Genomic DNA, 56,749 nt, shown 5'->3' on the forward strand with positions numbered 1-56,749 from the left:
TGTGCTCTCGTTGTTATCTCCTCCCCCCGCCCCCCCCACCTATCGGGGCCGCCCCTATTACGCGGGGGGGCCCCCGGCCCCCCCCCCCCCCCCCCACTACTGGATCTGTCTAGATGTTCGCAGTGCACGCCGACAGGATGACGCTTGCCGCACGCGGCGACGCCGAACCCGGATCAGGAAACGGTGCCGCACTGATGCCGAGCACATCCACCGCGGAGCGCTCGGCCGCGGCCAGGGAGTGATCCCACGCCCAGCCGAAGCGGTAGTCCGCGCCCTGCGCCACCGCACCGCAGGCATTGCGGAACCCGACGACGACCTGGCAGTCCCGCACACCGCACTCGTCGAGCGCGGCCTGGGTCGCCGCCGCCCAGCTTCCGTAGTTCACCGCCGAGGCCACCACAGCGTGGCCCGCCGACAACGCCAGCGCCCCATAGAGATCGCCCGCCGCGGCCTGGAATCCACCATCGCGCGACACAGCGGTGTACCCCGGCACCTCGGCGATCGCCACCCCACTGGCCCCCGCGGAAGCAGGCCCCGCGCTCACCACGGTGAACGCCGCCACCGCGGAGACTGCAGCCACACCAAGGGCATATTTGCCCACAACAGACATCAGAGATTCTCCCCGTCGAAATACCGACTCCGCGCCTCGAAGCCGACCCATCATGAACGCCCGATTCCTCCCGAACCGCCCGTCCGCCACAGACTAACAACACCCTCCGACAAGTAACGGCGCCCAGCAACCCACCTATCGGCGAACCAGTTCATCCCGTGCCCGCATCAACGCGAACCCCAGCAGGTTGAGTCCCCGCCACCGCACAGGATTCAACGCACCCGGATCGTCGGCGGCCAACCCGATCCCCCAGATCCGGTCCACCGGACTGGCTTCGACGATCACTCGTGAGCCGGTACCGACCAGATATCTCCGCAGTGCGTCGTCCTGCCCGAACTTGGCCACACTCCCCGCGACCACGATGTCGAACCGCGCACGCTCCCACACGTTCTCGTCGAAGTCGCGGATCTGCCGACCGAGCTTCTTCGCCTGGCTCGGATGGCCGGCACCGAGGACCTTCGCCGCGGTCGCCGGATCCTCGAACAGCATCGCCTTACGCCACATCATGTAGTGCTCGGCACTGGCGAATTCCACACCGTCGACAACGAATGTCGCGGGCCACCACTGACTCAGGCTGCTCGACCCGATGGTTCCGTCCCGACGTGGGCTATGCCCCCAGAACGCCAGATACTTCGGCGAAGCACCCTGCGCGATCGCCTGGCACAGCTGCTCCACAGATTCGACAGCCATCACCCCTCCTAGTTTTGGTCTATATAACCATAGGTTGGGTTGGTCAGGCCGAGCGGATGCTGTTCAGGTCGAGGTAGGGGTGGGGGGTGGCGCGGCGGGGGATTCCGGGGGCGGCGATGACGGTGGGTTGGGTGCCGCGGCCGGTGTGGAAGCTGCGGGCGATCATCGAGGAGCGCAGTTGCCACAGGCCCGAGGATTGGGCCGGGTCGAGGCCGGTGAGCTGGGCTACTCGGCGCAGGCGGTAGTCGACGGTGTTGGTGTGGATGTGCAGCAGGCGCGCGGTGCGCTGGCGGTTCATGTTGTTGGCGATGTGCACGCGCAGGGTTTCGTAGAGCTCGGGGTGGTTGTCGAGCGGGGCGAGCAGTTCGCCGAGCCGGGCGCGGCCGGGGCCGGGGCGGGTGAGCTGGTATTCCAAGGCCAGGTCGCCGAAGCGGTAGAGACCGGGGGCGCTGTCGAGACGTTCCACCATGTCCAGGAGTTCGTGGGCACGCTGGGCCGCGTCGGGGATCTCGTCGGTGGTCGCGGGCACCAGGGCTGCCGTGATGTCGACGTGCGCGGCCCGCGACAACGCCTCGACCAGTGCGTCGAGTTGCTCGTCGGCCAGCAGATCGGCCGGGATCAGCAGGGTGCCACCGTCGACCGACAGCAGTGCAAGCACCTGTTCACCGCACCTGTGCGCCAACGCCGTTTGCACCCGGCGCAGTTTGCGCCGGGCCACCACGGCCCCGTTCACGCGTGGATCGCGCTCGTCGGGATGCGCCCCGATCGACAGCGCGAGTACCGAATACGCGTCGGAGACGGTGATGCCGACCTCGCGTGCCATGGTGACGGTCGACTGACCGGCCAGTAGCGCCGAAGTGAGCGTGTGCACGGCCGTGTGATGTTCACCGACGGCCTCGCGGTGCTCGCGGATATAGGAACGCGTCACGGTGGTACACAACAGGTCCGAGATCTCGACGACCCGGCGGAAGCCGTGGATCAGGCTCGCGCGGTCGGCGTCGGCCACCTCGTCGTAGACCGCGTCGAAGGAGAGCCGGAAACCCTCATGGAAGGCGTGCAGGATCGTCTCGATCGGCACGCCTTCGCGCGCCCAGCCCGCCGCGGCCACCGCGAGCCGGTTCAGTTTCACCTCCTCGTCGCGGCCGTCCAGCATTCCGCCGACGATTTCCAGACACATCCTGGTGACCGAGGTGACGTCGCCGGCGATCGCATCGCCGGGGAGTGTCCGGCAGGTCGCGACATTGTCGACGAAATGGCCGACCAATCGGCTGGTCATCGTCCGCACATCACGCAAGGGCTGCCACAGGGCCGTCTCGTCCAGTGAGATCGTCATCGTCGACTCCTCCTTCTACACCCCGGCGCCGCCGGTAGTGGTTGTGCCTCCGTCGTGTTGGTCCAGGTGATGACCGACACTTCGGTTTCTCTGTGATCATGACTGTAGGGTGAGCGACAGCTCACCTTCTACTCTTCTTTCCGTCGAGGTCCGAAAATGCCCCCGCAAGCCGATAAGCAGCGCAAACGTCCCAAGCAAGACCGGGCGAAGGAAACCAGAACACGTATTCTCACGGTGTCCGCTCATCTTTTCGGCACCCGTGGGATCGGCAATACCTCGACGAATCGGATCGCGACCGAAGCGGGCATGAGCATCGGTACGCTCTACCGATATTTCAGCGACCGCGACGAGATCGTCAAAGAACTCAACGACAGCCTGTTTCTGCAGGTAGAGGAGCGCTACAGCCAGCTGCTGAGTGCGAGCGCGAACCAATCCCCCCGTGATGCCGTGATCGACCTGATCCGCTCGGCCGTGGACATCCTCGTCACGAACGGGCCGCTCGTGCGGGCCCTGGTCGCCGATCTGCAGTTCTACGGCAGCGGTATCCCCGAATTCGAACCCCGACTGCGGATGCTCATCAAGCTCTACCTCCTCCAGATCATCGGCCCGATCAAGCATGTCGACATCGACGTGATGGCCTTCGTCGTACTCAACGCCGGTTTCGCCACGGCGTTGCGTTCGGTCGAGTTGGACGACGTCGAACTCGAGGCCATCATCGCCGGCACCGCCGACATGATCAGCGCCTGGATCGACGCGGTCTCCGCGGCCGAAAACGCCTAGTACACAACGAAACGGGCCCGAATCCTTCGAGAGGATTCGGGCCCGTTCACCGTGCGATGATCAGCGGGCGTTCGCCGTGCGGCTCGCCGCTCGCGTCAGCCGCGCACGTTCGATGTGCAGAACACATCGACGACCTTCGTGCCGCTGAAGTCCGATGACCCGAAGTTCGCCAGTCGTGCGATCGGAACACCATCGGACAGCCTGTCGATAGCCTTTCGCACCGCTTCGCTGCGGGTAGGTCCTGACGCGGCGGCGACCCAGCCTTGGTCGTTCCACACCAACGCCCCGCAGCCATTGGCCCACGAGGTCAGGATCCGGCAGTCCTCCATGCCGCAGTCCTGCAGCACCTTGGAGGTCGCCTCCTCCTCGGTGGGCCAGTCCCTTGTGCTCCAGCTTTCCCACTGCTCCGAGCTGAACGCGATCGCGGCCCACTTGTTGTTCGCGGCGTCCGCCGCACCGGCACCCAGCACCGACCCGGCCGCAAGAACCGACGCCGCCGCGGCGAAGCCGACCTTACCCATGAAACTCATTCGAAAGATCTCCTCTTGAAACTGTTCCGGAAATCCGGAACCGTCAAGATCATCATCGAATGCCGTTGGCAGCCAACCGGAACGGTAAACATCACACCGCGGCTCCTCGACACATAACCGTCATAAAGATGGGCCCGGATCCTTGCAGGATCCGGGCCCGAAAATCGCCGTGCGGATCAGCCCGCGTTGTCGGTGCAGAGCGTGTCGATCACGCGACCGCCGGCCAGCTGCGACGAGCCGACGTTGACGAGCAGGTTCTGCGGGGTGCCCTCGGTCAGCGCGAGGTAGGCCTCCCGCTCCGCCTCGGCGCGGGTCGATCCCTTGCCCCAGGCGAAGAACTCATCGTTGTCCACCAAGGCCAGGCACCCGTTCGCCCAGGTGACCTCCACGTAGCAACCATCCGCGGCGCACTCTTCCAACGCAGCGGCTTCGGCCTCGGCACGCGTCGGATAGTTGATCGAACGACCAACATTGTCCCAGTTACCGTCTACGGCCATCGCGCCCCACTTGTCGCCGGCCGCATTCGCCGAACCGGCACCCAGCAGAGACCCGGCCGCCAGAACCGACGCCGCGACGGCGAAGCCGACCTTGCCCATGAAACTCATTCGAAAGTACTCCTCGTGAAAGCTGTTCCGGAAGTCCGGAACCTTTAAGATCATCATCGAACGTCCGGTGATAGCCAACCGCACCGCGCAAGGTCACATCGCGACCGGTCAATGCAATACCGCCAGAACATGAAAGGGCCCGGATCCATACAGGATCCGGGCCCGAAAAGCGCGGTGCTACACCGTGAAGCCGAGGGCGCGCAGCTGTTCGCGGCCGTCGTCGGTGATCTTGTCCGGGCCCCACGGGGGCATCCAGACCCAGTTGATCTTGAGGTCCTCGACCAGGCCGCTGCGCACCAGCGCGTTGCGGGACTGGTCTTCGATGACGTCGGTCAGCGGACAGGCCGCCGAGGTGAGCGTCATGTCGAGGGTGCAGATGTTCGCGTCGTCGACGGACAGGCCGTAGACCAGGCCGAGGTCGACGACATTGATGCCGAGTTCGGGGTCGACGACGTCGCGCATCGCCTCTTCGAGGTCTTCGATGTGCTGGATCTGCTCGGCCGTCAGCTCGACCTCGACGGCTTTTTCCGCCTCGACGGCCTCAGCGGCTTCCGGGATCTGTGCGGTATCGGTGCTCTCACTCATGTGGCAGACTCCCCATTTCCCATCGGTGCCTTGGTTTCCTCGGCCGAACTGATCTGCACGACAGCGTCTTTGAACGCCATCCACCCGAGCAGCGCGCACTTGACCCGCGCCGGGTACTTGCTCACACCGGCGAGGGCGATGCCGTCGCCGATCATGTCCTCGTCACCTTCGACGGTGCCGCGGCTGGAGATCATCTCGCTGAACGAGTCGACCACCTTCAGCGCCTGCTGCACCGGCAGCCCGATCACCTGATCGGTGAGGATCGAGGTGGCGGCCTGGCTGATCGAGCAGCCCTGACCATCGTAGGAGACGTCGGCGACCTCACCGGCGTCGTCGATCTGCACACGCATCGTCACTTCGTCACCGCAGGTCGGGTTCACGTGGTGCACCTGCGCACCGAACGGTTCCCGCAGCCCGCGGTGGTGCGGGTGCTTGTAGTGATCCAGGATCACTTCCTGGTACATCTGCTCCATACGCATGATCTAGGCAACTCCGAAGAAGGTCTTGGCCTTCCGCACGGCCGCGACCAGTGCGTCGACCTCGTCGAGGGTGTTGTAGACGGCGAACGAGGCACGCGCGGTGGCGGCGATACCGAACTTGCGGTGCAGCGGCCAGGCGCAGTGGTGCCCGACGCGGATGGCGACACCCTCGTCGTCGAGGATCTGGCCCACGTCGTGGGCGTGGATCCCGTCGACCACGAACGACACCGCGCCACCACGATCGACGTTCTCGGCGGGCCCGATGATCCGCACACCGTCGATGCCGGACAGACCGTCGAGCGCGGCACCGGTGAGCGCGTGCTCGTGCGCCGCGACCGCGTCCATGCCGAGGTCCTCGAGATAACGCACCGCGGCGGCCAGCCCGACCACCTGCGAGGTCATCGGCGTGCCCGCCTCGAAGCGCTGCGGCGGCGGCGCGTAGGTGGTCTTCTCCATGGTGACGGTCTCGATCATCGACCCACCGGTGATGAACGGCGGCGTCTGCTCCAGCAGCGCACGGCGGCCGTACAGTCCGCCCACGCCCATCGGGCCCAGCATCTTGTGGCCGGAGAACGCGGCGAAGTCCACCCCGAGCTCGTGGAAGTCCACCGCCATGTGCGGCACCGACTGGCAGGCGTCGAGCACGACGAGCGCGCCGACTGCCTTCGCGCGGCGGATCAATTCGTCCACCGGAGCCACCGCGCCGGTCACGTTCGACTGATGGCTGAACGCGAGAACCTTTGTCGCGGGCGACAGTTCGAGCGAATCCAGGTCGATGCGGCCGTCGTCGGTGATGCCGTACCACTTGAGCGTGGCACCGGTACGACGCGCGAGCTCCTGCCACGGAACGAGATTCGCGTGGTGTTCGAGCTCGGTGATGACGATCTCGTCGCCGGGGCCGACCTTGTAGGGGAACCGGTCGTCACCGAACGCGTTGGCCACCAGGTTCAGCGACTCGGTCGCGTTCTTGGTGAACACGATCTCGCCGGGATCCGCGCCGACGAAGCGGGCGATATCGGCGCGCGCCTGTTCGTAGGAGTCGGTCGCCTCCTCCGCCAGCTGATGCGCACCGCGGTGCACGGCGGAGTTCCGGGTGAGCAAGAACTCGCGCTCGGCGTCCAGCACCTGCAGCGGACGCTGCGAGGTGGCACCGGAATCCAGGTACACCAACGGTTTCCCGTCCCGCACCGTGCGGTGCAGGATCGGGAAGTCGGCCCGGATCCGGGCCACGTCGAGGGCTGGCACCGTAGCGGTCATGTCAGGCTCCAGCGGTCGCGGACGTGAAGCGCTCGTAGCCGTTCGCGTCGAGTTCCTCGGCCAGCTCGGAGCCACCCTCGGCGACGATCTTGCCGTTGACGAACACGTGCACGAAGTCGGGCTTGATGTAGCGCAGGATGCGGGTGTAGTGCGTGATCAGCAGCACGCCGCCCTCTTCGCGCTCCTTGTAGCGGTTCACGCCCTCGGAGACGATGCGCAGCGCGTCGACGTCGAGGCCGGAGTCGGTCTCGTCGAGGATCGCGATCTTCGGCTTGAGCAGACCCAGCTGCAGCACCTCGTGACGCTTCTTCTCGCCACCGGAGAAGCCCTCGTTCACCGAGCGGTCGGCGAAGGCCGAGTCGATGTCGAGTTCCTTCATCGACTCCTTCACCTCCTTGACCCAGGTGCGCAGCTTGGGGGCCTCGCCGCGCACGGCGGTGGCGGCGGTGCGAAGGAAGTTCGACATCGAGACGCCGGGGACCTCGACCGGGTACTGCATGGCCAGGAACAGGCCGGCGCGGGCGCGCTCGTCGACCGACATGTCGAGCACGTTCTCACCGTCGAGGGTGATGGTGCCCTGGGTGACGGTGTACTTCGGGTGGCCAGCGATCACATAGGAGAGCGTGGACTTGCCCGAGCCGTTGGGGCCCATGATGGCGTGCGTCTCGCCGGACTTCACGGTGAGGTTCACGCCGTTGAGGATCTGCTTCGATTCACCCTCGGGGGTGGTGATCTCGGCGTGCAGGTCCTTGATTTCCAAGGTGGTCATCGAATTCGAATCCTTCGTGGGAAGTAGGTGAGTCAGATACCGACAGTGGCGAGTTCGGCCTCGATGGCCGCCTCGAGCCGCTCCCGGACCTCGGGGACCGTGACCTTCTGGATGATCTCGAAGAAGAAGCCACGCACCACCAGGCGGCGGGCGACGTCTTCGGGAATGCCGCGAGCGCGCAGGTAGAACAGCTGCTCGTCATCGAAACGGCCGGTGGCACTCGCGTGTCCGGCGCCGGCGATCTCGCCGGTCTCGATCTCCAGGTTCGGCACCGAGTCGGCGCGCGCGCCGTCGGTGAGCACCAGGTTGCGGTTCGCCTCGTAGGTGTCGGTGCCCTCGGCGGCCGCGCGGATCAGCACGTCGCCGATCCAGACCGTGCGAGCGTCGCCCTTGTCCGAGGCGGGATCGCCCTGCAGCGCACCCTTGTACAGCACATTGGACTTGCAGTTGGGCTCGGCGTGATCGACCAGCAGACGCTGCTCGAAATGCTGTCCCGCGTCGGCGAAGTACAGGCCGAACAGCTCCGCTTCGCCACCGGGACCGGCGTAGCGCACGGTGCCGGACAGGCGGACCAGGTCACCGCCGAGCGTCGCCGACACGTGGCGCAGGTTCGCGTCACGGCCCAGCTTCAGGTGATGCGCGGTGACGTGCACGGCGTCTTCGTTCCATTCCTGGACCGCGACGACGGTGAGCTTGGCGCTGTCACCGAGCACGAATTCGACGTTCTCGGCGAAGGTTCCGCTGCCGCGCTGGTCGATGACCACGGTGGCGACGGCGAAGTTGTCCAGGCGCACCTGCAGGTGCCCGTAGGCGGTCTTGCCCTCACCGGGACCGGTGATGGTGACGGTGACCGGGTCCGAGACTTCGGTTTCCGGGCCGACGGTGATCACGGTCGCCGATTCGAAGCCCGAATAGGCCTGGGCGGCAACACGGTCCGCGGGGGTACCGGCCTGGCCGAGGCGAGAGTCGGTGCGGCCCACCGTTTCCACGGTGACCCCGGCGACCTCACTCACCTCGACGGTGGCTACACCGTCGGCAACGGCGGTGCCGTCGTGCAGGCCGCGCAGCCGGCGCAGCGGGGTGAACCGCCACGCCTCGTCGCGACCCGACGGAACCTCGAACTGGTCGACGTCGAACGAGGTGAAGACCTCGCCCTTGTTGACCGCGGCGCCCGCGCCAGGGTTCTGGGTCGGCGTCTCGAGCGTCGACATCAGCCCACGGCCCCTTCCATCTGCAGCTCGATGAGCCGGTTCAGTTCCAATGCGTATTCCATCGGCAATTCCTTGGCGATCGGCTCCACGAAGCCGCGCACCACCATCGCCATCGCCTCGTCCTCGGTGAGGCCGCGGCTCATCAGGTAGAACAGCTGCTCCTCGGAGACCTTCGAGACGGTCGCCTCGTGACCCATCGTCACGTCGTCCTCGCGGATGTCGACGTAGGGGTAGGTGTCGGAGCGGCTGATCGTGTCGACCAGCAGCGCGTCGCACTTCACGGTCGACTTGGAACCGTTGGCACCCTTGTTGATCTGGACCAGACCGCGGTAGGACGCGCGACCGCCACCACGCGCCACCGACTTCGACACGATGGTCGAGGAGGTGTGCGGGGCCAGGTGCAGCATCTTGGCGCCGGTGTCCTGGTGCTGGCCGGGGCCCGCGAACGCGACCGAGAGGACCTCGCCGTGCGCGTGCTCGCCGGTCATCCAGACCGCCGGGTACTTCATGGTGACCTTGGAGCCGATGTTGCCGTCGACCCACTCCATGGTGGCGCCCGCCTCTGCCTTGGCCCGCTTGGTGACCAGGTTGTAGACGTTGTTCGACCAGTTCTGGATGGTCGTGTAGCGGCAGCGGCCGCCCTTCTTCACGATGATCTCGACGACCGCGGAGTGCAGCGAGTCGGACTTGTAGATCGGGGCTGTACAACCCTCGACGTAGTGGACGTAGGCGTCCTCGTCGACGATGATCAGTGTCCGCTCGAACTGGCCCATGTTCTCGGTATTGATCCGGAAGTAGGCCTGCAGCGGGATGTCGACGTGCACGCCCGGCGGCACGTAGATGAACGAGCCACCCGACCAGACGGCGGTGTTGAGCGCGGAGAACTTGTTGTCACCGGCGGGGATGACCGAACCGAAGTACTTGTGGAAGATCTCCGGGTGCTCCTTCAACGCCGTATCGGTGTCAAGGAAGATGACGCCCTGGGACTCCAGGTCCTCGCGGATGGAGTGGTAGACGACCTCGGACTCGTACTGCGCCGCGACACCGGAGACCAGACGCTGCTTCTCCGCTTCCGGGATGCCCAGCTTGTCGTAGGTGTTCTTGATGTCCTCGGGCAGGTCTTCCCAGCTCTCGGCCTGCTTCTCGCTCGAGCGCACGAAGTACTTGATGTTGTCGAAGTCGATGCCGTCGAGGTTGGAACCCCAGTTCGGCATGGGCTTGCGATCGAAGATGCGCAGCGCCTTGAGGCGCACGTCGAGCATCCACTCCTCTTCGCTCTTCTTCGCCGAGATGTCGCGGACGACGGCCTCCGACAGGCCACGTTGCGCACTGGCGCCGGCCACATCGGAGTCGGACCAGCCGTAACCGTAGGTGCCCAGCGAGGCGATGGTTTCGTCCTGGGTGAGCGGTTGCACCTGGTCGGTAGGGGTCGTCATTCGGCACTCCTTCCGGAGTCGTTCGTTCGTCCCGCCGCGGGCTGTGCGGCGGATGGGATCTTCGGCACCGCGACCAGCGGTACGTGGGTGGTGCAGGCGCAATCGCCGTTGGCGATGGTCGCAAGTCGCTGCACGTGGGTGCCGAGCAGGTCGCGGAAAGCGTCCAATTCGGCGGCGCACAACTGCGGGAACTCCTCGGCGACGTGAGCCACCGGGCAGTGGTGCTGACAGATCTGCACACCGGTGCCGACCTGACGGGTGGTGGCGGCGAAACCGGCCTCGGCGAACGCTTCCGCGATCTCCTCGACCTTGGCTTCGATCACCGGTGCGGTGTGGTCGGCGACGGGCTCGATGCCGTCGACGATCACGCGAACCCGCTTGCGCGCGAATTCGGCGATCGCGGCGTCGCCACCGATCTCACCGAGCTGGCGAATCGCCGCCCCGGCCAGATCGTCGTAGGCGTGACCGAGATTGCCCCGGCCCGCCGCGGTGAGCTGGTATTGCTTGGCCGGCCTGCCACGACCCTTCTGCTGCCACGGCGCCGAGCGGCTCGCCCGAGCCTGGCCCGCGTCGATGAGCGCGTCGAGGTGTCTGCGCACCCCGGCGGGCGCGAGACCGAGTTCGGTGCCGATCGCCGTCGCGGTGATCGGCCCCTGCTCGAGCAGCAGCTGGACGATGGCCGCCCTGGTCTGCCCCTCGTGTGCGGCTGCCGCGGGAACAGCAGACGACCGAGCGCCGGTCGTCTTGCGACCGTCACTTCCCACGTCTGTCCGCAAACCCACGGTTTTCACAACACCAGTGTGGCGGAATTGCTTCCCTAAATCTAATAAGGGTCACCTGACAAAGGGTGCCCTGACCTGCGACGAAGATCATCGGGTCACTCCCCTGCCCGATAAAACCCCAGGTGCGGCCCCTGCGGACCGATCGCCGAGGCTCCGCGAGGTGACCCATCGCACAGGTCTTCGACCGCGACCACCCGGCGGCCCGAGCGGCCACGCCCGGCGCCGGGCAGTGCGTCAGCACGCTCTCGCAGCGTTGCTCGCGGGCGATATCCGCACCACAGCGTCGCGATCGACTGTCCGGGTCCGCCGTGGCGAACGAGGCGGTCGGGGGCCGTGGTCTGGCACGATGGCAGGGTGTCGAACCCGCTCACACCAACGTGTGTCCGTCATCCTGATCGGCCTACCGGACTCGCGTGCACGCGATGCGGGCGGCCCGCCTGTCCCGACTGCCTGCGCCCGGCGTCGGTCGGGCAGCACTGCGTCGACTGCGTGCGGCAGGGGCAGCAGGACGTGCGGCCGGTACGGACCGTCAGCGGGGCACGCCAGGGCGGGGCCGTTCCCTATGTGACCTACGGGTTGATCGCGGTCAATGTGCTGGTCTATGTGATCACCGCGGCGCAGGCCGGAAGTCCGATGGACAACTATCGCGGATCGTCGGTGTTCCGCGAGTTCGTCCTGGTCCCGCTGCTGGTGGCCGACGGCGAGTGGTGGCGGCTGCTCGGGTCGGGGTTCCTGCATTACGGCGCGATCCATCTGCTGGTCAACATGTTCGCGCTCTATGTCGTCGGTCGCGACCTCGAGCAGGTGCTCGGCCGGGTCAGGTACGGGTGCGTCTATCTGGTCTCGCTGCTGGGTGGGTCGGCGGCGGTGATGGCGCTGTCGGACTCGGTGACCGCGACTGCCGGTGCCTCCGGCGCGGTGTACGGCCTGTTCGGCGCTGTCACGGTGACACTGATCCGGTTGCGGCAGAGCCCGACGCCGATGCTGGTGGTCATCGGTGTGAACGTGCTGATCAGTTTCTCGATCCCGGGGATCTCGCTGTGGGGCCACCTCGGCGGTCTGGCCGCGGGCACGTTGAGCGCGCTCGGCATCCTGTTCGTGCCCGGCTGGCTGTCGGCCCGTGATCAGGGGTCCGCGCAGCGCATCGGCTGGGCGGCGCTCGGCGCGGTCGCGGTGATCTGCGTGGCCGTGATCATCGCCGCCGTGCTCTCGCTGCGCTCGGAGCCGGTGTTCGTCGGACCGCCTGCCGTGAGCGCGCCCACCCCTGTCGAAGCACCGAGGTAGTTCGCCGCGACCATGCGCGAGACAACTGAGGAACGCGGTGGCGCCTGTGCCCACTAGGCTCTGAGCTCGTGGCGGTACTGGAGGGCGCGGCGCGCAAGACACTGGCGTTCGGGCGGCGAGCTCTCGGGCTCGACGTGTCGACGCCCGATCACACCGTCGCGGTGCTGCATCGCGACGAGACCGAGGTCCCCGGGCTCGACACGCGCGAACGCGCGCAACTGGACCGGATCCGGCTCATGGGCGCGACCGGCACGGTGCTCATGGCGATCGCGGCGCTGGGGATCGGCGCCCAGCCGGTGCATCAGAACCCGGTCTCGGGCGTGCGGGTGCTGGGCATCTTCGCGCGAGCCCACACCGGGTCGCTCGCGATGTGCATGTTCGGCACCGCGCTGGTGATCGGTGCGTGGTTGCTGCTTGGGCGGTTCGCGATCGGTGGTCTCGCGGGATCACCCTTGCACCGTCTGACCCGCTCGCAACTGGATCGCACCCTGCTGCTGTGGATCATCCCGCTGTCGGTGGCGCCGCCGATGTTCAGCAACGACGTCTATTCCTATCTGGCACAGAGCGAGATCGCCGCCCGCGGGATCGACCCGTATTCCGAAGGGCCGGTCGCCGGACTCGGGATCGACAATGTGCTCACCAACAATGTGCCGACGATCTGGCGTGATACGCCCGCGCCGTACGGTCCGCTGTTCCTGTGGATCGGCCGCGGTATCGCGGAGCTGACCGGGGACAACATCATCGCCGGGGTGTGGGTGCACCGGTTGCTGGCGCTGGCCGGGGTCGCACTGATCGTGTGGGCGCTGCCGCGGTTGTCGGTGCGCTGCGGGGTGGCGCCGGTGAGTGCGCTGTGGCTCGGTGCGGCCAATCCGCTGGTGCTGTTCCACCTGGTCGGCGGCGTGCACAACGACGCGCTGATGCTCGGCCTGATGCTGGCCGGGATGGAGCTGATGCTGCGCGCGATCTACGGCGAAGGCGGCAAACCCGACCGGCTGACGGGCACGAATCTGCCACCTTTCGACGCTCGCGCCTACGGGTTGCTGATCAGTGGCGCGGTGGTGATCACCTTGTCGTCATCGATCAAGCTCACCTCCATCATCGCGCTCGGATTCGTGGGCATGGCACTGGCCAGACGCTGGGGCGGCACCTTCAAAGCGGTCGTCAAGGCCGCGGTCTTGCTGGGCGTGATCGCCGGGGCGGCAACACTTTTCATCGGCTTCGCCAGCGGGCTCGGCTTCGGCTGGATCCACACGCTCAGCGTCGCCAACGCCGTGCGGAGCTGGATGTCGCTGCCGACCATCATCGGGATCGTCACCGGATTCGGCGGCGTGCTGCTCGGCCTGGGTGACCACACGACCGCGCTGTTGTCGATCACCCGCCCGATCGCGGGTGCGGTGGCGGCCTTCATCACGGTTCGCATGCTCGTCGCCACCGGGATGGGCCGATTGCATCCTGTGGGCGCGCTCGGCGTCTCGCTGGCGGCGATCGTGCTGTTGTTCCCGGTGGTACAGCCCTGGTACCTGCTCTGGGCGATCGTGCCGCTGGCGGCATGGGCCACCCAGCCGGTGTTCCGCGTGCCCGCGGTCGCGTTCTCGGCGGTGGTGTCGATGTTGGTGATGCCGCGCGGTGCGGAGTTCCAGGTTTTCCAGATCATCGGCGCCGCGCTGGCGGCCGTCGTGTGCTTCGCGCTGTTCTTCGCGCTCACCCGGCACACCCTGCCCTGGCGGTCGCAGGCGGGGGTGTCGGCTCCGTCACAGGAGGGCACGCCTTACCGTGTGACATCGTGACAAGTCGCCCTGGACCCGCCGTTAGCGTCGACGGTGTGGTCAAGCGCTATGGCGAGACCACCGCAGTGGACGGTCTCCGGTTCGACGTAGAGCCCGCCCAGGTGTTCGCTCTGCTCGGCCCCAACGGCGCGGGCAAGACCACCACCGTCGAGATGTGCGAAGGCTTCGTGCGCCCGGACGCCGGCACCGTTCGCGTCCTCGGCCTCGACCCGATCGCCGACTCCGAGCAGTTGCGTCCGCGCATCGGCGTGATGCTCCAGGGCGGCGGCGCCTACCCCGGTGCCCGCGCCGGCGAGATGCTCGACCTGGTCGCCGCCTACTCCGCCGATCCCATCGACCCGGACTGGCTGCTGTCGACGCTGGGCTTGCAGGACAATCGCCGCACACCGTATCGACGCCTGTCCGGCGGCCAGCAGCAGCGGCTCGCGCTCGCCTGCGCGCTCGTCGGCAAGCCCGAGATCGTGTTCCTCGACGAACCGACCGCCGGGCTCGACGCCCAGGCGAGGCTGATCGTCTGGGAACTCATCGACGCGCTGCGCCGCGACGGCGTGAGCGTCGTGCTCACCACGCACATGATGGACGAGGCCGAACAGCTCGCCGATCATCTCGTCATCATCGATCACGGGCAGATCGTCGCCCAGGGCACTCCCGCCGAGGTCACCGCCCACGGCGCGGCCGGCCAGCTGAGGTTCTGCGCACCGCCGAAACTCGACCTGAACCTGCTGACATCGGCTCTCCCGGAAGGCTTTTCGCCGCGTGAGACCACGCCGGGCACCTACCTCGTCGAGGGCGAGATCAATCCGCAGGTGCTGGCCACCGTCACCGCCTGGTGCGCCAGGATGGACGTGCTGGCCACCGACATCCGCATCGACCAGCGCCGCCTCGAAGACGTTTTCCTCGAACTGACCGGACGGGACCTGCGCGGATGAGCGAGACCACCAGCCGTTTCCTGCCCGGCACCTTCACACCCGATCCGCGTCCCGCCACGCGGACCACGATGCTCACGGCGCAGACCGGGCTCGAGCTGAAACTGTTGTTGCGCAACGGCGAACAGTTGCTGCTCACCATGTTCATCCCGATCACCCTGCTCATCGGGCTCTCCCTGTTGCCGTTCGGCGACCTCGGCGAGCACCGGGTGGACCGGATCGTGCCGATGGTGATGATGACCGCGGTGATGTCGACCGCGTTCACCGGCCAGGCCATCGCCGTCGGCTTCGACCGCCGCTACGGCGCCCTCAAACGGCTCGGCGCGACGCCGCTGCCCCGCTGGGGTGTGATCGCGGGCAAGTGCGCTGCCGTGCTGATCGTGGTGGTGCTGCAGGCGATGCTGCTCGGGGCGATCGGCGTCGCGCTGGGGTGGCGGCCCGGCATCGGCGGACTCGCCCTCGGCGCGCTGGTGATCGCGCTCGGCACGGCCACCTTCGCGGCGATGGGGCTGCTGCTCGGCGGCACGCTCAAAGCCGAGATCGTGCTCGCGCTGGCCAATATCTTGTGGTTCATCATGCTCGGCATCGCCAGCCTGGTACTCGTCGGCGATACCCTGCCCACCGCGCTGAGCGTGCTCGCGCGGCTCATCCCGTCCGGTGCGCTGGCTTATGCGCTGGACACGGCCCTGTCGGGATCGATCGACTGGTTCGGGGTGGCGGTGCTCGCGGCGTGGGGCGTGGTGTGCGGGTGGCTCGCGACCCGGCTGTTCCGGTTCAGCTGACGTGACCAACGACGCACTGTAGTAGCCCTGGTATCAGCGCCGAATTCCCGGCCGGTACCATTCCTGACGTGCTGTATCGCGCCTTCGTTGGCCTCGTCGACCGGCTGCCGCTCCCCTCGCTGCGGGTGCAGCGGCTCATCGCCATCGCGGTGATCCTCAGCCAGGCGGGAATCTCGGTGACCGGCGCCATCGTGCGCGTCACCGCCTCCGGGCTCGGCTGCCCGACCTGGCCGCAGTGCTTCCCCGGCAGCTTCACCCCGATCGGGGTATCGGAAGTGCCGGTCCTGCACCAGACCGTGGAGTTCGGCAATCGGCTGCTCACCTTCGTGGTGACACTGTGCGCGGCGTTGATCGTGCTGGCCGTCGTCCGGGCGCGCAGGCGCAAGGAAGTTCTGGTCTACGCCTGGCTGATGCCCGGCGGCACCGTCGTGCAGGCGATCATCGGCGGGATCACCGTGCGCACCGGTCTGCTGTGGTGGACCGTGGCTGTGCACCTGCTCGCCTCGATGGTGATGGTGTGGCTCGCGGTGGTGCTGTACGCGAAGATCAGCGAACCCGACGACGGCATCGAGACCGTCCAGGTGCCCGCCCCCCTGCGCTGGCTCACCGCGCTGTCGGGCGTGGCGCTCGCGGGGGTACTCATCGCGGGCACCCTGGTCACCGCGGCCGGGCCCCATGCCGGCGACAAGAGCATCGAGCGACAGGTCGAGCGGCTGGAAGTCGAGATCGTCACGCTGGTGCACCTGCACTCGCAGTTGCTGATCGGCTACCTGGCGCTGCTGATCGGACTCGCCTTCGGGCTGTACGCCGTCGGCATGTCGGCGGCCATCCGCAAGCGGTTGTTCGTGCTGCTCGGGCTGGTGCTGGCGCAGGCGCTCGTCGGCATCGTCCAGTACTTCACCGATGTGCCCGCCGCGCTCGTTGCCATCCACGTGGGCGGGGCCGCGGCCTGTACCGCGGCGACCGCCGCGCTGTGGGCATCGCTGCGTACCCGCGAGAAGATCGACGCGCCCGCGTTGTCACAGACTTCCGTGCACTGAGGTTCCGGCAACCCTCGAACAACGAAAAAGCCCGCGTCGCAGTGCGATTCGCGGGCTTTCTCGTCTGTGGGCGTCAGGCGCCGGCGAACAACTTCGAGTTACGCGCCTTCGGGAACTTGGTCTGACGGGCGACCCAACCGGCCATCTTGGCCCAGTGCGACGCAGCAGGGGTAACGATCGAGCCGAGCTCACGGCTCCATTCGTCGGTCTCGGCGAGACCGTCGACGCGCTCGACGATCGCCTTCGCGGTCGCCATATCGCCGACCACCCGGTCGCCGAGGATGCCGTCGGCACCGACCAGGGTGATCCGCACGCCCTGCTTGCCGATGTACTGCAGCACGGCCGTTCCCGAACCACCGTGCTGGGCGAGGAACTTCACGATGGACTTCTCGACCTCGGCCGGCACCTTCACGGCCTCGGGGGCGGCGGTTGTACTCATGAACCGCAGTTTACCGGCCGGTAGTTTCCAGTCCAGCCCCGAGTGGTCTGGAACACGGGGTGTAGAAAGGGGACTCATGCGCGCGATTCAGGTTTCCGAGCACGGTGGTCCCGAGGTCCTGCGGTCCGTCGAGGTGGCAGACCCGCAGGCCGGACCCGGTCAGCTGCTGGTCGAGACCCAGGGTGTGGGTGTCAATTACATCGACATCTACTTCCGCACGGGCCAGTACCCACAGGCGACGCCCTATATCCCGGGCTCCGAGGGCACGGGCGTCGTGGTGGCGATCGGTTCGGACGTCACCGAGTTCTCGATCGGCGATCGAGTCGCCTGGGCGTCGGCACCCGGCAGCTACGCGACGATGGTCGCCGTCGACGAGGCCGTCGCGGTGAAGGTGCCCGACGACGTCGAACCCGCCGTCGCGGCCGCCGCCCTGCTCCAGGGCATGACCGCCCACTACCTGATCGAATCGGTGTTCTCCCCCGAACCCGGCGACCCGGTGCTCATCCACGCGGGCGCGGGCGGCGTCGGGCTGCTGCTCACCCAGATGGCGGTCGCGAAGGGAGCCAGGGTGATCACCACGGTCTCCACCGACGCCAAGGAAAAACTCTCCCGCGAAGCAGGCGCCACCGACGTCCTGCACTACGGCGACGACCTCGCCGCCCGAGTCCGCGACCTCACCGACGGCATCGGCGTCGCCGCGGTCTACGACGGCGTCGGCGCCAGCACGTTCGAAGCAAGCCTCGCCTCCCTGCGCGTGCGCGGCACCCTAGCCCTCTTCGGCGCAGCCAGCGGCGCAGTTCCGCCCTTCGACCCCCAGCGCCTCAACCCCGCCGGTTCGCTGTGGCTGACTCGCCCCTCCCTGGGCGCATACACCCGAGACCGCACCGAATTCCTCTGGCGTGCAACGGATGTCTTCGACTGGATCGCCGCCGGAACCTTGAACCTTCGCATCGGTGCCACCTATCCGCTGGCCGATGCCACCCAGGCCCACCGCGACTTGGCCGACCGCAAGACCACCGGCTCGATCGTCCTGCTGCCCTAGTCGGCGGGGCCGGGCACTCCGGTGTCCGGCTCCGCGCTCAGCTCAGCAGTCGCGGCCGGTGAGGCCGCGGTAGACGAAGCGGGTGATCGACTCGATCGCTTCCTCGTCGGCGAGGGGCACCGAACCGTCCTCGACCATGCGCAATATCCCGTCGACCGCGGCGAACATCATGGCCAGGCTGGCATCGACCGTTCCCGGCAGGCGTAGTCCACGTTCCGGGAAGTCCGCCACGTGGTCGGCGATGTCGGTGCGTTGTTCGGCGCCGAAGCCCGCGACGATCCGCGCGAAATCCGGGCTGACCTGGGCTGCCTGACCCATCGCACGCAGGACCGAGGCGTGTTCGCGGGCGAAGGTCCAGTAGCCGCGGACGTGGTATCGCACTGCCGCCGGATCGGTGAAGTCGCCGTTGTGCGCCGGATCGGCCGCTCGCTCGTCGCCCGCCACCGCCATATCGCGCAGAAGTGCTTGCAGCAGCTCCTCTTTGCTCGCGAAGTGGTTGTAGAACGTGCCGGCGGCGCGGCCGACCTCGCTCGGCGCGGCGTCGAGGTCCGGCTCGTCGACCGGGCCGATTCACCGTTCCAGGGGTCGCGCGGCGACGGCCTGCAACCGCGCACCCTGGAGGTGTTCGACGACCTCGGCGTCATCGACGCGGTACTGGCCGCCGGGCGCGAGCTCCCGGTGATGCGTGCCTACTTCGCGGGGATCTTCGCCGGCGAGCGCCGCATGGCCGAACCGGTCGAGCCGACACCGGATGTGCCGTATCCGAATGCCTGGGTGCTCGGCCAGTCCGACACCGAGGCCATCCTGCGGGCGCGGCTCGCCGAGCTCGGGGTGAGGGTCGAATTCGGCACGGCGCTGGTCGATGTGACCCAGGACGACACCGGCGTCACGGTGACACTGCACCGGGACGGCACACCGGAGACGGTGCGCGCGAGCTATCTGGTCGGTGCCGACGGTGGCGCGAGCGCGGTGCGCAAGCGCCTCGGGATCGCGTTCGACGGCAGCACCGACAACTCGATCAAGATGCTGCTCGGCGATGTCCGCGCCGATACCCTCGACCACGATTACGGCTATTGGTTCGCTGCTGCGGCCGACCAGCCGATGACCGGCTTCGCCCTGTCCCCACTACCGGGCGCGCGGCGCTTCCAGTTCGCCGCCCCGCTGGCCGACGACCGCTCCCCCGATCTGGCCACCCTGCAGGATCTCGCCGACCGCCACGGCCCCGAGGCAGGTCTGTTGCTGAGCGACCTGTCCTGGATCACGTTGTGGCGCCCCAATATTCGACTCGCGCGACGATTCCGCGACGGCCGGGTGTTCCTCGCAGGCGATGCCGCCCACGTCCACCCGCCGACCGGCGGACAGGGCTTGAACACCGGTGTCCAGGACGCCTACAACCTGGGCTGGAAACTGGCCGCTGCCCTGGGCGGCCACCCCGCACCGCTCGACACCTACGAACCCGAACGCCGCACGGTCGCGGCCGGAATCCTCGGCCTGAGCACCGAGCTCCTCGACAAGCTCGTCGACGGTGACGAGGACGCGATGCGCCGCGGCCCCGAAACCCGCCAACTCGGCATCACTTATCGCTCCCCCACCGACCACGGCCCGCTCGTGGCCGGTGACCGCGCACCCGACGCCCTGCTCCACGACGAAGCCGGCCGCCCACTCCGTCTGTTCGACCTCTTCCGCGGGCCCCACGCCACCCTGCTCCGTTTCGCCCCCGCGACCGGCGCACCCGACGCCGAGCTCTCAGCTCGCGCAGCCTCCGGGCGAGCGGGCTACGCGCATTCCGGCATCCGCACCGTCGACATTCGTCGCGTCGATACCCCCACCAACGGATCCGCCGACACCGACCGGCCCGCGTGCACGACACTCGTCGACACCGACGGCCACGCGTTCACCGCCTATGCCGCTGTGCCGGGCAATCACGTCCTGATCCGCCCGGACGGCCACCTCGCCCATCGCTGGTGAGTCTTCACCGACTGTCAGCCGCGGCGTAACGGATGTGGTCCGGAAACAACAGTGGCCGGGCATCGCTGCCCGGCCACTGTTCCGAGAATGTCTTACAGCCCGATGAGGCTGCCGATCGTGTCCCACCCGAGCACCGAGTCGACGGCCAGACCACAGAACACCACCGCCAGGTAGTTGTTCGACTGCAGGAACAGCTTCAGCGGCTTCACCGACTCGCCACGACGCACCCCGGCGTAGAGCTGGTGCGCCATCAGCAGGAACCAGGCACCGGCCACGAGCGCGACCGCCGCGTAGATGACACCCGTCGCGGGCACCAGCGCCATCGTGGCGAGCACCGTCAGCCAGGTGTAGATGACGATCTGCTTCGTCACCACCTGCTCGGTAGCGACCACCGGCAGCATCGGCACACCGGCCGCGCGGTAGTCCTCCTTGTAGCGCATGGCCAGCGCCCAGGTGTGCGGCGGCGTCCAGAAGAAGATCACCGCGAACAGCACCAGTGCGGGCCAGCCGATATCGCCGGTCACCGCGGACCAGCCGACCAGTGCGGGCATACACCCGGCCGCGCCGCCCCACACCACGTTCTGCGAGGTCCGGCGCTTGAGGCCCTTGGTGTAGACGAAAACGTAGAACAGGATCGTCGCGACGACCAGCGCGCCGCTGAGCAGGTTGGCCTGCCACCACAGCCAGGCGAAGGAGATCGCGCCGAGCACAACACCGAACACGAGCGCGTGTGAGGTGGGCACCGCATCGCGGGCGAGTGGCCGGCGTGCGGTCCGCTTCATCACCTTGTCGATGTCGGCGTCGGCGACACAGTTGAGGGTGTTGGCACTGGCCGCGCCCATCCAGCCACCGAACAGGGTGACCAGGATGAGCCGGATGTCGACGGTGCCGCGGTCGGCCAGCAACATCGTCGGAATGGTCGCGACGAGCAGCAGCTCGATGACGCGTGGCTTGGTGAGGGCGATGTAGGCAAGTGGCTTGCGCACTACCCGCGCGGCGAGGCTGTCGCCCGCGAGGCGGTCTCCCAGCGCAGTCGACGAAGTTCCGTGCGCACCGCTACTACCCGGCTCGTGACCGATCCGCACTGTTTCTCCTCGCACGCTGTGCTTCGCTTCGCATCCGGTAATGGAACGAGCAGCGCGCGGCTGCGGCGCGGCCACTACTACAGAGGATGGTAGACCCACTCACCTGCCGCTCCGCGCCAGACCCCCGCCACCGTGGGCGCGGTCACTACGCCCCGAGACCGTCTATCCCGGGCCCACGTGGCGGTGAACCCGCGCCGACGCGCAGGTGAACGCCCATCGCGACGTGGCCGGCGTGCGCCCCGGCGACGGTCGACACCGCACCCCGCCGGTACGCGGCGATCCGAACTAGACTCATCGCCAGGGTTCGCGCCAATCCGGTGTAGCGGCACCACTAGGGTATTCCTGTACATCGGTACGCACCCCGGCCGCGTGCGACCCGCAGGATCCTCATCGCCGCTGCCAAGCTATCGCCGTCGACGAAACCTAGGTCAGGAGAACCACGGTCGTGCCAGTCACAGACGACATTCGCGCCCTCACTCAGCGGAACTATCCCAGCGACTGGACGGACCTCGACACCTTGGCCGTCGACACCGCCCGGGTACTCGCTGCCGACGCCGTGCAGAAAGCGGGCAACGGGCACCCCGGCACCGCGATGAGCCTCGCGCCGGTCGCCTACACGCTGTTCCAGCGCACGATGCGCCACAACCCGGCGGAGCCGCGCTGGGTCGGCCGCGACCGGTTCGTGCTGTCCTGTGGGCATTCCAGCCTCACCCTCTACATCGAGCTCTACCTGGCCGGTTTCGGCCTGGAGCTGACCGATCTCGAGCACCTGCGCCAGTGGGACTCGCTCACCCCGGGCCACCCCGAATTCCGCCACACCGACGGCGTCGAGATCACCACCGGCCCGCTGGGCCAGGGTCTGGCCTCCGCGGTCGGCATGGCGATGGCCGCACGACGTGAGCGCGGCCTGTTCGATCCGGACGCCCCCGAGGGCACCAGCCCGTTCGACCACTTCATCTACACGATCGCCTCCGACGGCGACCTGCAGGAGGGCGTCACCGCCGAGGCCTCCTCGATCGCGGGCACCCAGCAGCTGGGCAACCTCGTGGTGATCTACGACGACAACGAGATCTCCATCGAGGACGACACCGACATCGCCTTCACCGAAGACGTGGCCAAGCGCTACGAGGCCTACGGCTGGCAGGTGCAGATCGTCGAGGGTGGCGAAGACGTGGTCGCCATCGAGAAGGCTCTGGAAGCGGCCAAAGCCGAGACGTCCAAGCCCTCGATCATCATCCTGCGCACCATCATCGGCTTCCCGGCTCCGAACAAGATGAACACCGGTGGCGCGCACGGCGCAGCGCTCGGCCCCGACGAGGTCGCCGCGGTGAAGAAGGCGCTCGGCTTCGATCCGGAGAAGTCCTTCGACGTCGACCCGGCCGTCATCGAGCACACCCGCAAGGCACTGGCCCGCGGCGCCGAAGCACAGGCGAAGTGGCAGCAGAGCTTCGACCAGTGGGCCGAGGCCAACGCGGCCAACAAGGCGCTGTTCGATCGCCTGCAGACCCGCTCACTGCCCAAGGGCTGGACCGAGGCGCTGCCGAGTTTCGAGGTCGATCCCAAGGGCATGGCCACCCGCAAGGCGTCGGGCAAGTTCCTCGCCGCGGTCGCCGACGAGCTGCCCGAGCTGTGGGGCGGTTCGGCCGACCTGGCCGAGTCCAACAACACCACGATGCCCGGCCAGGCGAGCTTCGGCCCCGAGTCGATCTCCACCGGCGCGTGGAAGGCCAACCCGTACGGGCGCACCCTGCACTTCGGTATCCGTGAGCACGCGATGGGCTCGATCCTCAACGGCATCGCCCTGCACGGCCCGACCCGCCCCTACGGCGGCACCTTCCTCGTGTTCAGCGACTACATGCGCCCGGCCGTCCGCCTGGCCGCGCTGATGCGGGTGCCCGCCATCTACGTGTGGACCCACGACTCCATCGGCCTCGGCGAGGACGGTCCGACCCACCAGCCGGTCGAGCACCTGGCCGCGCTGCGCGCGATCCCCGGCCTCAATGTGGTTCGCCCGGCCGACGCCAACGAGACCGTCCACGCCTGGCGCACCGTGCTCGAGCGTGACTCCGACGAGCACATCTCGCACTTCCCGGTGCACGAGTCGCCCAAGCAGGACGGCCCGTCCGCGCTGGCATTGACCCGCCAGGACGTCCCGACCCTGGAGGGCACCAGCTACGAGGGTGTCAAGAAGGGCGGCTACGTGCTGGCCGAGGCATCCACCGGCACCCCGGAAGTGATCCTCATCGGCACCGGCTCCGAGGTCCACCTCGCGGTGGCCGCGCGCACTACCCTGGAAGAGCAGGGCATCCCGACCCGGGTGGTCTCGATGCCGTGTGTGGAGTGGTTCGACGTGCAGGATCAGGGATACCGCGACGAGGTGCTGCCCCCGTCGGTGCGGGCCAGGGTCGCGGTCGAAGCCGGTATCGCGATGCCGTGGTACCGATTCGTCGGTGACGCGGGCGAAATCGTGTCCATCGATCACTTCGGCGCGTCGGCCGACTACAAGACTCTGTACCGCGAATTCGGTATCACCCCCGATGCCGTCGTCCGCGCGGCACTGCGTTCCACCGACAAGGTGAAGGGGTAAAACCATGGCACAGAACGAGAATCTCGCCGCGCTCTCGGCCGCGGGCGTCTCGGTGTGGCTCGACGATCTCTCGCGTGATCGCATCCAGTCCGGCAATCTCGCCGAACTGATCGCGACCCGCAGCGTCGTCGGTGTCACCACCAACCCGAGCATCTTCCAGGCCGCGCTGAGTGTGGGCCACGCCTACGAAGCGCAGCTGAAAGACCTTGCGTCCCAAGGCGCCGACGCCGACGCGGCGATCCGCACGATGACCACCGACGACGTGCGCGCCGCCTGCGACGTGCTCGCGCCGGTGTTCGAGGCGACCGGTGGCGTGGACGGGCGGGTGTCGATCGAGGTCGACCCGCGGTTCGCCTTCGACGCCGACAAGACCGTCGCCCAGGCGATCGAGCTGTGGAAGATCGTCGACCGCAAGAACCTGTTCATCAAGATCCCGGCCACCGAGGCGGGCCTGCCCGCGATCACCTCGGTGATCGGCGAGGGCATCAGCGTGAACGTGACGCTGATCTTCTCCGTGCCGCGCTACCGCGCGGTGATGGGCGCCTACCTCGACGGTCTGCGCAACGCCAAGATCGTCGGCCACGACCTGGCCAAGATCCACTCGGTCGCGTCGTTCTTCGTCTCCCGCGTGGATACCGAGATCGACAAGCGCCTCGAGGCGATCGGCACCCCGGAAGCTCTTGCCCTGCGTGGCAAGGCCGGTGTGGCCAACGCTCGCCTGGCCTACGCCGAGTACCAGGACGTGTTCGACGGTGGCGCGCACACCTCCACCTACAACCACCTGGCCTCGCAGGGTGGCAACCGGCAGCGGCCGCTGTGGGCGTCGACCGGGGTGAAGAACCCGGACTACCCCGACACCCTCTACGTCACCGAACTCGTCGGCCCGAACACGGTCAACACCCTGCCGGAGAAGACGCTGCAGGCGTTCGCCGATCACGGTGAGGTACTGGGCGACACGCTCAGCGGCCGCGGTGCCGAGGGCGCCCAGGTCTTCGCCGATCTGGCGGCGGCCGGTATCGATCTCGACGATGTGTTCGCGCTGCTCGAGCGCGAAGGCGTCGACAAGTTCGAGAGCGCGTGGGAAGAACTGATCGAGGCCACCACCGGCGCGCTCGGCGTCGCGGCGGAGGGCAACTGACACGATGGCCGGCACAGCATCGACGGATCAGGCGGCGGGGCTGTGGCACAACCCGCTGCGCGACGAACGCGACAAACGTGTTCCCTTCATCGCGGGCCCGTGCTGCCTGGTGATCTTCGGTGTCACCGGAGATCTGTCCCGCAAGAAGCTGATGCCGGCCATCTATGACCTGGCGAACCAGGGGCTGTTGCCCCCTGGTTTCGCCCTGGTCGGCTTCGCCCGGCGCAACTACGCCGACGAAGACTTCGCCGCGGTGGTACTCGAGGCCGTGAAGAAGCACGCGCGCACCCCTTTCCGCCAGGAGGTCTGGGACCACCTGGCCGAGGGGCTGCGGTTCGTGCAGGGCAGTTTCGACGACGACGCGGCGTTCGCGACGCTCGCCGATACCTTGGCCGACCTCGACGAAACCCGGGGAACCGGCGGCAATTACGCCTTCTACCTGTCGATTCCGCCGAATATGTTCCCGGTGGTGCTCGATCAGCTCTCCGAACACGACCTGGCCCAGGCCAAAGCAGAGCCCGACGGGTACACCCCGTGGCGGCGCGTGGTGATCGAGAAGCCGTTCGGCCACGACCTGACCAGCGCCAAGGAGCTCAATGCCCTGGTCAACCGGGTCTTCCCGGAGGAGCAGGTCTTTCGCATCGACCACTACCTCGGCAAGGAAACGGTCCAGAACATTCTGGCGCTGCGCTTCGCCAACGAGTTGTTCGAGCCGATCTGGAACGCCAACTATGTCGACAGCGTGCAGATCACCATGGCCGAGGACATCGGCTTGGGTGGTCGCGCGGGCTATTACGACGGGATCGGCGCCGCGCGTGACGTCATCCAGAACCATCTGTTGCAGCTGCTCGCGCTGACCGCGATGGAGGAGCCGACCTCCTTCGAGCCGATGCAGCTCACCACCGAGAAGATCAAGGCCCTCTCGGCCACCAAACTCGTTGCGCCGCTGGATGAGACGACCGCGCGCGGGCAATACACCGAGGGCTGGCAGGGCAGCGAGCACGTGGTCGGCCTGCACCAGGAAGAGGGCTTCGATCCGCAGTCGCGGACCGAGACCTACGCCGCGCTCACCCTGCATGTGGAGAACCGCCGCTGGGCGGGGGTGCCGTTCTATCTGCGCACCGGAAAGCGCTTGGGTCGCAGGGTGACCGAGATCGCGGTGGTGTTCAAGCGCGCGCCGCACCTGCCCTTCGATCAGACCATGACCGAGGAACTCGGCCAGAACGCGCTGGTCATCCGGGTGCAGCCGGACGAGGGCATCACCTTGCGCTTCGGGTCCAAAGTCCCCGGCTCCGGCATGGAAGTACGCGACGTGAACATGGACTTCAGCTACGGCGAGGCGTTCACCGAGTCCTCCCCCGAGGCCTACGAACGGCTGATCCTCGACGTGCTGCTCGGCGTGCCGTCGCTGTTCCCGGTCAACGCGGAGGTCGAATTGTCCTGGCGCATCCTCGATCCGGTGCTCGCGCACTGGGCCGCGGGCGGCAAACCCGAACCCTACGAGGCCGGTACCTGGGGTCCCACCTCGGCCGATGAGATGCTCGCGCGCAGCGGGCGGGAATGGCGGCGTCCGTGATCGTCGACATGCCCGATACCAACACTGTCGATGTCGGTAAGCGGATGGTGCTGTTGCGCGAGACCAACGGCGTGATCACCCAGGGCCGGGTGCTCACGCTGGTGGTGTGCACCCTGGACTCCTCGGAGGCCGAGGACGCGATCGACGCCGCCAACGACGCCAGCCGCGAACATCCCTGCCGGGTCATCGTGCTGGCGCGTGGTGACCGCGACGCCGAGACCCGCCTCGACGCCCAGATCCGCGTCGGTGGTGACGCCGGTGCGGCCGAAGTGATCGTGCTGCGCCTGCAGGGTGCGCTGGTGAACCACGAGAGCAGCGTCGTGACCCCGTTCCTGCTGCCCGACACCCCGGTGGTGGCGTGGTGGCCGCGTGGCGCGCCGGAGTACCCGTCGATGGACTCGGTGGGCAAGCTGGCCAAGCGCCGTATCACCGACGCCACCTACGCCCCCGATCCGCAGGCCGCGATCAAGAAGCGCCGCTTCTCCTATGCGACCGGTGACACCGATCTGGCGTGGAGCCGCATCACCTACTGGCGGGCCCTGCTGGCCGCGGCGCTGGACGAGCCGCCGTTCGAACCGGTCACCTCGGTGACCGTGTCGGGCCTGGCCTCCGAACCCGCACTCGACACCCTGGCCGGTTGGCTGGCCTCACGTCTGCACTGCCCGGTGATCCGCAAGACCGGGGAGCTGAAGGTGGAAATCCAGCGTGCCACCGATTCGATCGCCATCGAACGACCGCAACTAGGAAGGACGGCAACGTTGACCCGCACCGGCGAACCCGACCAGCGGATCGCGCTGGCACGCCGGGAAACTCGCGATTGCCTCGCCGAAGAACTGCGCCGGCTCGACGCCGACGAGATCTACGCCGAGGCGCTCGCCGGAATCGAGAAGGTGACCTATGAGTGACCATATCGACGTGCACGACGACCTCGGTGCCGAATTCCCCGCGAATACGATCGAGATCCACGACGATGCCGAACTGCTCGCCGACGCGGCCGCCGAACGCTTCGTCGACGTGATCGTCGCCGCCCAGGCCCAACGCGGCAATGCCTCGGTCTCCCTCACCGGCGGCAGCGACGGCATCCGCCTGCTCGAGCGAGTTCGCCAGTCCCCCGGCGACATCGACTGGTCCACCCTCTACGTCTACTGGGGCGACGAGCGTTTCGTTCCCTCCGGCGACAAGGACCGCAACGAACTCCAGGCCCGCGAGGCGCTGCTGGACTTCGTCCCGTTGAACCCCGCCCATGTCTTCCCGATAGGCCCCTCCGACGGCCCCTACAGCACCCCGGAGGAAGCCGCGGCCGCCTACGCCCAGCTCGTGCACACCGAACTCGACGAACGCGGCGAGTTCGACCTCACGGTCCTCGGCATGGGCCCCGAAGGCCACATCGACTCCCTTTTCCCGCACTCCCCCGCGGTGCAGGAGACAACCGATTACGTTGTCGCCGTCCATAATTGCCCGAAACCCCCGCCGACCAGGGTCACGATGACCCTGCCCGCGATCCACCGCTCCCGCCACGTGATGCTCGTGGTCAGCGGCGAAGCCAAGGCCGCCGCGGTAGCCGCCGCGGTAGGCGGCGCCTCCCCTGACGACATCCCGTCGGCCGGCGCGGTCGGCATCGAGTCGACCACCTGGGTGATCGATGAGGCCGCGGCGACGGGTCTCCTGCTCGACGAGGAATAACAGCGATATCCGACGAAGCCGGGCACCGATTACCGATGCCCGGCTTCGTCGTATCGGTCAGCCCTTCGGGAACGGCTGATTCTTGTACTCGCCGGCGGTATACAGACTCACGCCGACCAGGCAACGGTCGCGCTCACGAATGGCGAAATTCAGCGCGCCCCAAGGCTGCTGCGACGTCCACAGATACCGTTCCTCGAGAGAATGGCCGGTCGGCGCCGCCGTCATCGCGACATCACCGTAGTGAGATTTCAACTCGTCCAGCCCCACACACGGCTCGGAGCCGATCGCGAAGCTGGAGAAGACCCAGTCACCGTTGTCCCGGCTGAAATTGGTCACATTCTCGATGTGAAGGCTGTCCCCGACAGTCGTGGGACCCGAGTCCTGCCGCCCGGTCCCCTCGAAGTGAGTGCTGAACAGCGCGTTGAGTTTATCGTTGGTCAATGGCGCTTGTGCCGAGACAGCACTGATCAGCTGCCAAAGATCAGTCGGTTGATCGGTCATAGTTGTCCCCTCCCGGGCGGTGTCCACAACTTCGTTGCCACTAGGTGCGCAGGCGGTCGCCAGTAGAAGAAGCGACATTGCCGCAATCACCCACCGCGCAGTCGTCAGCCCCGCCTCGAGGCGCCCGCCCATCACTTGCACTGCTGCGTGTAGTATTCGCGATACGTCATATTCGGCGCGGTCGATGGATGAAGATTGTCTCCATAAGATTGACCAATTTGGTGAATTGCCTTCTGATATGCCGCTGGCGTCCATCCAGCACTGGTGTAGTCCTTCAAGGATTGATCCCACGTCGGACCGACAACATCGTTGTATCCAGCAACCCCGATATCAGATCCTCCGTTGGAGAGGATCTCACGCTGCACCACCATGTTGTTCAGGGTCGCAGCGCCTTCGTTCGTCAGCCGTGCGTTGACACAATCTTCCACGGTTGCGCCACTGAGGCTACCGGTGTAACCAGCGTGTCCGGCCTCATGCGCAAGTGTTTGAACGAGCGCTTGCGGGTTGTTCTTCAGATTGCCGTCCAGGACAATCGACTTGTTATCACCATTGTATTGGGTGTAACTACCAGCTCCGGGCTCACCGAACGATACCGCCACACCTTCTTTCGCGAGCCAGTCGAGTTGCGATTTCAGCGTCGGCGACTTGCTGATCAGCTCGGCAGCTTCTGCCCCATACTTCTCCTGCGATTCCGACGACGGACTCGGAGCGACCTCGGTGAGGATGGCCGGATCCCCGTCCGGAAGACCGGAGAACGCCTTCTCGATCGCCGCCTCGACAGATGAGGCTGACGTGCGCGCGTTCTCGAGCGCCTGCCGCACCGCGGTAGTCGACGCGTCCGCGCCGACCTGCAATGCGCCCGCCGCCGTCGTATACGACGACGCGTCCGGCAACTGGGACAGCAATGTTCGATGGGTACTCGTCGAAATCTTGACGGTGCCGTCGTCACCGACTTCGTACCCGTTGGACTCCGCCGACTTCACCGCGTTCACCACGGCGGTCTTCGCCGAGTCCAACCTGCTCGCGCCCGACTGCGCCGCCGTGGCTCCGTCCTCCAACGCGGCGATGAACGTCTTTGCGGTGGTGCGCATCTGTTCGTGCTCGGTGCGCATCGCTTCTGCCGCGCTACCAGTCCAGTAGTCCCGACTGCCATCCACCGCGCGATACTGCGTGTCATCGAAGACCGTCAACTTCTGCGCCTGGGAGGCCCACGCATCACCTCGCGCGGTCAACGTCGCAGGCTCCCACGCCAATACCTGCGCGGGAGTCAGGGACGTGACCCCCGCCATGGCGGCTTCCTGCTCGCTCTTACCGACGGTGCTCATGCCAAGGCCGCCTGTTGAGCAGCGATAACACCCGCGTTCTGCGTATCCTTCGCCTGAAACTCGGTGACCGCGATCGATGTCGCCTTCGACAAGGCGTCATAGTCGGCGATCAGCGTTCTCGCCGCCTTACTGACCTTCATGATCGCCGCCGTCGCCGCGTCCGGGACTTTCGTCCCGTCCAGCGTCACCCCGGCATCACCGGTCTCCCCGGTGAACACCGTCGTCATCTCGGACTCGGCCTTGCCGAGCGTCGTCGCGAGCTCTTGTGTTCGTGTCGGATCGAGATCCAAATCCGAAGCGCCAGCCATGATTCCCCATTTCCCCATAGTTCCCTTCGGCCGTCACGGTAGCGGTGACAACTTGCCCGTGCAAGAACAACGAACCGAGCGCATCGACGCACTCGCCTCCAGCGGATACTCTCGCCGAGAAGATTGTGTGGCCCAGCGGCGGCCGGTCAGGCAGAGAGTTCAGTTCATGGGGGACATCGACCCGGTCTCGGGTCATATCGAACGGTTACAACGGGCGCTCACCGATGCGCGAGGGCAGGCTGCCAGTCCTGATGGAGCCGTTCGTGTCGTAGCCGGCGCGAACGGCACGATTCACAGCATCGAACTGGGCGATGGTGGTGCCGAACTCAGTGCGGTCGTGGTGGTTTCGCTGATCGTCGAGCTGCATCGCGAAGCCGTTGCCGATGCCGCCACTGCCATGCGTGAAGCCGTCGCCGCGCTGAGCAACGATCCGCGGCTGCAGGAGGATCGACAAGAAGTAGTCGACAAACTCGCTCGGCCGGTCACCGGCGCCGAAGTAGTCGCGGCGCAACAGCAACGATCCCCCGACGATCCGCCGCCGCCCGGGCACGGTGATGGACGTCCGGACCCACCGCGCAAGCCACCATCGACTGATCGGCAGATCCGGTCGACGCCACGCGATGCACCGAAATCTGCGAGCCCGAAGCCGGTTTCGCACCGTCATCGACAGACTGCCGCTCCCCCGAAACTCTCGGAGTTCGATCCGGTCACCTTCGCACCACTGCCGAGAACAAGCCGCCCCATGCCGACGGATCAACGTTGGACCGACCCTGATCCGGGCACCACGACTACCGATACAACCCCAGAAAAGCCGATCTCCCACGGTTCTCGCGATATCCGGGAGTCCGCCAGTGCCGATGCCGAACCGGTGAGCGGGCCATCGAGCATCGAACCGACTCCGGCGGGGACCGAATTCGTCGCTGCCGATCTGTTCGCGACGTGGGGCGAGCCCGGTGACGGCACTGGAATCGCGCCTGGCAGTTGGCTGCCCGACGACAATCTGATCCTGTCCGATGACTGGTGGGATTGGCCGTCATAAGCGGCTGGACCTTACGAAACCGGGCCGTGAGCGCGGCCCGGTTTCGTCGTCTCAGGTGACCGGGGTCAGGGAGCTCGCCCAGAAGTCGGCGTAGCGGCCTGCGCGACTGAGGAGTTCGTCGTGGGTGCCGTCTTCCTCGATGTGGGCCTGGTCGAGGAAGATGATGCGGTCGGCGCGGCGGACGGTGCGTAGTCGGTGGGCCACCATCACGACGGTTCGGCCTGCCATCAGGCGTTCGATTCCCGCGTGGACGGCGGCCTCGTTCACGGGATCGAGGGCGGAGGTCACCTCGTCGAGCAGGACGATCGGGGCGTTCTTCAGGAGGGCTCGGGCGATCGAAACACGTTGGCGCTCACCGCCGGACAGTGAGGTGCCGCCTTCGCCGACGTTCGTTGCCCAGCCGCCGGGGAGACGGTCGATCACCTCGTCGAGGCGGGCCGCGCCTGCTGCTGCTCGCACCTCGTCGTCGGTGGCGTCGGGGCGGCCGAGGCGGATGTTGTCTTCGATCGTGCCGTCGAAGAGGTAGACGTCCTGGAAGACGATGGCGAACTGGGCCATCAGTGTTTCGGTGCTGATGGAGCGCACGTCGACGCCGCCGATGCGTACGGTGCCCGAGTCGACATCGCAGAAGCGGGCGATCAGTTGCAGCAGCGAGGTTTTGCCCGCTCCGGACGGCCCGACGACGGCCAGCCGTTGTCCTTGGGGAACCGTGAGCGATACCTCGTCGAGCACCGTGCGGCTGCCGTGCCGGAAGGTGACTGCCTCGAAATTCAGGTCGTGGGCTCGCGGCTGGAGCGGGGTACTGGGTTCCGGCAAGGTCTCCGTCCGCAGGAGTGCGTCGAGACGCACCAGTTCGGATCGGGCGCTGCGGAGTTGGCCGCCGATATCAGCGAGCGACAGGAGTGGGTCCGCGCAGCGGGCGGCGAGGATCAGGATCGCCAGAAACTCGGCCGCACCGATGTTTCCACCGAGGGCGAGGTAGGTGCCGAGCGCCAGCAGCACGGTGAACATCGCTTGGACCGCGAGCGAGAGGCCGAGGACTCCGGGTAGCGCCGTGAATGCTCGGCGGCGCGACATGCGAGCGACTTCCCGCAGCGAATCGTCGAGCAGGCCGAACCGTTGCGCTGTACGCCCTCCAGCCCGCAGAACCGGCTGGGCCTGCAGATATTCGATGACACGTTGCGCGGCGTCGTGGTCACGTTCGTGCCGTCGCGCATCGTCGACCGCCATCGCGCGCCCCGACCAGACCTGGATCGCCGCGACGATCGGCACGGCGGCGGCCGCGGCCAACCCCAGCTGCCAGTTGAACGCGAACATCACGACGATGATCGTCAGCGGCGTCACCGCCGCGGAGATGAGCGGCGACATCAAATGTGCGAGCACGCTCAACGCCTGCAGGACACCACGACTGGCGAGCACGGACACCTCGCCCACACGACCTGCCGTGTACCAACCGATGGGCAGCCGGGCCAGATGATCACCGAGTCGGTAGTACACACCACGCAGCAGTGTGGTCCCGACCCGGAAACCGGACAGGTCGCTGAGATATCGCAGGACCGCGTAGAGAGCAACAGCACCACCCAGTGCGATCAGCCAGGGTCTGGCGTCGGCGGGATCGTCGCCGAACAGCGCTCGCAGTACGGGAACGAGCAGCGCGTAGGACAATCCCTCGGCGACCGCGGTCACGGTCATCAGCGCGACGGTGCGCCGGACCGGTCGGGCGTACTCGGGTCCGAGTACGCGCAACAGCATGCGAATCATCGTGGGTCTCCCTGTAGTTCCTCGGTCACCGTTCGGTGCGAGTGCCAGAAATCGGCGAACTTTCCTTGATGGGCGAGCAGATCGGCGGGTCGGCCGCGTTCGGCGATCGTGCCGTTGTCGAGCATCACGACCATGTCGGCGTCGGCGATCGTCTCCAGCCGGTGGGCGATCACCAGGATGGTCCGGTCGCGGCCGAGCGAGGCCAATGCCTGCCGCACCGCCCGTTCGGTGTGTGGGTCGGCGAAGGCGGTCGCCTCGTCGAGGACCAGCACCGGTGCGTCGGCGAGCAGGGCTCGTGCCAGCGAAATCCGTTGCGCCTCACCGCCGGACAAGGCCGCGTCGTCACCGATCACCGTGTCGTAGCCGTGCGGCAACTCGAGGATGCGGTCGTGGATATTCGCCAGACGCGCGGCACGAATCACGTTGTCGCGGTCGATATGTGGGACGGCGAGGGCGATATTGTCCGCGACCGACACGCGCAGCAGTCGCACATCCTGGAAGACGAACGAGACCGTCCGATAGAGCTCGCGGCTACCGAGTTCACGCAGGTCGACGCCGCCGAGTGTCACCGTGCCGTGGGTCGGGTCGAAGAACCGCGGCAGCAGCTGGACCAGGGTGGATTTGCCACTGCCAGAAGGCCCGACGAGTGCCGTCACGGTGCCGGGCTCGAGCACCAGGTCGATCCCGCGCAGCACTTCGCGTTCGGCGTCGTAGCCGAATCGGACCCCGCGCAGCTCCACCCGGTGCCCCCGCGGTGCCATCGGCCGGGCCGGCTCCGGCAGCGGCGCCTCGTCGAGCACGTCGCGAATCCGGCCTGCCGCGCGCCGAGCCGCCTGGAGATCGTCGAAACCGTGCCCGAGCGCCGCCACGGGTGCGGTCAGGCCGATGCCGAGCAGCAGGAACGGCAGCAGATCGGCCGGGGCCATTCCGCCGTTCGTGATCAGCACCGTGCCGCCGATCAGCACGACCAGCAGCACGAACGGCGGCGACAGCGCCACCTGCATGCCCGCCGCGATCCCCGCCAGCCCACGCACCATCCGCAGGAAGATGTCGGCGAAATCGTCAGTGGCCGTGCGGAATCTGCGATGAGCGCGCTCGGACCCGCCGAATGCCTTCACCACCGCGATGCCCTGCACGAACTCGACGACCGAGCTGGCGATACCACCCATGGCGGTATCGAAATCCTGCTGTTCGCGTAGTCGACTGGGGGTCATCATCAACGGGACGAGCGCGATGGCCACCGCCACCGGGATCAGGGTGATGAGAGTGAGCCGCCAATCGACGGTGAACAGGTAGACCAGGGAAACCGACGGCACGACGAACGCGGACACCAGTTCGCCGGGCGCGTGGGCGATGAACGGGTGCACGGCGCTCACATCGTCGCCGACGATCTTCGCCAGCTCACCGGTACGACGCCGCGCGAACCAGCCGATCGGCACCCGCGCCAGCTGATCGGCCAGCTGCCGCCGGAACGACAGCTGGACTCGATCGTCGAGGAGATGCCCGATAGCCGAAGACGCTGCGGTACAGAGCAATCGGATCAGCAGACCCACTGCGCCTGCCAGCACGACGAGCCATACATGAGCGTGGTCGACCTCGTCGGGCGAGAGCAGGGTACGACCCAGCTCGACTACTGCCAGCAACGGAGCCAGCCCCGCCACGGCGCCGACGACCTGTAGGATCACCACTGCGCCGAAACTGCCGAGATACGGGCGCAGCAGTCTCATGAGACTCGTTGTCCGAATCAGTTGTTCACTGCTGGTGGTCATCGACGTGCTCCCGAACGCACAGCCAGGTGGCTTCGCAAATGGTCGAGGATCTCCGCGCGGGCCGGTCCGGCGGCGGGGATCAGCCCCGACATGCTCAGGAATCCGTGCGTCGCTTCGGGATAACGGGTCAGCGTCACCTCGACACCCGCCTGCCGCAGACGAGCGGCGTAGGCGGGCGATTGATCTTCCAGCGGATCCAGACCCGCGGACTGGATGAGCGTGGGGACGGAGTGGGCGAGGTCGTCGTGGAACATCGGCGAAATCGTTCGCGCGTCGAAACCTTCGGGCAGCGCGATACGTTGCACCGCACGGCAATTGGCTGGGGTCGCCGTGGGGCTGTCCGCGTTCTCGGTGAACGAGGGATATTCGAACACCCCATCGGTCCAATCGAGTTGGGGGTTGATCAATACCTGTGTCCGCAGGTGAGGAGTCTCGAAGGCGGTCAGCGCCGCGAGTGACGCGCCCGCGCTACTTCCGAGCAGTGCGAGCCGAGTTCCGTCCGCGTCCGCGCCCCACTGCCCTGCCTGCGCGGCAAGTCGAGGCACTGCGTCGCGGGCATCCTCGACAGCGGCGGGAATCGGATGCTCAGGCGCGAGCCGGTAATCGACCGAAGCGACCACCGCCGGACACTCGGCAGCCAGGTGACTCAGCAGCCAATCGTCCTGCTCGGGCACCCCACTGATGAATCCGCCACCGTGGAACGCGACGATCAAAGGCAGCCCCGAACCTCCTCGCACGGGCCGATGCACGCGAACATTCAGTGCGCGACCAGGCAGTTCGAGCGTGTGCGTCGTGCTGCGCGCACCACGGTCCGGCTTACCCGTGATGAGTGCCCCGATCGCGGACCGACGCAACTTCTCCTGCGCCCCGCGCGCCTCCACAACCTCCGCGGGGGTGATCGAATCCCAATCCGGCCCACCATTGAGCGCGGCCAACACCCGCATCCGTAGGGGAACTCTGCCTCGCATGATGTGCCTCCTGGCGCTCGCTCACCACCCGCTCTCCCGGCGGCGTAGAGCTACCCTGACAGCCACACCCACCGGTCCGCTTTCGGAAACATGCGGTCCGCCGAGTCCCGCCCCGCCTCGCCGGCGGGCACCGAGGTCGCGCCCGGCCGACTATCAGCCCAAGACCGCGCGCGGATCCGGGAGGTACATGCCGGCTTTGCCGCGCACGGTACTCCACATGGCGAATCCCATCACGGGAGTATTCTGGGCGATCATCATCTGTCGATTACCGAGGTCGATGACGGCGGGTACTACGACGGTGCCGAAGCTCATCGCTTTGTTGGTGACGGCGCCGAAGCTGGCCGGATGAACTCGATCGGATATCAGCGCGGCGATCGCGCACGCACCGCCCTTCACCGCGAAGGCGCTCGGGCGGCGGATCGAGCGGGCGAATTCGTCTACCTGCCTGGTGAATCCGGCGACGGTGGCGGGTGAGATCTCACCCGCGTGACCTACACACACGGCCAATTCGATCGGGTTCAGCGAACTCTTGATCACCGCACCGACACCGATCAGGGACAGCACCGGGCCCACCCAGTTCCGGCTCACCTGGAGGCCGCCCATATTCATATGGTGAGCGACGGCCGCCAGATAAGCCTGCACCGCCGCGCTCTCCTGGGGCGCACCCGGTGCCGGAGATTGTTGCGGCGCGACATAATTCGGCTGAGGCGCACCGTATTGAGCGGGTGGTTGCTGGTATTGCGGCTGCTGCGGCGGAAAGTGCGGCTGCTGCGGGTACGGCTGCTGCGGCGGCGCCCCGAAAGGCCCGGACTGCTGCGGATATCCCCACGGACCTCCCGGTCCACCTGGCGTAGTCATAGCCCCTCCTTCGCCCGTCCCACGTGAACACCGGACACTACCGGTCCACCCGAACCGGCCCGCGTGCGAGCTACAGCTACGCGATCGACGTTCGCCGGAGGACGAACACACAGTTGCGTGCTTCTGGCGGAAATTGCACGCCGTTCATCGAAGTTCGCAGTAACTTTCTTGGCATGCCGACGGTTCGGACGTCGACTCGACTGCGGGCGAGGAGTGTTGCGGTGGCGCTGGGATCGCTTGACCTGGATGGGGCTTTTCGGGCCGCGATGGACAGTCTCGCTGTGCCCGACCGGATCGACCCGATCGCGACCATCGACGCCGCGTTCGGGATCGAATTGTTCGAATCACAGGTCGCCAGTAGGCATCTCGATCTGGCGGCGCGGCGGTTGGGGGCCGCGCGGCAGGGGTTCTACAGCATCGGGTCTTCGGGTCATGAGGGCAACGCGGCGGTGGCGGCCGCGTTGCGCGTCGATGATCCGGCGTTGTTGCACTACCGGTCGGCGGCGTTCTTCGTGCAGCGGTGCCGGCGGATTCCGGGGTCGGATCCGATTCGGGATGTGCTGCTCGGGGTTGTCGCGGCGGCTGCTGATCCGATCTCCGGTGGTCGGCACAAAGTGATTGGGAGTGCGGCGGCGTCGATCATTCCGCAGACTTCGACCATCGCTTCGCATCTGCCGCGTGCGGTGGGGTTGGCCTTCGCTTTGGATCGGGCTGCGAAGCAAGGGATTTCGTGTCCGTGGCCCGCTGATGCGGTGGTGGTGTGCAGTTTCGGCGACGCGTCGGCCAATCATTCGACGGCGGTCGGTGCCGTCAATGCCGCGCTGCATGCCGCCCATCAGGGCGTACCGATGCCGCTCGTCTTCGTCTGCGAGGACAACGGTCTCGGTATCAGTGTGCCGACCGCACCGGACTGGATCGAGCGCGCCTACGGCCCACGCCCGGGACTCACCTACCTCGCCGCCGACGGGTGCGACCTGCCCGATACGCTCGGCGCAGCCCAGGACGCGGTGCAACTGGCGCGGACCTGGCGGGTGCCGGTCTTCCTGCACCTGCGCACCGTCCGACTCGGTGGGCACGCTGGATCCGACGTCGAGTCCGCCTATCGCGGCCCGGCCGATATCGCCGCCGACCTCGCCCGTGATCCGCTCCTCGGCACCGCCCGCTACCTGATTTCCGCCGGTGTCGCCGATGCGGGCGACCTTCTCGACCGCTACGAGCGAATCGGTGCGCGCGTGCGTGAGACCGCCGACGATGTGGTTCGAGAGGCACGGCTCGACTCCGCGGCCGCCGTGATCGCGCCGCTCGCACCGGCCCACCCCGACGCGGTCCGCGACGATGTGCATCGCATGCACGCATCGGACCCCGCTCCTCCGATGACGCTGGCGCAGGCGATCAACCACACGCTCGGCGAACTGCTCGCCGAGGATCGCGACGTGCTGGTGTTCGGCGAGGATGTCGGCCGGAAGGGCGGCGTGTACGGCGTCACGAAGGGACTCCGAAAACGCTTCGGAGCGCGCCGGGTTTTCGACACCCTCCTCGACGAACAGTCCATCCTCGGCACCGCGCTCGGTACCGGATTGGCCGGATTCATCCCGATACCCGAGATCCAGTACCTGGCCTACGTCCACAACGCGGCCGATCAGATTCGCGGCGAAGCGGCCACCCTCCAGTTCTTCTCGAACGGCCGGTACCGCAACCCGATGGTCGTGCGCGTCGCCGGCCTCGCCTATCAAAAGGGCTTCGGCGGCCACTTCCACAATGACGATTCCCTGGCGGCACTGCGCGATATCCCCGGCGTCGTCGTCGCGGTGCCCGCGCGCGCCGACGACGCGGCGGCGATGCTGCGCACCTGCGTGTCAGCAGCGCGAGTGGATGGCCGAGTATGCGTTTTCGTCGAGCCGATTGCGCTGTACCACACGAAAGATCTACATCCAGGCGACGAAGCCTGGCTGGCCTCCCCCACCTCCGAACACATCCCGATCGGCGATGCGCGCACCTATGGCGACGGCACCGACCTCACCATCGTCACCTTCGGCAACGGCGTCCCGATGAGCCTGCGCACAGCGAATCGCCTGGCCGCCCGAGGAATTCACGCACGCGTACTCGACCTCCGCTGGCTCAATCCCCTACCGGTCGCCGACCTGATCCACCACGCCGAAGCCACCGGAAGGGTGTTGGTCGCCGATGAGACCCGCAGCAGCGGTGGAGTTTCCGAATCGGTCTACGCGGCGCTGATCGACGCGGGCTACCGTGGTGCGCTCGCCCGAGTCACGAGTGCAGACAGTTTCGTTCCACTCGGTCCCGCCGCCGACACTGTCCTGCTGAGCGAGTCGGCTATCGAAGAAGCCGCCAGTCGTCTTCTGCACTGAGCTCAGCTAGATCCAATACCGGTACCAGACACCGTCATACGATCGATAGCTCTCGTCATATTCACCGGAGCGAGGTGGCGCGCCCTCAGGTAGATAGGCGAATCCCACGCTGCCCAGGAATCCGCCCTGCGTCCGGAACAGGCAACCGCCATCTGCTGACCGGACCGCTTCGACGGTGTAGAGGCCAATTCGTTGACTCGCACTGGTCTTCTCACAGACCTGAGCCGCCTGCTCGAAGTGCGGCTTCGACACCCACCAGCCGAACCGTTCCGGCACGCCACTCCAACCGAGTACGCCCGTCACCGCGACGACCGCGGGCGCGACTACAACCAGAACGAACCGCCGATAGGCGACGACCCCGGCCACCCCGAACCCTAACCACAGCACGCCGAGCGCACCGAGCGCGAGCAACAGCAAGCCCGTGCGATCGAGCGGACCGTCGACCATGTTCTGCCACACCAGCCACAGGCACACCAGCACAGCAAGGCCGGTCACGGTACTCATGACGGTGGTCCACCACACCGGCACCAGCCGACGTGACGGCAATTCTCCCCCAAAACTCATGCACGCCACCCTACGGGCGCAGCAGGTGAGGGAAGCGGCGAACTCAGGCGAACTTGATCTCCAGGCCGATGCCCAGGATCGCGATGAACCAGACGATGCCGACGAAGATGGTGATGCGGTCGAGGTTCTTCTCGACGACGGTGGAGCCGGACAGGCTCGACTGCACGCCGCCACCGAAGAGGCTGGACAAGCCGCCACCCTTGGCGCGGTGCAACAGCACCAGCAGCACCAACAGCAAGCTGGTGATCACAAGGAGGATATCGAGGAACAGCGACATGAGGTTCATCCTAGGTGGTGGAGGACCGACTGGTCTAACCAGGCTCGACGGCGACCAGGTGTGAGACGGTGTGGGGGCCTGCGGAGTACTGGGCGACGGTCTGTTCGATCTCCTGGTCACGGGCGGTCAGGCGCACCTGGTGCTGGTGCATGTGCTCGGCCCAGGATCGGACGACGAAGGCTTCGACGAAGCGGTCGACGGTGCCGACATCGCGGTAGAGCCGCCATTCCATCGCGCCGGTGCGCTGCCGGGATCGCCCGACCAGCGCCATCGATTCGGTGAAGGCGGCGACGTCCTGCGGTGGCACGTCGTAGCCGCGCATCACCAGGACGGGGCCGTCCGCGGGTTCGGGCTCCACGACGAGTTGTGGTTCGGGCCAGTACGCCGCCGGTGAGAGGTCGATGTCCTCGACGTTGTGCCGGATCGGCCACCACACGGTGCTCACGGCGCAGCACGCCAGCATCACCGCCGCGATCAGCAGCGCCGTCACGGCACCGTAGGCGCCGGCGACCAGACCCCAGAGCAGGGAACCGATGGCCTGCCCACCCATGAACACCAGCATGTACACCGACAGACCGCGGGCGCGGACCCAGGCGGGCAGGAGCAACTGCATGGTCGAGTTCAGCGTCGACATCGCCAGCAACCACGCCAGCCCGGCCCCCACCAGCAGCACGAGTACCAGCACCACGTGGTGGACCAGCGCGGTCGCGACGGCGCCGAGGCCGAACAGGACCGCGGCGAACGCGAGTCGCTGGGTGGGGGTGAACAGGACCCGCAGCCGCGACAATCCGAGCGCACCGCAGACCGCGCCGAGCCCGAGCGCGCCGAGCAGCAGACCGTAGCCGGACGACGACAGTCCGAGCCGGTCGTGCGCGATCACCGGCAGCAGCGACCACACCGCGCTGGCGGGGGCGATGAACAGGATCGCGCGGAACAGCACCCGCCTGATCGCGGGCGCGGCTCGAATGAACCGGGTACCTGCCTGCAACGCCGCGAGGGGCCGTTCACTGGGTAGCGGGCTCGTTCGCGTCGGCCACTTCGACACCAGCAGTACCGCGACGATGCCGACAAACGACACCGTGTTGAACCCGAACACCACGGTCGGCCCGGCTATCGACACGATCACACCCGCCACCGCCGGGCCGACGGCTCGACCGATATTGACGCTCATACTGCCCAGCGCCGCCGCCGAGGTGATCTGGTCGCGCGGCACCAGCTCGGGCTGGATCGCCTGCCAGGCGGGCGCGGTGAGCGCCTGCCCACAGCCCAGCAGGAACAGCAGGCTGAGCAGGACCGCGGGTGTGGTGTGGCCGGTGGCCGTGGACACCGTGAGGGTGAGCGAGACCAGCGCCATCCCGGTCTGCGCGCCGAGCAGCAGTCGGCGTCGATCCACCAGGTCCGCCAGCACCCCGGACGGGATCGACAGCAACATCACCGGCAATGTCAGCGCGGTCTGCACGAAGGCCACCAGCGCGGCCGCGTTCGGTTGGTCGACCACCAGCCACTGCGCGCCGACCGTCTGCATCCATGTGCCCAGGTTCGACACCAGCTGAGCGATCCACAACGCCCGGAACAGCGGCGACCGCAACGGGGCCCAGGTCGAGATCCGTTCCGCCGCGACGTTGCCCACCCGACGAGCTTATCCCCGGCGACTGCCATCCCGCGCGATGCGCCCCTGCTGAGATCATCGCTCGCCGTTGGCGCACACCCGCTGGGAATGATCCCGGCGAACTATCAGATACCTTGTGGCCCCTGACAATAGAAAAGCGATCGACCGATACGGTGTTATCTTCTGAGCGCTTTCGAGCGATCAGAACCGCAGCTCCCGTTTCGTTCGGGGGGAGCTCGTACGACACGGAGGACAACGCATGAATGCCCCGCAGCAGCCGTATGGCCAGCAACCCTACGGTCAGCAGCCGCCGTACGGCCAGCAACCCCCCGGCGGTGGCTACCCGCCGCAGGGTGGCTACCCGCAGCCGCCGCGCAAGAAGAAGGTGTGGCCGTGGGTACTCGGCGGCATTCTCGTCGTGCTGCTGCTGATCGTCGGTGGTTGCGTGGCGTTCGTCGGCACCGTCGCCAATGAGATCGAGAACGAGGTCAGCCGCGAGGTGACCGTCTCCTATCAGGCCGCGGGTTCGGGCACCGGCACCGTCATCTACTCCGACGGGACCCTGGACGTTCAGACCGAATCCGACGTGCCACTGCCGTGGTCCAAGAACGTGACGATCACCGGGCTGGTGAAGCACTCCGCGCTGAGCGTCATGGCGGGCATCGACGGCGGAACTGTCTCCTGCAAGATCGTCGTCGACGGCAAGGTGATCGCGCAGGACGAGGCCAGCGGTTCACTCGCCACCGCCGACTGCCAGGGCGACGCGGGCAAGTAGTTCCTGCTCCGATCGCGACCCGCCCCGAACATCGACAAGCGGTGTTCGGGGCGGCCCGTACCATCGGCTCCATGCGGATATCACCTCGTCCTCTGGCTGTCCTGCTCGCACTGGTCGGCGCGGTGGTGGCCGGGTGCGGATCAGCCGACAAGGAACCGGCGGACGACACCGCCACGCCGATGGGTCACACCTATATCTCCACCGAGGTCGTCGGCGGCGAGATCCCCGGCGGCGGTCCGATGACGCTCACCTTCACCGACGGCCGGATCTCGGCGAACTCCGGCTGCAATTCCGCGGGCGGCACCGTCGACCTGAGCAATCACGTCCTGCACACCTCGCCGCTGGCAAGCACGCTGATGGCGTGCCCCGGCGACCGTGAACGCGCCGACGCCTGGCAGAGCGACTTCCTGGAATCCGACCCCACCTGGCGCCTCGACGGTGACCGGCTGACACTGACGGGCAAGTCCGTCACCATCCAGCTCACCGACAAGAAGATCGTGAGCCCCGACAAGCCGCTGACCGGCACCGCGTGGGTGGTCACCACCATGCTCACCCCGGATGCGCAGATCCGCTCGACCACGCTCGACCAGGTGAGCCCGAATCTCACCATCGGTGACGGCGGCACTGTCAGCGGTACCGCGGGCTGCAACCGGATCACCGGCACCGCAGGGGTCGGCCCCGGCGACGCGGTGAACTTCGCCGTCGCCACCACCAAGATGATGTGCCCGCCGGAGGTGATGGAAGTCGAGCAGAACGTGCTGCGCGCACTGGACGGCCGAACCACCGCCACTGTCGACGCCGACACCCTCACCCTGCGCAACGACAACGGCTACGGTCTGATCCTGCACGCGCGGTAGCCCCTACGACGAAAAGCGAAGGGCCGGAAACCCAGTGGCTTCCGGCCCTTCGATGCTCGGTACCCGATCAGGGCAGCGGACCGCCCGCGGCGATCGCCGACAGGGTGGCGAACTCGTCACCCTTGAGCGAAGCACCGCCGACCAGCGCGCCGTCGATATCGGGCTGACGGATCAGCTCGCCGATATTCTTGGCGTTCACCGAGCCGCCGTAGAGCACGCGCACACCGGCGGCGACCTCCGGGGAAGCCAGCTTCTCCAGCTCGCCGCGGATCGCGCCGCACACTTCCTGCGCGTCGGCCGCCGAGGCGACCTTGCCGGTGCCGATGGCCCAGACCGGCTCATAGGCGATGACGACCTGCGAAATCTGTTCCGCCGTCAGGCCTTTGAGCGAACCACGCAGCTGCTCGAGGTTGTACTCGACGTGCGTGCCCGCCTCGCGGACGCCGAGACCCTCACCGATGCAGACGATCGGGGTGATCTCGTACTTCAGCGCCTGCTTGGCCTTGGCCAGCACGGTCGCGTCGTCCTCGTGGTGGTACTGACGACGCTCCGAGTGCCCGACCACCACGTAGGCGCAGCCGAGCTTCGCCAGCATCGGCGCGCTGACCTCGCCGGTGTAGGCACCGGAGTCGTGCGCCGAGACGTCCTGGGCACCGTAGGTGATCAGCAGCTTGTCGCCGTCGACGATCGACTGCACACTGCGCAGATCGGTGAACGGCGGGATCACCGTCACGTCGACCTTCGCGAAGTACTTCTCGGGCAGCGCGAACGCCACCTTCTGCACCAGCGAGATGGCCTCGAGGTGGTTGAGGTTCATCTTCCAGTTGCCCGCGATGAGCGGTTTACGCGCAGCCATCGCTCAGCCCTCCAGCACCGAAATACCGGGCAGCTCTTTGCCTTCCAGGTATTCCAGAGAAGCGCCACCACCGGTGGAGATGTGCGAGAAGCCGTCGTCGGGCAGGCCGAGGGTGCGCACGGCAGCCGCCGAGTCACCGCCGCCGACGACCGTGAACGCACCCTTGGAGGTGGCGGTCACGATGGCCTCGGCGACACCACGGGTGCCCGCGGCGAACGCGTCGAACTCGAACACGCCCATCGGGCCGTTCCAGAACACCGTCTCGGCCTCGGTCAGCAGCGCGGAGAACCGCGACACCGACTCGGGGCCGATGTCCAGGCCGAGCCAGCCGTCGGGGATCTCGGTCGATGCGACGGTCTTCGTGTCCGCGTCGGCTGCGAACTTGTCGGCCACCACGATGTCGACCGGCAGGTGCAGCACGTCGCCGAAGCGCTCGAGCAGCGACTTGCAGGTGTCGATCATCTCGGCCTGCAGCAGCGAACCACCGACCGGAAGTCCTTGCGCGGCAAGGAAGGTGAAGCACATGCCGCCGCCGATCACCAAGGTGTCGACCTTGGGGGCCAGCGCCTCGATCACCGCGAGCTTGTCGGAGACCTTGGAGCCACCGAGCACCACCGCGTACGGGCGGGCCGGGTCCTGGGTGAGCTTGCGCAGCACCTCGACCTCGGCCGCGACCAGCGTGCCCGCGTAATGCGGGAGCACCTGCGCGACGTCGTAGACCGATGCCTGCTTGCGGTGCACCACGCCGAAACCGTCGGAGACGAAAGCACCGTCGTCACCGACCAGCTCGACGAACGCCGCGGCCAGCTTGGCCCGCTCCGAGTCGTCCTTGCTGGTTTCGCGGGGGTCGAAACGCACGTTCTCGAGCAGCAGCACGTCGCCGTCGGTGAGGCCTTCCGAGCGCGAGAGCGCGTCGTAGCCCACCACGTCACCGGCCAGCTGGACATTGCGGCCGAGCAGCTCGGCCAGCTTCGCCGCCACGGGGGCGAGGGAGAACTTGGCGTCGGGCTCGCCCTTGGGGCGGCCCAGGTGCGCCATCACGACCACCTTGGCGCCCGCGTCGACCAGCGCCTGAATGGTCGGCACCGAGGCGATGATGCGGCCCGGGTCGGTGATCTGGCCGTTGTCGTCGAGGGGAACGTTGAGGTCGGAGCGCACGAGCACGCCCCGGCCCTCGACACCCTCGGCCAGGAGATCCTGAAGTGTCTGGACTGTCATCGCGGTCAGAGCGACTTGCCGACGAGATCGACCAGGTTGGCCAGCCGGTTCGAGTAGCCCCACTCGTTGTCGTACCAGGAGACGACCTTGACCTGGTTGTCGATGACCTTGGTCAGCGGCGCGTCGTAGATCGACGAGTGCGGGTCGGTGACGATGTCACTGGACACGATCGGGTCCTCGTTGTACTTGAGGATGCCCTTCATCGGGCCCTCGGCGGCGGCCTTCATCGCGGCGTTGATCTCCTCGATGGTGGCGGGCTTGGCCAGGGTCGCCGTGAGGTCGGTGACCGAGCCCGTCGGGACCGGAACGCGCAGCGCGTAGCCGTCGAGCTTGCCCTGCAGCTCGGGCAGCACCAGGCCGATGGCCTTGGCGGCACCGGTGCCGGTGGGGACGATGTTCAGGGCCGCGGCACGGGCGCGACGCAGGTCCTTGTGCGGGGCGTCCTGCAGGTTCTGGTCCTGGGTGTACGCGTGGATGGTGGTCATCAGACCGTTCACGATGCCGAACGAGTCGTTGAGCACCTTGGCGATCGGGCCGAGGCAGTTGGTGGTGCACGAGGCGTTGGAGATGATGTTCTGGCTGCCGTCGTACTTGTCGTCGTTGACGCCCATCACGATGGTGATGTCGTCGCCGGTGGCGGGCGCGGAGATGATGACCTTCTTGGCGCCGGCGGAGAGGTGACCCTTGGCCTTCTCGGCGGCGGTGAAGATGCCGGTCGACTCGACGACCACGTCGACGTTCAGGTCGGCCCACGGCAGTGCCGACGGGCCTTCCTTGATCGCGAGCGCCTTGATACGCTGCTCGCCGACCACGATGGTGTCGCCGTCGACGGAGACGTCCTGCGGCAGACGACCCAGGATCGAGTCGTACTTCAGCAGGGTGGCGAGGGTGTTGATGTCGGTGAGGTCGTTGACCGCGACGATCTCGATATCGGTCTCGCCGACGGCCTTCAGAGCCTCCACCGCACGGAAGAAATTACGTCCGATACGACCGAAGCCGTTGATACCTACCCGGACAGTCACGTTATCGCTCCTCAGCTTTCAAGCGGATTCATTCCGACCACAACCACAGTAGTGGCCATCACCACCCCACCGACAGCCACCTGCGGTTTATTGCACCCCCGGGCCCCACGCCTCCAGGAGCCATCAGAATAAAGGGCAGAGCGGTCATGCATGACCGCTCTGCCCTAATCGTCGGATTCGCCACAGCTTTCGGCGCGAGGAGTCTGTCCCGGTTCCCGGTTACGCGTCGTCGAGGAGTTCCGCTGTCACCGCGGACTCGGTATCGGGGATACCGAGATCCTTGGCGCGGCGGTCGGCCATCGACAGCAAGCGGCGGATCCGGCCCGCCACAGCGTCTTTGGTCATCGGCGGCTCGGCCAGCTGACCGAGTTCCTCGAGCGAGGCCTGCCGGTGCTGCACCCGCAGCCTGCCCGCCGCGGCGAGATGCTCAGGAACATCGTCGGCGAGGATCTCCAGCGCCCGCTCCACCCTCGCTGCCGCCGCGACGGCCGCACGCGCGGAACGACGCAGGTTCGCGTCGTCGAAGTTGGCCAGCCGGTTCGCGGTGGCCCGCACCTCGCGGCGCATCCGCCGTTCTTCCCAGGTGAGCCTGGTGTCCTGCGCGCCCATCCGGGTGAGCAGGGCGCCGATCGCCTCGCCGTCACGCACCACGACTCGATCCGTGCCGCGCACCTCCCGCGCCTTCGCGGTGATGCCGAGCCTGCGCGCCGCACCGACCAGCGCCAGTGCCGCTTCCGGACCGGGGCAGCTCACCTCGAGCGCCGAGGAACGACCCGGCTCGGTGAGCGAACCGTGCGCGAGAAACGCGCCACGCCATGCCGCTTCGGCGTCACCGATGCTGCCGCCGACCACCTGCGCGGGCAGCCCGCGAACGGGGCGTCCGCGCACGTCGAGCAAACCGGTCTGGCGCGCCAGCGCCTCGCCTTCCTTCGACACCCGCACGACGTAGCGGGAGGTCTTACGCAACCCACCCGCGCCGAGCACATGCACGTCGGAGCCGTATCCGTACAGCTCGAAAATCTCTCTGCGCAGTCGCCGGGCGATGGACCCCATGTCCACCTCGGCTTCCACGATCACCCTGCCCCCCACGATGTGCAGACCGCCCGCAAACCGCAGCAACGCCGACAGTTCCGCTTTACGCGAGCTGACCTGCGACACCACGAGCCTGCTCAGCTCGTCCTTCACCTCGGCTGTCATCGCCACGAGACGCGCTCCTTTCCCACCGACCCCGAACGCTCATCTGCAACACTGTGCACATCTGACGCACTGTGCCGTCCCTCGACTCGAAGCCCAGCCAGTTGCGACCGCGGCGATCGGATCAGCTGATCCAGTGCGGCGGCAAGTTTTCCGGGATGATGCCGATCCGTTCCCGGCTCGGCGACATCGCAGAACGTTACCCGTGCACGCAACTGTTCGGCGGCTCTTGCCACATGTTCCCGTTGCCGCCCCTCTGGCACCGACGCCGAGTCGACGAGCACGTCGTCGACCGCGAAATCCGGTGCGTGCTGGGACAATACATGCAGATGTCGCTCCGCGGAAAAGCCGGCGGTCTCGCCCGGCTCCGCGGCCAGATTGAGAACCAGTACTTTGCGTGCCCTGGTACGTACCAGCGCCGCGTGCAACTGCGGCACCAGGACATGCGGAATGACGCTGGTGAACCACGAACCAGGTCCCAGCACAACAACATCCGCGTCGTCGATAGCCGCGGTCGCCTCGGGGCTGGCAGGCGGATCGGACGGAATCAGCCGCACCCGCCGGACCTTACCCGGCGTGGTCGCCACCGCAACCTGACCGCGCACGCACCGGCCGATCCGCGGATCCGATTCCAGGCCCGACACTTCGGCCTCGATGTCGAGCGGGATCGGCGACATCGGCAGCACCCGGCCGGTGATCCGCAACAGCCTGCCCACCTCGTCGAGCGCGGCGACCGGATCACCGAGGATGTCGGTGAGCCCGGCCAGGATCAGATTTCCCACCGAGTGCCCGGCGAGCGCGCCGGTGCCGCCGAAGCGGTGCTGCACCGTCGTGGTCCACACATCGTCGGCGTCGTCGGACAGCGCTGCCAGTGCCATTCGCAGGTCACCCGGCGGGAGCATGCCCAGCTCGGCGCGTAGCCGACCGGACGACCCGCCGTCGTCGGCGACGGTGACGACCGCGGTGATCCGCCTCGTCAGCCTGCGTACCGCCGTCAATGTCGCGTACAGCCCATGTCCGCCGCCCAGCGCGACGACGGCTGGGTCGGCTTCGGTTCCACTCATTCGCGCCCCAGATCCCGGTGCACGACGCGAACGACGTCCACCGCCACGTGCCCGGTATCGGCGCCGATGCGCTCACCCAGTGCCTCGGCGATAGCGACGCTGCGATGTTTGCCGCCGGTGCACCCCACTGCCACGGTCATGTATCGCTTCCCCTCTTGGCGGTATCCGGTCGTCGTCAGGTCGACCAGGTGTTTGCCGGTCTGCAGGTAGTCCCGCGCGCCGGGCCGGGACAGCACGTAATCGCTGACCACCGACTCCTGTCCTGTGTGTTCCCGCAATTCCGGAATCCAATGCGGGTTCGGCAGGAATCGCACATCCAACACCATGTCGGCGTCGAGGGGAACACCGTACTTGAAGCCGAACGACTGCACGGTCAGTTGCAGTGCGGCTGGCGCGCCCGCGCCGTATGCCTCCTCCAGCTTGCGGTGCAGCTGGTGGATCGACAGCTCGGTGGTGTCGATGACGAGGTCGGCGGCGCCCTTGACCGGGGCGAGCCTGGCTCGTTCGGCGGTCAGACCGGCCGAGAGCGTCCCGTCGGGGCTGTCGCTCTGCAGCGGATGACGACGCCGGGCGAACCCGAACCGCCGGATCAGCACATCGTCCGACGCCTCGAGAAACAGCACCCTCGTGCGGATGCCCGCGCCGCGCAACTGCTCGGTGACACCGGAGAGCTCGCCGGTGAAGAACCGGCTGCGCACGTCCATGACCAGCGCGAGCCGCCGGATCGGCGGGTCGGCCGCGGCGCCTAGTTCGATCATCCGCCCGATCAGTTCGGGCGGTAGGTTGTCGGTCACGTACCAGCCGAGATCCTCCAGCACGCGCGCGGCAGTGCCGCGGCCCGCGCCGGACAAGCCGGTCACGATAACCACTTCGACTGGTTGCTGTGTGTCGGTGACCGTCCCGGATTGCCCGGGTGCCGCCCCCGCCTTGTTATTCGATTCGACGCGTGTCATGTCCTACCGGATCCGTTTCTGGGTGCCTTTCGATCATCCCGCACCGGTTCGGGTATCGGGCGCAGACACACAACGTACGGCACACGCAATGTTGCGTCCTGCGATCCCGGCCGTCGCGGCTACGGGCTGTTGAGTGCCGCGAGCACTGCTTTTGCCGTCGAGACCCCGATTCCGGGCACCGAGGTGATTTCTTCGACCGTCGCGTCCTTGATTCTGGCGACCGAGCCGAAGTGGGTGACCAGTGCGGTCCGCCTCGTCTCACCGAGGCCCGGCACCGAGTCCAGTGCCGATGCCGTCATCCGGCGTGAGCGTTTGCTGCGGTGGAACGTGATGGCGAAGCGGTGGGCCTCGTCACGCACACGCTGCAGCAGGAACAGTGCCTCGCTATTGCGCGGCATGATCACCGGGTCGGCCTCGCCGGGCACCCAGACCTCTTCGAGGCGTTTGGCCAGGCCGATCACCGCGACATCGGTGATGCCGAGTTCGTCGAGGACCTCGGCGGCGGCGGCGACCTGGGGCGCACCGCCGTCGACGACGTAGAGGTTGGGCGGGTAGGCGAAGCGGCGCGGCCGGCCGGTGGTCGGGTCGATGCCGGGGCGTGAGGCGGGTTCGTCGACCTCGTCGGGTTCGATCTCGACGGGTTGTTCGCGGTCGCGGGCCAGGCGGGCGAAGCGGCGGCGGGTCACCTCGGCGATGCTGCCGACGTCGTCGGAGCGGCCGTCGCCGGCGGCTTCCTTGATCGCGTAGTGCCGGTAGTCGGACTTGCGGGCCAGGCCGTCTTCGAAGACCACCAGTGAGGCGACCACGTCGGTGCCCTGCACGTGGCTGATGTCGACGCATTCGATCCGCAGCGGGGCGCTGTCGAGTTCGAGTGCGTCTTGAATGTCTTGCAGCGCTTGTGATCTCGAGGTGAGGTCGCCGGCACGGCGGAGCTTGTGCTGGGCCAGTGCCTCGGCGGCGTTGCGCTGCACCGTCTCGGCGAGCGCCTTCTTGTCGCCGCGCTGGGGGATGCGCAGCGAGACCGCGGAGCCGCGCATCTCACTGAGCCACTCGCCGATCTCCACGGCGTCGGCGGGCAGTTCGGGCACCAATACCTCACGCGGGACGACGATGGCCGCGTCGCCGTTCTGGTCCGCCATCGAGGCCTGTTCGCCGTAGAACTGGGTGAGGAACTGTTCGACCAGGGCGGCCAGCTCGGTTCCCGATTCCGCGACGTCGAGTGCGTCGCCCGCTTTGTCGACGACCCAGCCGCGCTGGCCGCGCACACGTCCGTCGCGGACATGGAAGATCTGGACCGCGGCTTCGAGTTCGTCGGTGGCGAAGGCGATCACATCGGCGTCGGTGCCGGTGCCGAGCACCACGGCCTGCTTCTCGAGTGCGCGGCGCAGCGCCTGGACGTCGTCGCGTAGCCGGGCGGCGTTCTCGAAGTCGAGGTCTTCGGCGGCTTCGTGCATGCGGCGTTCGAGTGCGCGCACCATCTTGTCGGTCTTGCCGGAGAGGAAGTCGCAGAAGTCCTCGACGATCTGGCGGTGTTCGTCGGCATCGACCCTGCCCACGCACGGCGCGGAACACTTGTCGATGTAGCCGAGCAGGCAGGGCCGCCCGATCTGGTTGTGCCGCTTGAAGACTCCGTTGGAGCAGGTACGTGCGGGGAACACCCGCAGCAGCAGGTCGAGGGTCTCGCGAATCGCCCAGGCGTGGGCGTAGGGGCCGAAGTAGCGCACGCCTTTCTTGCGGGCACCGCGGTAGACGAACAGCCGCGGGTACTCCTCGTTGAGGGTCACCGCGAGCACCGGGTAGGTCTTGTCGTCGCGGTAACGCACATTGAACCGCGGATCGAATTCCTTGATCCAGTTGTACTCGAGCTGCAGCGCCTCGACCTCGGTGGACACCACCGTCCACTCGACAGCGGCCGCCGTGGTCACCATCTGCTTGGTGCGCGGATGCAGCGAGTACACATCGGCGAAGTAGGAATTCAACCGGCTCCGCAGGCTCTTGGCCTTGCCGACATAGATGACCCGCCCGTGCACGTCCCGGAACTTGTACACACCGGGTTCGACGGGAATCGTGCCCGGCGCCGGCCGGTACGTCGCGGGATCTGCCACCTGTCAAGCCTAGCGAGGGGCTCCGACAGGTCCGCACCGCCGACCGAGTCGCCGTCGAAGTCCCCGGGGTCGAGGACTGCGGCAGGCGCGCCGGAACCGGCTGTGTAGCGTGAGTGCGCGGATTCTGTGTCTGGAAGGACGTCCGATGACCAACGCTGCTGCCCTGCCGTACGCCGGCGATGACCGGTACGACGACGAGGCGACCCCGTACGGGGTCATGCCCGGCACTGTGCGCGGGGCGCGGCTGATCGCAGCGGTCGCGGCCGCCGTCGGTGTGGTGCTGATCGCGATCACGGTGGCGCTGGGTGGCTCGCTCGGCGCGCTGCTCGCCGGGTATCTGCCGTCCTTCGCGCTGGTCCCGCTGGTGCTGCTGTTCCGGCAGGGCGGTGACCTGGTGCGCAAGGCGGCGATCGGGGTCGCGGTGCTGGCGCTGCTGGTGTCCTCGACCGGCATCCTCACCGGATTGCCGCCCGGGGTGGTCGGCATCGTTTCCAACGGAGCCGTCGCCGGTCTGCTTCTTCGACCCTCGGCGCTCGCCTGGTTCACCCGCGAGCGCTGACCGTCCGCGTCGGCTCCGGTCGGCGTGGATCAGTCGGCCGTGCGGACGCCGTGTTCGGCGAGTGCGTCGATGAGGGCGCGGGGGCGCTCGACGGTGGGGACGGCGTCGACGAGGGCGAAGCGGGCACCGAGGGCGGTGGCGCCGCCGTCGGCTTCGGTGCTGTCGCCGATCATGAGAACGCGTCCGGGGTCGACGCCGAGGCGATCGGTGGCGTCACGGAAGATCTGCGGGCTCGGTTTGATGGCGCCCACTTCGTAGGACAGGGTCATCGAACCGATCAGCTCCGTCCAGCCGCGCTCGGCGAAGGCCGGGCGGATATCGAAGGCGATATTGCTGACGATGCCGACCGGAATACCCTGGGCGGCAAGAGATTTCAGAACAGTTCCGGTGTCGGGGTACGGAGTCCAGGTGAGCGGGTCGATGAGGCGTTCGTACAGGCGCGTCGCCTGGGCGTCGGGGACGCCGGAGCCGCGCAGCACCTCCAGGTAGGCGTGACGGTGCAGGGCGGGGTCGAGATCGCGGTTGTCCCAGGCGTGCTGGCCTGCCGCGTCGAAGGTCATGAACTGTTCGACCGGGGTCGTCATCCGCCGCAGCACTTCGGCTTTCGCCGCGATGTCGAACGGTGTTCCGTCGTCGCCGACGAGTTCGTCGGCCCAGGTCCGGTCGTCCTCCAAACGGAAGACCGTGCCCGAGTAGTCGAACAGCACCGCGTCGATATCCATATCAGCCAGGGTAGCCAGCCGGCGATCGCGCACCAGGCGGAAATCGGGCGGAGAACCCAAGATTCGCGTACACGTCATCCGGGTGTCGACATCGTCGAGTAGGTCGGCGGCATGCGGCCCGGGCCGAAAAAGATCGAATCCCGTCGGACCGGCGAGCTACGCTGCCTACATGACGCCAAGGCGACGGACGTGGATCGGGGCCACGACGGCCGCAGTGCTCGCGGTGGGGGTACTGGCCGGTTGTTCGACAGACGAGAAGACGGCAGCGGAGTGTACGAGCACACCCAACGGAACTCCGGTATCCGCGGCGCCCGCGACCGGCGGGGATACGCCGACCTCGCAGAATCTCAGCACCAATCCTGAGATCGCCTCGGGGTATCGCTCGGACATGACGGCTGTGCGCACCAGCACCTACGCGGTGTCGACCGCCAATCCGATCGCCACGGAGGCCGCGTGCCGGGTGCTGCGGGCGGGTGGCACCGCGACCGACGCGCTGGTCACCGCGCAGGCGATGCTCGGGCTGGTCGAACCGCAGGCGTCCGGAATCGGCGGTGGCGCGTTCCTGGTGCACTACGACGCGAAGTCGCGCACGGTCGACACCTACGACGGCCGCGAGACCGCGCCTGCCGCGGCGACCGAGAACTATCTGCGCTGGGTCAGCGATACCGACCGCACCGAACCCGCGCCGAACACCCGGGCCAGTGGCCGCTCGATCGGTGTTCCCGGAGTGCTCCGGATGCTCGAACTCGCGCATTCCGAGCACGGGATGAGCGCCTGGAAGGAACTGTTCGATCCCGCGATCAGCCTGTCCGACAGCGGTTTCGAGATCAGTCCGCGCCTGGCCGGGCAGATCGCCGAATCCGCGAAGGACCTGGCCGCCGACGAAGCCGCGCGCGGCTACTTCCTCGAACCCGATGGTTCGCCCAAGAAGGCGGGCACCGTCCTCACCAATCCGGCGCTGGCGAAAACGCTGTCGACGATCGCGACCGACGGAGCGAAAGCCTTCTACAGCGGCGCGATCGCCGAGGACATCGTCGAGGCGGCGGGCAGCACGGCGGGTGGGCGCACCCCCAGTGCGCTGACCACCACCGACCTGGCCGATTACGAAGCCAAGAAGCGCACGGCCCTGTGCACCGGGTATCGCAAGTACGAACTGTGCGGCATGCCCGCACCGTCCTCGGGTGGCAGCACCGTCGCCGCGACGCTGGGCATCCTCGCCAACTTCGACATCCCCGCGCTGCGCCCCCAGGAGCTCGACGCCAACGGCGGGCGCCCCGACGCGCAGGCCGTGCACCTGATCTCCGAGGCCGAGCGGCTGGCCTACGCCGACCGCAACAAGTATGTCGCCGACCCGGATTTCGTTCCGCTGCCGGGAAATTCGGCCCTCTCACTTGTCCACCCGCAGTATCTGAAGGAGCGGTCGACGCTGATCGACCCCCAGAAGAGCATGGGTACCGCCAAGCCCGGCAATCTCGGACCGGTCCCCCTCGGCACCGGCCCACAGCCGCCCGAGCACGGCACCAGCCACATCTCCGTCGTCGACAAGTACGGCAATGCCGCCGCGATGACCACCACGGTCGAATCGGCGTTCGGGTCGTTCCATCTCGTCGACGGGTTCGTACTCAACAATCAGCTCACCGACTTCGCCGCCGACCCACTCGATCCCGACGGCACCCCGGTGGCCAACCGCCTCCAGCCGAACAAGCGCCCACGCAGTTCGATGGCCCCGACCCTGGTGTTCGAACGCGACGACAAGGGCGATCGTGGCGAACTGAAGCTCGTCACGGGTTCACCCGGCGGTTCGGTGATCATCCAGTTCGTCGTGAAAACGCTGGTCAACGTGCTGGATTGGGGCCTCGACCCGCAACAGGCGGTGTCCGGGGTGTCGTTCGGAGCGGGCAATACGCCGGTCACCGGCGTAGGCGGCGAGCACCCCGACATCGATGCCGCCGACAACGGTGACCATGATCCGCTGGTCGAGAAGCTGCGGGCGATGGGTCACCAGGTGTCGGTCGCGCCGCAGTCCAGCGGACTCAGCGCCCTGCAGCACAACGGCAAGGACGGCTGGATCGGCGGCGCGGATCCGCGACGCGAGGGAGCGGTCCTCGGCGATACCCGCTGAGGCGGCGGGCGCCCGCGCTCAGTCCTGCGGGGCGTAGCGGGCGCCCAGTTCGCGCACCCGCTCGATGGCATCCGCGGCGTGCGCCTTGTCGTTGGACCGGATCGCCAGCATCGGGACGTAGTCGTCGTCGGCCAGTTCGAGGCGGGCCCACGACTTACGGTCGGGGAAGGACACACCGCGGATGTAGGCCCACGGATACACCTGGTCCCCGAGGATGTTGCGCACCGCGACGCCTCGGCTACCCGCGCGCACTCGCGGCCGGGTGAGCATCAGTACCGCGCCCGCACCGACCACCCCGATCAGGATCATCGCGACCTGATCGGCGACCCGGAAGTTCACCCCGGTCGACCCGGTTCGCAGCAGCAACCCACCGGCGGTGAAGGCGACGACGATGACGATCGCGACCACAATGGCGGTGCGGATCGCCCGGCGCGGACGCACCTCGAACTCCCAGCCCGTATCGGGCCCGGGAGCACTGCGACGCCACGTCCGCACCACCGGCACGGTCACACCGATCGCAGCGCGCGCAAGGTGAGCGCGGCATCGAGGGCGGCGGCACACGCCTGCTCGCCCTTGTCCTCCGCCGAACCGGGCAGCCCGGCCCGATCGCGCGCCTGCTCCTCGTCGTTCGTGGTGAGCACACCGTTGGTGACGGGGGTCGCCGCATCGAGCGACACCCGGGTCAGCCCGGCCGTCACCGCGTCACAGACATATTCGAAATGCGGTGTGCCACCACGGATCACGACACCGAGAGCCACCACGGCGTCGTGGGTGCGCGCCAGTTCCTGCGCGACGACCGGCAGCTCCATCGCCCCGGCGCAGCGCACCACGGTCACGTGCTCGACGCCGGCTTCCTTGGCCACCCGTTCGGCATTGGCCACGAGGGTGTCGCAGATCTCGGTGTGCCAGCGCGAGGCGACGATGCCGAGTTTGACGTCTTTGGCCTGCGCCAGGGCAAAGGCCGGAACACCTGTGCCGCTCATCGTTGCCGCCTTTCGGAAGGAGTGATCACTGCGCGGTTTCGCCCAGGTCGAGATCGTCGAGGCCGACCAGGTCGTGGCCCATCCGATCCCGCTTGGTGCGCAGGTAGTGCAAGTTCTCGGCATTGGCGCGCAACGGCATCGGGACACGCTCGGTGATCGCGAGGCCGTAGCCGTCGAGACCGACCCGCTTGGCCGGGTTGTTGGTGAGCAGGCGCATCGAGCGGATACCCAGATCGACCAGGATCTGCGCGCCGGTGCCGTAATCGCGGGCGTCGGCAGGCAGGCCGAGATCGAGGTTGGCATCGACGGTGTCGCGGCCGGTGTCCTGCAACTGGTAGGCCTGCAGCTTGTGCATCAGGCCGATGCCACGGCCCTCGTGCCCGCGCATGTAGAGGACTACGCCGCGACCCTCCTGATCGACCATCTCGAGCGCCGCGTCCAGCTGCGGGCCGCAATCGCAGCGCAGCGAGCCGAAGACATCGCCGGTGAGGCACTCCGAGTGCACGCGCACCAGCACATCCTCGCCGTCGCCGATGTCGCCGCGCACCAGCGCGACATGCTCGGCGT

55 protein-coding genes and 1 pseudogene (1 of these 56 only partly in view) are annotated in these 56,749 nt (G+C 67.3%); 20 read left to right on the plus strand and 36 right to left on the minus strand.

What is annotated here, in order from left to right; all coding sequences use genetic code 11:
- Positions 1-109: 109 nt before the first annotated feature.
- The 3 genes from ACFWPK_RS03360 to ACFWPK_RS03370 form a co-directional block, all read right to left on the minus strand.
- On the minus strand, positions 110-580 hold the full coding sequence (locus ACFWPK_RS03360) for a DUF4189 domain-containing protein (protein WP_378912936.1): 471 nt from the start codon (positions 578-580) through the stop codon (positions 110-112).
- Positions 581-745: 165 nt separating this feature from the next.
- Complete coding sequence (locus ACFWPK_RS03365; RefSeq protein WP_378912937.1) at positions 746-1,300, minus strand: NADAR family protein; 555 nt, start codon at positions 1,298-1,300, stop codon at positions 746-748.
- A gap of 43 nt (positions 1,301-1,343) precedes the next feature.
- A complete protein-coding gene (locus ACFWPK_RS03370) occupies positions 1,344-2,633 on the minus strand; it encodes a PucR family transcriptional regulator (protein WP_378912938.1) in 1,290 nt (429 codons plus the stop codon).
- Positions 2,634-2,867: 234 nt separating this feature from the next.
- Here ACFWPK_RS03370 and ACFWPK_RS03375 point away from each other — a divergent pair, with 234 nt between their 5' ends.
- Positions 2,868-3,413 (plus strand): TetR/AcrR family transcriptional regulator, encoded by a 546-nt coding sequence (locus tag ACFWPK_RS03375; RefSeq protein WP_378912939.1) that lies wholly within the window; start codon positions 2,868-2,870, stop codon positions 3,411-3,413.
- 95 nt (positions 3,414-3,508) lie between these two features.
- Here ACFWPK_RS03375 and ACFWPK_RS03380 read toward each other — a convergent pair whose 3' ends face one another.
- From ACFWPK_RS03380 to ACFWPK_RS03420, 9 genes are all read right to left on the minus strand, one after another.
- Positions 3,509-3,943 (minus strand): DUF4189 domain-containing protein, encoded by a 435-nt coding sequence (locus tag ACFWPK_RS03380; protein WP_378912940.1) that lies wholly within the window; start codon positions 3,941-3,943, stop codon positions 3,509-3,511.
- A 176-nt stretch (positions 3,944-4,119) separates the two neighbouring features.
- The gene (locus ACFWPK_RS03385; RefSeq protein WP_378912941.1) at positions 4,120-4,548 is read right to left on the minus strand and encodes a DUF4189 domain-containing protein; all 429 of its coding nucleotides are present in this window, start codon (positions 4,546-4,548) and stop codon (positions 4,120-4,122) included.
- 177 nt (positions 4,549-4,725) lie between these two features.
- Entirely contained in the window at positions 4,726-5,133 is a 408-nt protein-coding gene (locus ACFWPK_RS03390) for a metal-sulfur cluster assembly factor (RefSeq protein WP_378912942.1), read from the minus strand.
- Positions 5,130-5,612: a Fe-S cluster assembly sulfur transfer protein SufU gene (gene sufU, locus ACFWPK_RS03395; RefSeq protein ID WP_056810385.1), complete on the minus strand. Its 483-nt coding sequence runs from the start codon at positions 5,610-5,612 to the stop codon at positions 5,130-5,132. Before sufU ends, ACFWPK_RS03390 begins: the two co-directional genes overlap by 4 nt.
- 3 nt (positions 5,613-5,615) lie before the next feature.
- Positions 5,616-6,869: a cysteine desulfurase gene (locus ACFWPK_RS03400; RefSeq protein WP_378912943.1), complete on the minus strand. Its 1,254-nt coding sequence runs from the start codon at positions 6,867-6,869 to the stop codon at positions 5,616-5,618.
- A gap of 1 nt (position 6,870) precedes the next feature.
- The gene (gene sufC / locus ACFWPK_RS03405; protein ID WP_067452582.1) at positions 6,871-7,638 is read right to left on the minus strand and encodes a Fe-S cluster assembly ATPase SufC; all 768 of its coding nucleotides are present in this window, start codon (positions 7,636-7,638) and stop codon (positions 6,871-6,873) included.
- Positions 7,639-7,670: 32 nt separating this feature from the next.
- Entirely contained in the window at positions 7,671-8,849 is a 1,179-nt protein-coding gene (sufD, locus tag ACFWPK_RS03410) for a Fe-S cluster assembly protein SufD (RefSeq protein WP_378912944.1), read from the minus strand.
- Entirely contained in the window at positions 8,849-10,285 is a 1,437-nt protein-coding gene (gene sufB, locus ACFWPK_RS03415) for a Fe-S cluster assembly protein SufB (RefSeq protein WP_378912945.1), read from the minus strand. Before sufB ends, sufD begins: the two co-directional genes overlap by 1 nt.
- Positions 10,282-11,067 carry a helix-turn-helix transcriptional regulator gene (locus tag ACFWPK_RS03420; protein ID WP_378913149.1) on the minus strand — a complete coding sequence of 262 codons (786 nt, stop codon included), beginning with the start codon at positions 11,065-11,067 and terminating at the stop codon, positions 10,282-10,284. The genes sufB and ACFWPK_RS03420 overlap by 4 nt, the downstream gene beginning before the upstream one ends.
- A 333-nt stretch (positions 11,068-11,400) precedes the next feature.
- Here ACFWPK_RS03420 and ACFWPK_RS03425 point away from each other — a divergent pair, with 333 nt between their 5' ends.
- From ACFWPK_RS03425 to ACFWPK_RS03445, 5 genes are all read left to right on the plus strand, one after another.
- On the plus strand, positions 11,401-12,351 hold the full coding sequence (locus ACFWPK_RS03425; RefSeq protein ID WP_378912946.1) for a rhomboid family intramembrane serine protease: 951 nt from the start codon (positions 11,401-11,403) through the stop codon (positions 12,349-12,351).
- A 68-nt stretch (positions 12,352-12,419) separates the two neighbouring features.
- Positions 12,420-14,138 carry a polyprenol phosphomannose-dependent alpha 1,6 mannosyltransferase MptB gene (mptB, locus tag ACFWPK_RS03430; protein WP_378912947.1) on the plus strand — a complete coding sequence of 573 codons (1,719 nt, stop codon included), beginning with the start codon at positions 12,420-12,422 and terminating at the stop codon, positions 14,136-14,138.
- Positions 14,135-15,067, plus strand: coding sequence for an ABC transporter ATP-binding protein (locus ACFWPK_RS03435; protein WP_378912948.1), 933 nt, complete (start codon positions 14,135-14,137; stop codon positions 15,065-15,067). The genes mptB and ACFWPK_RS03435 overlap by 4 nt, the downstream gene beginning before the upstream one ends.
- On the plus strand, positions 15,064-15,846 hold the full coding sequence (locus tag ACFWPK_RS03440; RefSeq protein WP_378912949.1) for an ABC transporter permease: 783 nt from the start codon (positions 15,064-15,066) through the stop codon (positions 15,844-15,846). Before ACFWPK_RS03435 ends, ACFWPK_RS03440 begins: the two co-directional genes overlap by 4 nt.
- Before the next feature lie 68 nt (positions 15,847-15,914).
- Positions 15,915-16,886: a heme A synthase gene (locus ACFWPK_RS03445; protein ID WP_378912950.1), complete on the plus strand. Its 972-nt coding sequence runs from the start codon at positions 15,915-15,917 to the stop codon at positions 16,884-16,886.
- Between the two features lie 73 nt (positions 16,887-16,959).
- Here the strand turns inward: ACFWPK_RS03445 and ACFWPK_RS03450 are convergent, their stop codons facing one another.
- Positions 16,960-17,325: a hypothetical protein gene (locus tag ACFWPK_RS03450; RefSeq protein WP_378912951.1), complete on the minus strand. Its 366-nt coding sequence runs from the start codon at positions 17,323-17,325 to the stop codon at positions 16,960-16,962.
- A gap of 76 nt (positions 17,326-17,401) precedes the next feature.
- Between ACFWPK_RS03450 and ACFWPK_RS03455 the strand changes: the two genes are divergently transcribed.
- On the plus strand, positions 17,402-18,367 hold the full coding sequence (locus ACFWPK_RS03455) for a quinone oxidoreductase family protein (RefSeq protein WP_378912952.1): 966 nt from the start codon (positions 17,402-17,404) through the stop codon (positions 18,365-18,367).
- A 42-nt stretch (positions 18,368-18,409) separates the two neighbouring features.
- Here ACFWPK_RS03455 and ACFWPK_RS03460 read toward each other — a convergent pair whose 3' ends face one another.
- Complete coding sequence (locus tag ACFWPK_RS03460; protein ID WP_378912953.1) at positions 18,410-18,817, minus strand: hypothetical protein; 408 nt, start codon at positions 18,815-18,817, stop codon at positions 18,410-18,412.
- A 42-nt stretch (positions 18,818-18,859) separates the two neighbouring features.
- On the opposite strand from ACFWPK_RS03460, the gene ACFWPK_RS03465 reads away from it, so the two are divergent.
- Positions 18,860-20,335 (plus strand): FAD-dependent monooxygenase, encoded by a 1,476-nt coding sequence (locus ACFWPK_RS03465; RefSeq protein ID WP_378912954.1) that lies wholly within the window; start codon positions 18,860-18,862, stop codon positions 20,333-20,335.
- 92 nt (positions 20,336-20,427) lie between these two features.
- On the opposite strand, the gene ACFWPK_RS03470 is transcribed toward ACFWPK_RS03465, so the two are convergent.
- The gene (locus ACFWPK_RS03470) at positions 20,428-21,363 is read right to left on the minus strand and encodes a heme o synthase (RefSeq protein ID WP_378913150.1); all 936 of its coding nucleotides are present in this window, start codon (positions 21,361-21,363) and stop codon (positions 20,428-20,430) included.
- 502 nt (positions 21,364-21,865) lie between these two features.
- On the opposite strand from ACFWPK_RS03470, the gene tkt reads away from it, so the two are divergent.
- The 5 genes from tkt to pgl are packed head-to-tail and all read left to right on the plus strand — an operon-like array spanning position 21,866 to position 28,404.
- On the plus strand, positions 21,866-24,007 hold the full coding sequence (gene tkt / locus ACFWPK_RS03475) for a transketolase (protein ID WP_378912955.1): 2,142 nt from the start codon (positions 21,866-21,868) through the stop codon (positions 24,005-24,007).
- A gap of 4 nt (positions 24,008-24,011) precedes the next feature.
- Positions 24,012-25,145, plus strand: coding sequence for a transaldolase (tal, locus tag ACFWPK_RS03480; protein ID WP_378912956.1), 1,134 nt, complete (start codon positions 24,012-24,014; stop codon positions 25,143-25,145).
- A 4-nt stretch (positions 25,146-25,149) separates the two neighbouring features.
- On the plus strand, positions 25,150-26,721 hold the full coding sequence (gene zwf / locus ACFWPK_RS03485; protein WP_378912957.1) for a glucose-6-phosphate dehydrogenase: 1,572 nt from the start codon (positions 25,150-25,152) through the stop codon (positions 26,719-26,721).
- Positions 26,718-27,626, plus strand: a complete 909-nt coding sequence (gene opcA, locus ACFWPK_RS03490) for a glucose-6-phosphate dehydrogenase assembly protein OpcA (RefSeq protein WP_378913151.1) — start codon at positions 26,718-26,720, stop codon at positions 27,624-27,626. Before zwf ends, opcA begins: the two co-directional genes overlap by 4 nt.
- Positions 27,619-28,404 (plus strand): 6-phosphogluconolactonase, encoded by a 786-nt coding sequence (gene pgl, locus ACFWPK_RS03495; protein WP_378912958.1) that lies wholly within the window; start codon positions 27,619-27,621, stop codon positions 28,402-28,404. The genes opcA and pgl overlap by 8 nt, the downstream gene beginning before the upstream one ends.
- Positions 28,405-28,461: 57 nt before the next feature.
- Here pgl and ACFWPK_RS03500 read toward each other — a convergent pair whose 3' ends face one another.
- The 3 genes from ACFWPK_RS03500 to ACFWPK_RS03510 form a co-directional block, all read right to left on the minus strand.
- A complete protein-coding gene (locus ACFWPK_RS03500) occupies positions 28,462-28,905 on the minus strand; it encodes a hypothetical protein (protein ID WP_378912959.1) in 444 nt (147 codons plus the stop codon).
- Between the two features lie 131 nt (positions 28,906-29,036).
- The gene (locus ACFWPK_RS03505; RefSeq protein ID WP_378912960.1) at positions 29,037-30,230 is read right to left on the minus strand and encodes a WXG100 family type VII secretion target; all 1,194 of its coding nucleotides are present in this window, start codon (positions 30,228-30,230) and stop codon (positions 29,037-29,039) included.
- Positions 30,227-30,538 (minus strand): hypothetical protein, encoded by a 312-nt coding sequence (locus ACFWPK_RS03510; RefSeq protein WP_378912961.1) that lies wholly within the window; start codon positions 30,536-30,538, stop codon positions 30,227-30,229. Before ACFWPK_RS03510 ends, ACFWPK_RS03505 begins: the two co-directional genes overlap by 4 nt.
- Before the next feature lie 166 nt (positions 30,539-30,704).
- On the opposite strand from ACFWPK_RS03510, the pseudogene ACFWPK_RS03515 reads away from it, so the two are divergent.
- Both ACFWPK_RS03515 and ACFWPK_RS03520 read left to right on the plus strand, forming a co-directional pair.
- Positions 30,705-30,902: pseudogene (locus tag ACFWPK_RS03515) on the plus strand (YbaB/EbfC family nucleoid-associated protein); the annotation flags it as partial.
- A 378-nt stretch (positions 30,903-31,280) separates the two neighbouring features.
- Positions 31,281-31,577, plus strand: a complete 297-nt coding sequence (locus ACFWPK_RS03520) for a hypothetical protein (RefSeq protein WP_378913159.1) — start codon at positions 31,281-31,283, stop codon at positions 31,575-31,577.
- Between the two features lie 51 nt (positions 31,578-31,628).
- Here the strand turns inward: ACFWPK_RS03520 and ACFWPK_RS03525 are convergent, their stop codons facing one another.
- From ACFWPK_RS03525 to ACFWPK_RS03540, 4 genes are all read right to left on the minus strand, one after another.
- The gene (locus tag ACFWPK_RS03525; protein WP_378912962.1) at positions 31,629-33,329 is read right to left on the minus strand and encodes an ABC transporter ATP-binding protein; all 1,701 of its coding nucleotides are present in this window, start codon (positions 33,327-33,329) and stop codon (positions 31,629-31,631) included.
- A gap of 5 nt (positions 33,330-33,334) precedes the next feature.
- Positions 33,335-35,107, minus strand: coding sequence for an ABC transporter ATP-binding protein (locus ACFWPK_RS03530; protein ID WP_378912963.1), 1,773 nt, complete (start codon positions 35,105-35,107; stop codon positions 33,335-33,337).
- Positions 35,104-36,075, minus strand: a complete 972-nt coding sequence (locus ACFWPK_RS03535; protein ID WP_378912964.1) for an alpha/beta hydrolase fold domain-containing protein — start codon at positions 36,073-36,075, stop codon at positions 35,104-35,106. The genes ACFWPK_RS03530 and ACFWPK_RS03535 overlap by 4 nt, the downstream gene beginning before the upstream one ends.
- 153 nt (positions 36,076-36,228) lie before the next feature.
- Positions 36,229-36,933, minus strand: a complete 705-nt coding sequence (locus tag ACFWPK_RS03540) for a hypothetical protein (protein WP_378912965.1) — start codon at positions 36,931-36,933, stop codon at positions 36,229-36,231.
- A 266-nt stretch (positions 36,934-37,199) separates the two neighbouring features.
- Here ACFWPK_RS03540 and ACFWPK_RS03545 point away from each other — a divergent pair, with 266 nt between their 5' ends.
- On the plus strand, positions 37,200-39,302 hold the full coding sequence (locus ACFWPK_RS03545; protein ID WP_378913152.1) for a thiamine pyrophosphate-dependent enzyme: 2,103 nt from the start codon (positions 37,200-37,202) through the stop codon (positions 39,300-39,302).
- 6 nt (positions 39,303-39,308) lie between these two features.
- Here the strand turns inward: ACFWPK_RS03545 and ACFWPK_RS03550 are convergent, their stop codons facing one another.
- The 3 genes from ACFWPK_RS03550 to ACFWPK_RS03560 are packed head-to-tail and all read right to left on the minus strand — an operon-like array spanning position 39,309 to position 41,773.
- Positions 39,309-39,866, minus strand: a complete 558-nt coding sequence (locus ACFWPK_RS03550) for a hypothetical protein (RefSeq protein WP_378912966.1) — start codon at positions 39,864-39,866, stop codon at positions 39,309-39,311.
- A gap of 43 nt (positions 39,867-39,909) precedes the next feature.
- Positions 39,910-40,143: a preprotein translocase subunit SecG gene (gene secG / locus ACFWPK_RS03555; RefSeq protein ID WP_101468684.1), complete on the minus strand. Its 234-nt coding sequence runs from the start codon at positions 40,141-40,143 to the stop codon at positions 39,910-39,912.
- 34 nt (positions 40,144-40,177) lie between these two features.
- Complete coding sequence (locus tag ACFWPK_RS03560; protein WP_378912967.1) at positions 40,178-41,773, minus strand: MFS transporter; 1,596 nt, start codon at positions 41,771-41,773, stop codon at positions 40,178-40,180.
- 238 nt (positions 41,774-42,011) lie between these two features.
- On the opposite strand from ACFWPK_RS03560, the gene ACFWPK_RS03565 reads away from it, so the two are divergent.
- Together ACFWPK_RS03565 and ACFWPK_RS03570 are read left to right on the plus strand one after the other, a co-directional pair.
- On the plus strand, positions 42,012-42,527 hold the full coding sequence (locus ACFWPK_RS03565) for an MmpS family transport accessory protein (RefSeq protein WP_378912968.1): 516 nt from the start codon (positions 42,012-42,014) through the stop codon (positions 42,525-42,527).
- A 71-nt stretch (positions 42,528-42,598) separates the two neighbouring features.
- Positions 42,599-43,384, plus strand: a complete 786-nt coding sequence (locus ACFWPK_RS03570) for an META domain-containing protein (RefSeq protein WP_378912969.1) — start codon at positions 42,599-42,601, stop codon at positions 43,382-43,384.
- 67 nt (positions 43,385-43,451) lie between these two features.
- Here ACFWPK_RS03570 and tpiA read toward each other — a convergent pair whose 3' ends face one another.
- The 7 genes from tpiA to uvrC all read right to left on the minus strand — a co-directional run bounded on the left by tpiA (position 43,452) and on the right by uvrC (position 51,796).
- Entirely contained in the window at positions 43,452-44,240 is a 789-nt protein-coding gene (gene tpiA / locus ACFWPK_RS03575) for a triose-phosphate isomerase (RefSeq protein WP_378912970.1), read from the minus strand.
- Positions 44,241-44,243: 3 nt separating this feature from the next.
- Positions 44,244-45,458: a phosphoglycerate kinase gene (locus tag ACFWPK_RS03580; RefSeq protein WP_378912971.1), complete on the minus strand. Its 1,215-nt coding sequence runs from the start codon at positions 45,456-45,458 to the stop codon at positions 44,244-44,246.
- 5 nt (positions 45,459-45,463) lie between these two features.
- Positions 45,464-46,480 carry a type I glyceraldehyde-3-phosphate dehydrogenase gene (gene gap / locus ACFWPK_RS03585; protein ID WP_378912972.1) on the minus strand — a complete coding sequence of 339 codons (1,017 nt, stop codon included), beginning with the start codon at positions 46,478-46,480 and terminating at the stop codon, positions 45,464-45,466.
- A gap of 219 nt (positions 46,481-46,699) precedes the next feature.
- Positions 46,700-47,683 carry a DNA-binding protein WhiA gene (whiA, locus tag ACFWPK_RS03590; protein ID WP_056810477.1) on the minus strand — a complete coding sequence of 328 codons (984 nt, stop codon included), beginning with the start codon at positions 47,681-47,683 and terminating at the stop codon, positions 46,700-46,702.
- The gene (gene yvcK / locus ACFWPK_RS03595; protein WP_378912973.1) at positions 47,674-48,738 is read right to left on the minus strand and encodes a uridine diphosphate-N-acetylglucosamine-binding protein YvcK; all 1,065 of its coding nucleotides are present in this window, start codon (positions 48,736-48,738) and stop codon (positions 47,674-47,676) included. The genes whiA and yvcK overlap by 10 nt, the downstream gene beginning before the upstream one ends.
- Positions 48,735-49,691 (minus strand): RNase adapter RapZ, encoded by a 957-nt coding sequence (rapZ, locus tag ACFWPK_RS03600; protein WP_378912974.1) that lies wholly within the window; start codon positions 49,689-49,691, stop codon positions 48,735-48,737. The genes yvcK and rapZ overlap by 4 nt, the downstream gene beginning before the upstream one ends.
- 119 nt (positions 49,692-49,810) lie before the next feature.
- Positions 49,811-51,796 (minus strand): excinuclease ABC subunit UvrC, encoded by a 1,986-nt coding sequence (uvrC, locus tag ACFWPK_RS03605; RefSeq protein WP_378912975.1) that lies wholly within the window; start codon positions 51,794-51,796, stop codon positions 49,811-49,813.
- A 145-nt stretch (positions 51,797-51,941) separates the two neighbouring features.
- Here uvrC and ACFWPK_RS03610 point away from each other — a divergent pair, with 145 nt between their 5' ends.
- Positions 51,942-52,355, plus strand: a complete 414-nt coding sequence (locus tag ACFWPK_RS03610) for a hypothetical protein (RefSeq protein ID WP_378912976.1) — start codon at positions 51,942-51,944, stop codon at positions 52,353-52,355.
- 29 nt (positions 52,356-52,384) lie between these two features.
- Here the strand turns inward: ACFWPK_RS03610 and ACFWPK_RS03615 are convergent, their stop codons facing one another.
- Positions 52,385-53,077: an HAD family hydrolase gene (locus tag ACFWPK_RS03615; RefSeq protein ID WP_378912977.1), complete on the minus strand. Its 693-nt coding sequence runs from the start codon at positions 53,075-53,077 to the stop codon at positions 52,385-52,387.
- A gap of 169 nt (positions 53,078-53,246) precedes the next feature.
- Between ACFWPK_RS03615 and ggt the strand changes: the two genes are divergently transcribed.
- Positions 53,247-55,199 carry a gamma-glutamyltransferase gene (gene ggt, locus ACFWPK_RS03620; RefSeq protein ID WP_378912978.1) on the plus strand — a complete coding sequence of 651 codons (1,953 nt, stop codon included), beginning with the start codon at positions 53,247-53,249 and terminating at the stop codon, positions 55,197-55,199.
- Between the two features lie 18 nt (positions 55,200-55,217).
- On the opposite strand, the gene ACFWPK_RS03625 is transcribed toward ggt, so the two are convergent.
- The 3 genes in view from ACFWPK_RS03625 to ACFWPK_RS03635 are tightly spaced (at most 25 nt apart) and all read right to left on the minus strand, a layout consistent with a single transcriptional unit that may run on beyond the window.
- On the minus strand, positions 55,218-55,703 hold the full coding sequence (locus ACFWPK_RS03625; protein ID WP_378913153.1) for a PH domain-containing protein: 486 nt from the start codon (positions 55,701-55,703) through the stop codon (positions 55,218-55,220).
- Between the two features lie 2 nt (positions 55,704-55,705).
- Positions 55,706-56,182 carry a 6,7-dimethyl-8-ribityllumazine synthase gene (gene ribH, locus ACFWPK_RS03630; RefSeq protein ID WP_378912979.1) on the minus strand — a complete coding sequence of 159 codons (477 nt, stop codon included), beginning with the start codon at positions 56,180-56,182 and terminating at the stop codon, positions 55,706-55,708.
- 25 nt (positions 56,183-56,207) lie between these two features.
- A protein-coding gene (locus tag ACFWPK_RS03635; RefSeq protein WP_378627050.1) for a bifunctional 3,4-dihydroxy-2-butanone-4-phosphate synthase/GTP cyclohydrolase II crosses the window boundary here: on the minus strand, positions 56,208-56,749 show its final stretch. Its footprint extends 703 nt past the window's final position; the window shows 542 of its 1,245 coding nt (coding positions 704-1,245); its start codon lies off the right edge, out of view; it ends in the stop codon at positions 56,208-56,210.

Source organism: Nocardia sp. NPDC058519, assembly GCF_042719755.1.
Classification (GTDB): Bacteria; Actinomycetota; Actinomycetes; order Mycobacteriales; family Mycobacteriaceae; genus Nocardia.

Coding starts and splice junctions, on each gene's coding strand:
- ACFWPK_RS03365 (WP_378912937.1), bottom strand. CDS start 1,300: ATGGCTGTCGAATCTGTGGAGCAGCTGTGCCAGGCGATCGCGCAGGGT.
- ACFWPK_RS03370 (WP_378912938.1), bottom strand. CDS start 2,633: ATGACGATCTCACTGGACGAGACGGCCCTGTGGCAGCCCTTGCGTGAT.
- ACFWPK_RS03380 (WP_378912940.1), bottom strand. CDS start 3,943: ATGAGTTTCATGGGTAAGGTCGGCTTCGCCGCGGCGGCGTCGGTTCTT.
- ACFWPK_RS03385 (WP_378912941.1), bottom strand. CDS start 4,548: ATGAGTTTCATGGGCAAGGTCGGCTTCGCCGTCGCGGCGTCGGTTCTG.
- ACFWPK_RS03390 (WP_378912942.1), bottom strand. CDS start 5,133: ATGAGTGAGAGCACCGATACCGCACAGATCCCGGAAGCCGCTGAGGCC.
- sufU (WP_056810385.1), bottom strand. CDS start 5,612: ATGCGTATGGAGCAGATGTACCAGGAAGTGATCCTGGATCACTACAAG.
- ACFWPK_RS03400 (WP_378912943.1), bottom strand. CDS start 6,869: ATGACCGCTACGGTGCCAGCCCTCGACGTGGCCCGGATCCGGGCCGAC.
- sufC (WP_067452582.1), bottom strand. CDS start 7,638: ATGACCACCTTGGAAATCAAGGACCTGCACGCCGAGATCACCACCCCC.
- sufD (WP_378912944.1), bottom strand. CDS start 8,849: ATGTCGACGCTCGAGACGCCGACCCAGAACCCTGGCGCGGGCGCCGCG.
- sufB (WP_378912945.1), bottom strand. CDS start 10,285: ATGACGACCCCTACCGACCAGGTGCAACCGCTCACCCAGGACGAAACC.
- ACFWPK_RS03440 (WP_378912949.1), top strand. CDS start 15,064: ATGAGCGAGACCACCAGCCGTTTCCTGCCCGGCACCTTCACACCCGAT.
- ACFWPK_RS03450 (WP_378912951.1), bottom strand. CDS start 17,325: ATGAGTACAACCGCCGCCCCCGAGGCCGTGAAGGTGCCGGCCGAGGTC.
- ACFWPK_RS03455 (WP_378912952.1), top strand. CDS start 17,402: ATGCGCGCGATTCAGGTTTCCGAGCACGGTGGTCCCGAGGTCCTGCGG.
- ACFWPK_RS03460 (WP_378912953.1), bottom strand. CDS start 18,817: ATGGCGGTGGCGGGCGACGAGCGAGCGGCCGATCCGGCGCACAACGGC.
- tal (WP_378912956.1), top strand. CDS start 24,012: ATGGCACAGAACGAGAATCTCGCCGCGCTCTCGGCCGCGGGCGTCTCG.
- zwf (WP_378912957.1), top strand. CDS start 25,150: ATGGCCGGCACAGCATCGACGGATCAGGCGGCGGGGCTGTGGCACAAC.
- pgl (WP_378912958.1), top strand. CDS start 27,619: ATGAGTGACCATATCGACGTGCACGACGACCTCGGTGCCGAATTCCCC.
- ACFWPK_RS03500 (WP_378912959.1), bottom strand. CDS start 28,905: ATGACCGATCAACCGACTGATCTTTGGCAGCTGATCAGTGCTGTCTCG.
- ACFWPK_RS03505 (WP_378912960.1), bottom strand. CDS start 30,230: ATGAGCACCGTCGGTAAGAGCGAGCAGGAAGCCGCCATGGCGGGGGTC.
- ACFWPK_RS03510 (WP_378912961.1), bottom strand. CDS start 30,538: ATGGCTGGCGCTTCGGATTTGGATCTCGATCCGACACGAACACAAGAG.
- ACFWPK_RS03520 (WP_378913159.1), top strand. CDS start 31,281: ATGCCGACGGATCAACGTTGGACCGACCCTGATCCGGGCACCACGACT.
- ACFWPK_RS03525 (WP_378912962.1), bottom strand. CDS start 33,329: ATGCTGTTGCGCGTACTCGGACCCGAGTACGCCCGACCGGTCCGGCGC.
- ACFWPK_RS03530 (WP_378912963.1), bottom strand. CDS start 35,107: ATGACCACCAGCAGTGAACAACTGATTCGGACAACGAGTCTCATGAGA.
- ACFWPK_RS03535 (WP_378912964.1), bottom strand. CDS start 36,075: ATGCGAGGCAGAGTTCCCCTACGGATGCGGGTGTTGGCCGCGCTCAAT.
- ACFWPK_RS03540 (WP_378912965.1), bottom strand. CDS start 36,933: ATGACTACGCCAGGTGGACCGGGAGGTCCGTGGGGATATCCGCAGCAG.
- ACFWPK_RS03545 (WP_378913152.1), top strand. CDS start 37,200: ATGGACAGTCTCGCTGTGCCCGACCGGATCGACCCGATCGCGACCATC.
- ACFWPK_RS03550 (WP_378912966.1), bottom strand. CDS start 39,866: ATGAGTTTTGGGGGAGAATTGCCGTCACGTCGGCTGGTGCCGGTGTGG.
- secG (WP_101468684.1), bottom strand. CDS start 40,143: ATGTCGCTGTTCCTCGATATCCTCCTTGTGATCACCAGCTTGCTGTTG.
- ACFWPK_RS03565 (WP_378912968.1), top strand. CDS start 42,012: ATGAATGCCCCGCAGCAGCCGTATGGCCAGCAACCCTACGGTCAGCAG.
- ACFWPK_RS03570 (WP_378912969.1), top strand. CDS start 42,599: ATGCGGATATCACCTCGTCCTCTGGCTGTCCTGCTCGCACTGGTCGGC.
- tpiA (WP_378912970.1), bottom strand. CDS start 44,240: ATGGCTGCGCGTAAACCGCTCATCGCGGGCAACTGGAAGATGAACCTC.
- ACFWPK_RS03580 (WP_378912971.1), bottom strand. CDS start 45,458: ATGACAGTCCAGACACTTCAGGATCTCCTGGCCGAGGGTGTCGAGGGC.
- yvcK (WP_378912973.1), bottom strand. CDS start 48,738: ATGAGTGGAACCGAAGCCGACCCAGCCGTCGTCGCGCTGGGCGGCGGA.
- rapZ (WP_378912974.1), bottom strand. CDS start 49,691: ATGACACGCGTCGAATCGAATAACAAGGCGGGGGCGGCACCCGGGCAA.
- ACFWPK_RS03610 (WP_378912976.1), top strand. CDS start 51,942: ATGACCAACGCTGCTGCCCTGCCGTACGCCGGCGATGACCGGTACGAC.
- ACFWPK_RS03615 (WP_378912977.1), bottom strand. CDS start 53,077: ATGGATATCGACGCGGTGCTGTTCGACTACTCGGGCACGGTCTTCCGT.
- ggt (WP_378912978.1), top strand. CDS start 53,247: ATGACGCCAAGGCGACGGACGTGGATCGGGGCCACGACGGCCGCAGTG.
- ribH (WP_378912979.1), bottom strand. CDS start 56,182: ATGAGCGGCACAGGTGTTCCGGCCTTTGCCCTGGCGCAGGCCAAAGAC.